Raw genomic sequence first — 57,216 nt, 5'->3', positions numbered from 1 at the left:
AAGCTCGGGACGGTGCCGGGTCGCATGGAGGGCTTCGCGGCGCCAGACGCGCCACTGGCCGTTGTTGACTATGCGCACACACCGCAGGCCCTGGCCCATGCGCTGGAATCCTTGCGGCCTCATTGCGCTGGACGGCTCATCTGCGTGTTTGGCTGCGGTGGCGACCGGGATACAGGCAAGCGCGCCCTGATGGGCAGTGCTGCGGCCCGCCTGGCCGATGCCGTGGTGGTCACCGATGACAACCCGCGCAGCGAATCGCCCTACGACATCGTGGCGTCGATTCTCGGCGGCATGCGCGAGCGTCGCCATGTGCGTGTCGAACATGACCGCGAGCGCGCGATCCGGATGGCGATTGGCGAAGCCAAGGCCGGCGACATCGTGTTGATCGCCGGCAAGGGGCATGAAACCGAGCAGATCATCGGTGCTGAACGTCGTCCGTTTTCGGATCGCGGCATCGTTTCCCAGATCTTGCACGGTGAGACCGGCAGCGAGGTGTCCCATGGACACGCTTGACTGGGTTGCACAGGCGACCGGCGGCACGCTGCACGGGCAGGCCGCCGCGTTCACCGGCGTGACGCAGGACACCAGGACCTTGCAGGCGCAGGACTTGTATGTCGCGCTCAAGGGTGAACGTTTCGACGGGCACACCTACGTACGCAAGGCGGCCTCGCTGGGTGCCGCCGGCGCGCTGGTTTCGGAGCTGACCGAACTGGATTTTCCGCAGGTTCTGGTCGACGACAGCCTGCGCGGATTGCAGTCGCTGGCCCGCGGTTGGTTGCAGCGCCACGACCTGCGCGTCGTGGCCGTGACCGGCAGCAACGGCAAGACCACCGTCAAGCAAATGCTGGCGGCGATTCTTGAGCCTGTGGGATCGACGCTGGCGACGCATGGGAACCTGAACAACCACATTGGCTTGCCACTGACCCTGCTGCGCCTGCGCGCGCAGCATCGCTACGCGGTGCTGGAAATGGGCGCGAGCAAGCCTGGCGATATCGCCGAGCTGGTCGGCATTGCCCCGCCGCAAGTCGCAGTGATCACCCATGCCGCAGCCGCTCACCTGCAAGGCTTTGGCGGGTTGGACGGTGTGGCTCGGACCAAGGGTGAAATCTACGGAGGGTTGAGTGAGGACGGCGTGGCGGTGATCAATGCCGATGACGCCTATGCCGATCTGTGGACGGGTCTGGCGCAAGGCCATCGCAGGCTGCGCTTTGGCTTGACGGCACCAGTGGAGGTGACAGCGAAGGCCCTGAGACCCGACGCGACCGGGACGCTGTTCACGCTGGTCCTGGTCGATGAGCGCGTCGAGGTCCGTCTGCCAGTGGCCGGCCGACATAACGTGATGAACGCCCTGGCAGCAGCGGCAGCGGCCCATGTACTGGGTTGCAGCGCGGCCCAGATTGCCGACGGGTTGAGGCGGCTTGAACCTGCGCCCGGACGGATGACCCCCCGCGTGGCCGCGACCGGCGCGCAAATCCTTGACGACACTTACAACGCCAATCCGGCGTCCCTGGCGGCGGCGCTAAGCGTGCTGGCTCAGCAGGACGGCCGGCGCTGGCTGGCTCTAGGCAATATGAATGAACTAGGCGCGGATGCTCAGCAGGCGCATCGGCAAGCGGGTGAGCAGGCGCGTGCTGCCGGTGTACAGCGGCTGTTCTTGATCGGCGATCTCGCGGTTCATGCGGCCGACGGGTTCGGCGCCGGTGCCAGCGTGGCGGACTCCATGGACGCACTGGTGGAGCAGGTCGCCGAGGCGCTGGATGAAGACGTCTGCCTGCTCGTCAAGGGATCACGCGGCGCGCGCATGGAGCGCCTGGTCCAGGCGCTGGCCGTGGCGGAGGTGCACTGATGCTGTACCACCTGACCGATGTGCTGGAGCGGATCTACAGCGGCTTCAACCTGTTCGATTACCTGACGGTTCGCGCGATTCTCGGGGTGCTGACCGCCTTGGTCGTGTCGCTGGTCTTCGGGCCGATCCTGATCCGCCGGCTGACCAGCCGGCAGATCGGCCAGGTCATTCGCGACGACGGGCCGCAAAGCCACCTGGTCAAGGCCGGCACGCCCACCATGGGTGGGTTGCTGATCCTGGCAGCCGTGATTATCGCGACCCTGCTGTGGTCGGACCTGAGTAACCGCTTCGTGTGGATTGCGGTGTTCGTCACCGTCGCATTCGGCATCGTCGGCTTTATTGATGACTACCGGAAAATCCGCTTCGGTAATTCCAAAGGCCTGTCGGCCAAAGCGAAGTACTTCTGGCTGAGCCTGACTGGCTTTATGGCGAGCGGAGTGCTTTACGCGACGGCCGAGACGCCGGTGGAAACCACGCTTTATTTCCCGTTCTTCAAGGAGCTGGCCATCCCGCTGGGCGGCTTCTTCGTGCTCTGGGGTTATCTGGTCATTGTTGGCACCAGCAACGCGGTGAACCTCACCGATGGGCTGGATGGCCTGGCGATCATGCCCTGCGTGCTGGTTGCCTCGGCGCTAGGCGTGTTCGCTTACGCCACCGGCAACACGGTGTATTCCGAGTACCTGGGGATTCCCTACGTGGCCGGCGTTGGCGAACTGGCCATCTTCTGTACGGCTATTGGCGGTGCGGGTCTGGGCTTTCTGTGGTTCAACACCTACCCGGCCCAGGTGTTCATGGGCGACATCGGGGCGCTGGCGTTAGGCGGTGCACTGGGCGTGGTCGCGCTGATGGTTCGGCAGGAACTGGTGCTGGTCGTCATGGGCGGCGTGTTTGTCGCCGAGACCGTGTCCGTGATTCTGCAAGTGGCCTCCTTCAAGCTGACCGGGCGCCGCATCTTCCGCATGGCGCCGCTGCATCATCATTTCGAGCTCAAGGGCTGGGCCGAGCCAAAGATCATCGTGCGCTTCTGGATCATCACCCTGGTCTTGGTCTTGATCGGCCTCTCCACGTTGAAGGTGCGATGAGCGGCGTCGCCCAACAGTTCTGGTTGGTCGCCGGTCTGGGTCTGACCGGTCGTTCGGCTGTTCGCGATATGCTGGAACAGGGCGCACAGCTGCGTGCCGCGGACAACCGCGCCGACCTGGCGCTTGCCGATACCTGGCAGGACGGTATCGACCTGCATCTTGGCCCCTTTTCCGTGGACCTGTTGCTGGGCGTTGATGCGGTCCTTGCCTCACCGGGCTTGCCCTTTGACGATCCCCTATTCGTCGAGGCGCGTTCGCGTGGCATTCCGGTTATCAGCGATATCGAGCTGTTTGCCCGTGCCTGGGACAAGCCGGTCATCGGTGTGACCGGTTCGAATGGCAAGAGCACCGTGGTCACGCTGCTGCAGGTCTTGCTCGAGGCAGCCGGCAAGCGGGTGGCTGTCGGAGGCAACATCGGTACGCCAGCGCTGGAGTTGTTGTCACAGGAGGCCGATCTCGCCGTTCTGGAGTTATCCAGCTTTCAGCTCGAGCTGACCGAAAGCCTACGTTGCGATGCCGCCTGCGTTCTGAATGTCAGCGCCGATCACATCGACCGGCACGAGACGCTGGAACATTACACCGCGCTGAAATCGCGCATTTACCAGGGCGCGCGTTGCGCCGTAGTCAATCTGGACGATCCGGCTGTTGCAGCCATGCCCACGTCGGACATTCGCCGAACCTTTAGCGCGAGGGTCGCTGCGGACTGGGAAATCCGCTCGCAGTCGGGGCGGACAGCACTGCTGCATCAACAGGCCACATGGATCACCGCGTCCGAGTTGCGGCTGGTCGGTGATCACAATTTGTCCAACGTGGCCGCGGCACTGGCCCTGCTGGAGTCGGTGGGTGTCGAGCCTGACGACGGCCGGGTGCGCGAAGCTTTGACGCAGTTTCCCGGCCTGCCTCATCGCTGCCAGTGGGTGGCGGAGCAGAACGGCGTAACCTGGATCAACGACTCCAAGGGCACCAATGTCGGTGCCACGCTGGCGGCGCTCAACGGCGTGACGCCGCCGATTGTGTTGCTCGCTGGTGGTCTGGCGAAGGACGGTGATTTCCAACCCTGGGCTGAGCCGTTGGCATCACGCGGCCGGGCCGCGATTCTTTATGGCCACGACGCCGGACGGATTCGCGCTCACCTGGAGGGGAGCCTGCCCATACACGTCGAGGCCGATCTGGCCGCAAGCGTGCAGAGAGCCCGGTCCATTGCCTCCAATGGCGACACGGTGCTGCTGTCGCCGGGCTGCGCCAGCCAGGATCAGTTTCGCGATTACATCGAACGCGGCGAGCGTTTTGTCGAACTCGTCGGTGGCGGAGGTGACGCATGCTCCGCTTGAACACGCTGATGCTGCGGCCGACCCTGCAGGGTCGTTACACCGATCACTGGTTGCTGGGGGCTGGGGGGTTACTGCTGGTCTTCGGCCTGATCATGGTGGCATCGGCGTCGGTGGCGGTCGCCGAGCGCCAGACCGGTGACATGCTGTACTACTTCCGCCGCCAGCTGGCGTTCGCCGGTTTGGGTCTGATCGCGACGGCGGCGATGTATTCGATTCCGATGCGGTATTGGTCCCGTGCGGGTTTCGCGCTGCTGGGATTCGGGTTGTTGCTGCTGGTGCTGGTTTTGATTCCGGGCATCGGGCACGAAGTCAACGGTGCCCGTCGCTGGCTGGATCTCGGGCCGGTGAATCTCCAGGCGTCAGAAGTTGCGCGGCTTTGCATCATTCTTTATCTGGCCAGCTATGTGACCCGCCACCGGGCACAGGTCCAGACCAGAATCCGCGGTCTTTTGCGGCCGGTGCTTCCGCTCGGCGTCGCGGCCGTGTTGCTGCTGGCGGAACCTGATTTCGGATCGACCGCTGTGCTGCTGGCCGTGGCCGCGGTCATGCTGTTCCTCGCCGGTGCCAAGCTGCTCCATCTGTTGCTGCTGGGCTCGGTGGGCGTCGGCACGCTGGCGGTGCTGCTCGTGTCCTCGCCGTACCGCCTGAAGCGACTCTCCAGCTTTCGTGATCCATTTGCCGACCCCTTTGATGGTGGCTTCCAGCTCACGCAGTCGCTAATCGCTATTGGGCGGGGCGAATGGACCGGTGTCGGCTTTGGCAACAGCATTCAGAAACTGCTTTACCTGCCGGAAACGCATACCGATTTTTTGTTCGCCGTGATTGCCGAAGAGCTCGGCCTGGTCGGCGTCGTGGTGTTAATGGCGGTGTTCGGCGTGCTGGTTTGGCGCGGATTTCTGGTGGCGCAAACGGCCGCCAATCGCGAGGACTTCTTCAGCGCGTATGTGGCCTGGGCCATTGCCGCCTGGGTCGGCCTACAGGCATCGATCAACATCGCCGTGAACATGGGCGTGCTGCCCACCAAGGGCCTGACCATGCCCTTCATCAGCTACGGCGGCAGCAGTTTGCTGGTGACCTGTGCTTCGCTCGGGTTGTTGCTGCGGGTGGATCGCGAGAACCGGATGGCGGAGAAAACCGACGGTCCTGCGCGACCGGCAGGAGCGGCCCGATGAAGGTCGCGATCGCAGCCGGTGGTACCGGTGGGCACGTGTTTCCGGGTCTGGCCGTTGCCGAGCGCCTGCTGGAGATGGGCCATGACGTGGTCTGGCTGGGCACCGAGCAGGGTTTCGAGGCGCGCATTCTCAAGGGGCGGTCGATTCCGGCTCGCTGGCTCACCATCGCCGGCGTGCGCGGAAAGGGTGCCTTGACCCTGCTACAGGCGCCGTTGCGCTTGCTGCGCGCCGTGGCTCAATGCTGGCAGCTGCTGCGTGAAGAGCAACCGGACGTGCTGCTCGGAATGGGCGGTTTTGTCGCGGGGCCGACGGGGCTGGCGTCATGGTTGCGTCGGGTCCCGCTGGTGATTCATGAGCAGAATGCCGCGCCCGGCATGACCAACCGTGTTCTGTCGCGGCTGGCCACCGTGAGTCTGCAGGCGTTTCCGGGTGCTTTGGCCCAGGCCGAGGTGGTGGGCAACCCCGTGCGGTCGGTGTTCGCGGCCCTGCCCGCGCCGGAGCAGCGACAGGTGCCCGATAGCGAGCGGCCACGGCTGCTGGTTGTCGGTGGCAGCCAGGGTGCTCGGGCGCTGAATGAGCGCGTGCCGGCAGCACTCGCCTTGATCGATCCGGCTCAGCGGCCGGTTGTGACACATCAGGGCGGGCGCACGCTGGCCGTTGCTGAAGCCGCCTATGCTCAGGCCGGCGTTGAGGCAACGATCCGGGAATTCATCGATGACATCGCCGCCGCCTATGCCGCCGCGGACATCGTGGTCTGCCGGTCCGGCGCATTGACCGTTGCCGAGCTTGCGGCTGCCGGCTGCCCGTCGATTCTGGTGCCATTCCCGGCCGCCGTAGACGACCATCAGACGGCGAATGCGGCTTATCTGGCCGATGCGGATGCCGCTGTGCTGATGCCTGAATCCGGCCTGACGGCGGAATCGCTCGCGGATGCTCTTCTACCGCTGCTAAGCGATCGCGCACGTCGGCTCGAAATGGCCACCAACGCGCGGCGCATGGCCTGGCCGGATGCCTGCCAGCGGATCGTGGACGTTTGTCTGGATGCCGGGGGTGCCGCATGAGGCACCGCAGTGTCGTGGACCAGCCGATGCGTCGCGTCCGTCGTATTCACATGATCGGGATCGGCGGCGTCGGTATGGCGGGTATTGCCGAGGTGCTGCTGAACCTTGGATACCAAGTGGCCGGCAGCGACCTTCGGGCATCACCGACGGTCGAGCGCTTGCGTTCCCTGGGGGCTGAGATTGCGATCGGTCATGCGGCTGACAATGTCGTCGATGCCGATGTTGTGGTGACGTCCACTGCGGTGGACCCCGAGAACCCCGAGGTCGCCTATGCGCAGGAGCACCGGATTCCGGTGGTTCGCCGCGCGGAGATGCTCGCCGAGCTGATGCGTTTCCGCTACGGCATTGCCGTGGCGGGTACGCATGGCAAGACGACAACGACCAGCCTGGTCGCCGCCGTGCTGGCGGAGGGCGAGCTGGACCCGACCTTTGTCGTCGGCGGCAAGGTGTTATCTGCCGGCGCCAACGCACGTCTGGGCGAAGGACCTTATCTGGTCGCCGAGGCGGATGAGTCAGACGCGTCGTTCCTGCATCTAATGCCGTTGATGGCCGTGGTGACGAATATTGATTCGGACCACTTGGAGACATACGGCGGCGAGTTCAGTCAGCTCAAGCGGACCTTCATCGAATTCATTCATCAGTTGCCGTTCTATGGTTTGGCGGTGCTATGCGTCGATGACGCTGTGGTGGAGGAGCTGCTTCCGGAATTCGGTCGTCCACATCTGACGTACGGCCTGGGTGAATCCGCCGATGTGCGGGCCACCGACGTGTCGGTGGATGGCTCTGGCAGTCACTTTGACTTGCACCTTCCCAATGCCGTCTCGCCGACGCGTGTGCACCTGAACCTGCCGGGGGAGCACAACGTGCTCAATGCGCTGGCGGCCGCCGCCGTGGCCCATGAGCTGGATGTGAGCGCCGAAGCGATTGGTCGAGCGCTGAGTCAGTTCGGCGGCATCGGCCGACGTTGCGAGCGGGTCGGGGAGCTGGTCGTCGACGGCGGCACCGTGATGCTGGTGGACGACTACGGTCACCATCCACGCGAAGTCCAGGCGACGATAACAGCCATGCGTGCGGCCTGGCCGGAACGCCGGCTGGTGGTTGTTTTCCAGCCACATCGCTACACCCGGACGCGGGATCTTTTCGACGATTTCTGCAACGTATTGGCGGATGTCGACACGCTGCTGCTCAGCGAAGTCTATCCCGCCGGTGAGCAACCGATCGCCGGCGCCGACGGTCGAGCCCTGGCGCGAGGCATCCGTGCTCGTGGCAAGTCGCAACCGATCTTCGTCGATTCGATCGGGGAGGTTCCGGACGTGCTGGCCGACGTACTGCAGGCGAACGATGTGCTGCTAACGCTGGGCGCCGGCAATGTTGGCAGCCTGCCGAGCGTGTTGATGTCGCAGTTTGGGGGTGCACCGTGAGTCTCGGGCACCTGCGCGGCGAACTGCGGATCAACGAACCGCTGATGCGCTACACCAGTTGGCGTGTCGGTGGCCCGGCCGACCGGTACTACAAGCCGGCGGATGGTGACGATCTCGCAGAGTTCATGCACCGCTTGCCGACTGGCGAATCGATTCTGTGGATTGGCCTGGGCAGTAATCTGCTGATTCGCGATGGCGGATTCCGCGGCACAACGGTCAGCATCCACGGGGTGTTGGATACGGTGCGGCGTGTGGACGATACCCGCATTTTCGTTGAGGCTGGCGTGCACTGCGCACGGCTGGCCAAGCTCGCCGCGAGCTGGGGATTGGCCGGTGGTGAGTTCTTTGCCGGAATTCCCGGCACGATAGGCGGCGCGCTGGCGATGAACGCAGGTGCCTGGGGTGGCGAAACCTGGTCCGTCGTGCGCTCGGTGAACGTGATCGGCCGCGACGGCAGCACCCGTACGCTAGGTGCCGAGGCCTTCGAGATCGGCTACCGCAGCGTGACCCCGCCGGAACCCCATCTCTGGTTCGTCGCCGCGGAACTGGAGTTGCAGCCGGACGAAAACGGCGGCGCCGCCGGTCGCATCCGCGACATGATTGCCGAACGCAAGGCCAAGCAACCCGTGGGCAAGCCATCCTGCGGATCGGTGTTTCGCAATCCGACTGGCGATCACGCCGCTCGCTTGATCGAGGCCGCCGGGCTCAAGGGCCACCAGATCGGTGATGCCGAGGTGTCGACCAAGCATGCGAACTTCATTATCAATCGCGGCCATGCGCTGGCCGCCGACATCGAATCGCTAATCACGCAGGTACGCGAAACGGTTCAGCACAAGTTCGCTGTGGATCTGGTCCCCGAAGTCCGCATTGTCGGGGAGGTCGCGTGATGCCGTTGCCTGGTTCGAATCCCGCTCCAAACCCCGCCGCCTTCGGTCGCGTGGCGGTGTTGATGGGCGGCTGGTCCGCTGAGCGCGCGGTGTCGTTGGATTCCGGCGCCTGCGTGCTGGATGCCCTGTTGGCTGCTGGCGTGGATGCGCATCGCGTCGATCCGCAACCGGCTGACCTGCTGCAGCTCAAAGCCCAAGGTTTCGACCGGGTGTTCAATATTCTCCACGGCACGCCGGGGGAGGACGGCATTCTCCAAGGGGCCTGCGCGCTGCAAGGTCTCCCGGTGACGGGAAGCGGCCTGCAGGCCAGCGCCAACTCGCTGGACAAGGGCGCAACCAAGGCGCTTTGGCGTCAGGCCAAGCTGCCGGTTGCCGACGATGTGCTGTTGCGTGAGTCGGCCCAGGTCGATATCGATGCCATCATCGATCGGCTCGGCCTGCCGGTGTTCGTCAAGCCGGCATGGCAGGGCTCCAGCGTGGGTGTGGCGCGTGCGGCGGATGCCGATAGCCTGCGTCTGGCGGTGGCTGCTGCCGCCGAGCACCCGGGGCCGGTGTTGATCGAGGCCGAGATCCGGGGCGCCGAGTACACCCTGGGCGTCGTCGGCGAGACCTGGTTGCCGCCGATCCGAATCGAGGCCGCCGCCGGTTTCTACGACTACGAAGCCAAGTACCTGTCAGACGACACCCGTTATCTGATTCCCTGCGGGCTAGCGCCCGAGATGCAAACCGCCGTTGCGCGGCTCGCTGCCGAGGCCTATCGCGTGCTGGGCTGCGCTGGCTGGGGACGCGTGGATCTAATGATCGATGCGGACGGCCAGCCGAAGTTGCTGGAGGTGAACACCACCCCGGGCATGACCACGCATTCGCTGGTGCCGAAGGCCGCTGCGGCGCTGGGCTGGTCCATGGAAGATCTGGTGGTCCGGATTCTGACGACCACGTTGGAGGGCACGCCATGAGTGTGGCCATCGACGCCCTGCGGCCCATTCGCGCGGTCGCGACGGATGCGCCCAAGCGGCCTTGGTTCGGCACGTTGTTGCTGACGCTGGTCACGGCCCTGGTGGTGTTCTGGGTGCTGGCGAGCCAGTCCGGACCCTTGAATCTGGAGGTGCACGGGGTGGTGGATTCCGATCCTCAGGCCGTGCGCGCCGCGACGATCGGTTATCTGGACGCCGGGTTGTTCAAGGTGTCTCCGGAAGCCGTTGAACGCAGCCTCGAAGCGTTGCCCTGGGTGGCGTCCGCACAGGTCTCGCGCCGGTTTCCAGACCGTTTGCTGGCCCGCGTTGCCGAACACCGAGCGGTTGCCCGTTGGGGCGACTCGGCCCTGATCGCTGGCGACGGCACCATTTTTTCGCCCCCGCAGGCGAGCTGGCCGAGCGGATTGCCGCGTCTGGACGGGCCCCCGGAAGCACGGCAGGACATGCTCAAGCAATGGGCAGTGCTGATGGAGACCCCGGCCTTGGGTGACGTGGAACTCAACGCTCTGGCCATTGACGACCGCGGTGCCTGGACGGCGGAACTCTCCGATGGCGTGCAGCTGCGACTGGGTCGCACGGGGATTCCTGAACGCATGCAGCGCTTCGCCGGCCCGGTTCGCCAGGCACTGGCCGAGCGCTGGCAGGCCGTGGCCACGATTGATCTTCGCTACACCAATGGGTTTGCAGTGGGCTGGCGTGAACCCCCGCAAACCTCAGAGAGGAACTGACGCCATGTCGAGAAAAGTACAGAAAGATCTCATCGTCGGGCTGGATATCGGCACCTCGAAGGTCGCCGCGATCGTCGGCGAGCTGAACGAGCAACAGGTGATCGAGATCATCGGCATCGGCACGCACCCATCCACCGGGATGAAAAAGGGCGTGGTGGTCAATATCGAGTCCACCGTGCAGTCGATCCGGCGGGCGGTCGAAGAGGCTGAACTGATGGCCGGCTGCCGTATCCAGTCGGTTTACACGGGGATTTCCGGCAGTCACGTCAAGAGTCTGAACTCGCACGGCATTGTCGCCGTGCGCAGCAAAGAGGTCAGCGAGGCGGATGTCGATCGTGTGATCGATGCGGCCTGTGCAGTGGCAATCCCGGCCGACCAGAAGACCTTGCACGTACTGCCACAGGAATTCGCGGTGGACGACCAGGAGGGTATCCAGGAACCGATTGGCATGTCCGGCGTGCGTCTCGAAGCCCGGGTGCACATGGTCACCGGCAGCGTGTCGGCCGCGCAGAATATTCACAAGTGCGTGCTGCGCTGTGGGCTGGATGTGGACAAGCTGATTCTGGAACAGCTGGCGTCCAGCTACGCGGTCCTGACCGACGATGAAAAGGATCTCGGTGTCTGCATGGTCGATATCGGCGGCGGCACCAGCGATATCGCGGTCTTTCACAAGGGTGCGATTCGCCATACGGCCGTCATCCCCATCGCCGGCGATCAGGTGACAAACGACATCGCTGTCGCCCTGCGTACCCCCACCCAGCATGCCGACGCCATCAAGGTGAAGTTCGGGCATGCGCTGCCCGAAATGCTCGAGCGCGACGAACAGATTGAGGTCGATAGCGTCGGAGACCGTCCGCCGCGTCGCCTGTCGCGGCTGACGCTGGCCGAGGTCATCCGCCCTCGCTATGAAGAACTGTTCCTCCTGATTCAGCGCGAGCTGCGCCGGTCAGGTTTCGACGAGATGCTGGCCGGCGGCGTCGTGCTGACCGGCGGCAGCAGCAAGATGGCAGGCGTGGTCGAGCTGGCGGAGGAGGTCTTTGACCTACCGGTCCGCCTCGGCATGCCGCACACCGTACAAGGGCTGACCGACGTCGCCCGCAACCCGCAACACGCCACCGGCATCGGGTTGCTCATCTTCGGGCAGAGAAATCTCCCGCACTACACCGGACAACCCGAAGGGTCCGGTTTCGCACAAGTCTGGGAACGCATGAAGAGCTGGTTCCAAGGCAATTTCTGATCGACTTTTTGGGGCAAACACGAGGTAACACCATGGCTGAGATTTTTGAACTCATCGAACACCAGCCGAATCGTCCAGTCATCAAGGTGATGGGCATCGGCGGCGGCGGCACCAATACGGTCAACCAGATGGTTGACGCGGGTATTCAGGGTGTCGAATTCATTTGTGCCAACACGGACGTGCAGCATCTGGATGCCTGCTCGGCCGACACCATCCTGCAGTTGGGCTCGACCATCACTCGCGGTCTGGGTGCCGGGGCCGATCCTGAAGTCGGCCGTGCCGCAGCGATGGAAGATCGCGAACGCATTCGCGAGACGATCGAGGGCTCCGACATGCTGTTCATCACCGCTGGCATGGGTGGTGGAACCGGCACGGGTGCGGCGCCTGTTGTGGCAGAGATCGCCCGCGAACTGGAAATCCTGACCGTGGCCGTTGTCACCAAGCCGTTCCCGTTCGAGCGCAAGAAGCGCATGGACGTCGCCGGCCGGGGCATCGAGTCGCTGGAAGGACTGGTCAATTCCCTGATCGTCATTCCGAACGAAAAGCTGTTGTCGGTGCTGGGCAAGAGCGTCACCGTGAAGAGCGCGTTCAAGTCCGCCAATGACGTGCTGCATAACGCGGTGCAGGGTATCGCTGAGTTGATCACGGCCGGTGGTCTGATCAACGTCGACTTCGCTGACGTACGCAAGGTGATGTCGATTCCTGGCATGGCGATGATGGGCATTGGCCGCTCCAGTGGTGAAGATCGTGCTCGCGAAGCTGCCGAAACCGCGTTGGCGAGTCCGCTGCTGGACGAGCTGACACTCACCGGTGCGGAGGGCGTCCTGGTCAACATCACCGCAGGCGACGATCTGACCATGTTCGAATTCCAAATGGTCAACGAGGTGATCGGCGAGATGGCGGCCGAATCCGCCGAGGTGATCGTGGGTACCGCGTTGGATCCGAGCATGGGCGACGAGCTGCGGGTGACCGTGGTCGCCACGGGTCTGGGTGGAAACCAGCGGTCGCAGTCCTACGAGAATCACGAAGTGGTCACGCCTATCAGCCGCGATAGCGGGGGGCAGGTGAAGTACGGCGATCTGGAAAAGCCGACCTACATCCGTCGCGACCAGAAGAAGAACCGGCGTCTGGACGACCTGTCAGACCTGGATATCGAGGTTCTGGATGTGCCGGCGTTCCTGCGTAATCAGGCCGACTGAACCGGAATGGCGGGGGGATTCTTGAACGCGGCGACGGTGTGATTTCGGCCCGCGTCACACCCGGATAACCATGCACCTGTGGTATGGTTCCGGGTTGGACGCGCGCATATTGCCCTGAGGGGCGCACGCCGTCATCGAGTAAGAATCGCGGGGGCTGATTCCGAAACTTGCTGACCGATGGTCTGTCTCAGGCTGTCCGTCGATGCTTGGCCGTGTTCGGGCACAGCCGCTGAGGAAATGAGATGTTGAAACAACGAACCGTGCAGCATCCGATTCGCGCCACTGGCGTCGGACTGCACACAGGCAAAAAGGTGTACATGGCGATCCGCCCAGCCCCGGCGGATTTCGGCATCGTATTTCGGCGCGTGGACCTCGATGGCACGCCGGACGTCAAGGCGGATGCCCATGCGGTGACCGATACCATGCTCAACACCACGCTGGAAGCGGATGGCACCAAGGTGTCGACCGTCGAGCATCTCATGTCAGCTCTCGCGGGCCTCGGGATCGACAATGCTCTGATCGAGCTGTCGGCGCCCGAGGTTCCCATCATGGACGGCAGTGCCGGACCGTTCGTCTTTCTGGTGCAGTCGGCGGGCATTCTTGAGCAGGAGGCGCCAAAGCGCTTCATCCGCGTCAAGAAGCCGGTGCAGGTCACCGAAGACGATAAATGGGCTCGGTTCGATCCGCATGACGGTTTTAAGGTCAGCTTCGGGATCGACTTTGAGCATCCGGTGTTCTCGTCCAGCAAGCAGCACGCTACGATCGATTTTTCCACCACGTCGTATGTCAAGGAAGTCTCGCGTGCCCGTACATTCGGGTTCATGCGCGATGTGGAATATCTGCGAGCCAACAATCTGGCGTTGGGCGCCAGCCTGGACAACGCCGTTGCACTGGATGAATTCCGGGTGCTCAACAGCGATGGGCTGCGCTACCAGGATGAATTTGTACGCCACAAGATTCTCGACGCCATCGGCGATTTATACCTGATGGGTCACAATTTGATCGGCGCATTCACCGGCTACAAGTCCGGCCATGCGCTGAACAATAAGCTGTTACGTGGGCTGCTCGCGCAGCCGGACGCCTGGGACATGGTGACTTTCGAGCGGGGAGAACGCCCGCCCATCACTTACTCCCCGCGACCGGCCGCCGCCGCCGCTTAAGATTGACGTTGGAATTCGTGTACGAGCTGTCGGAGGGCTGAAGCCAATCTGGCATTGCTCGTGCTAAGCGAGAGGCGACGCATGGATTCAATGTGTCGCGGGAGGGGTTTGAGCGGAACGTTTCGCTGCACCGGTCGGGCTTGCACCGGAGTGATGCAAAGCCTTATATCAGTGCAGGGGGAACCCAGGGCTGAGCCAACGATATGCATCAACGCGGTGCGATGTTGGCGCAGACGGGTTGCCCAAGCGGGTGAGGGTACGGCCAGGACGGCCGTGGTCTGATCCATCCGAACAAACCGCACGTGGGAGGACAGTGGCCCGGGGAGGCGCTGTTCCAACTGCTCTTGAAGGATAACGGTCTGCTTGGCAGATCGAGACCAATCCCTGAGGGGGGAACGGTCTGAACGGATGCGATCCGCAAGAGATCGAGCGCGACGACCGATACGGTAAGACATGGAACTGATTGTAATAGACAACCGGCTGGGCCGTTCTCGGCGCTGGCAATTTGATCCGCGTAGCCCATGGGTTGTGGTAGCGGCCGTTGCGACGGTGAGCCTGCTCATTGCCTCCGGTGTGGGCATTGGACGTCTGACGGCGCCCGTCGCGCCGGCGCAGGTTGCCCTGCCGTCGGATGTGACCGCCGAATGGCAGGCTGCCATTGACGCGAATCGTCAGGAAGTGGCGGACACGCGACAGTATTTGCAAGAGAACACGCAGGCATTGGCCCGCAAGGTGGCAATGCTGCAGGCGGATATGATGCGCCTGAATGCAGCCGGCCAGCGCTTGATTGAAGTCGCCGACCTTGACGAAGGCGAGTTCGTCTTTGATGCGGCGCCGGCGGTTGGTGGCCCCGAAATTGAAATCGAAGGCGACCTGCCGCGTCTGGAAGATGTCACCGGGACTCTGGGCGAGCTGGATCGCCAGATCGCCGGTCGCGAGCGGGAGATGCGTGTGCTGGAGGACCTGATCCTCGCCAGCCGTCTGCAAAGCGAGGGACATCCCGAAGGGCGGCCGATTCTCAGCGGCTGGATCTCTTCGCTGTTCGGCGTTCGCACCGATCCCTTCACCGGTCGCCGTGCCCATCACTACGGGATGGATTTCGCGGGGCGGGAAGGTTCAGAGGTCGTGGCGGTGGCCAGCGGTGTCGTCACCTGGGCGGGTCATCGCCATGGTTACGGCATGTTGGTCGAGATCAATCACGGCAATGGCTACGTCACGCGCTACGGTCACAACCAGAAGCACGACGTCAAGGTCGGTGACCGTGTGGCCAAGGGTGATGTGATCGCCCGTATGGGGAACACGGGCCGATCCACCGGGCCGCATGTGCACTTTGAGGTCTTGCGCAACGGCAAGGTCGTCAATCCGGCGAAATACATCCGCGCACAGGGCTAAGCGGCCGGGGCAGCTAACGGCGCACGAGTCGACGGCGCCTGCATCCCAAATCGTCTGCGTTACAATGCCGCGCCGCATCAATCGATGTGGACGTTGATTCCCGGTTCGCAGGCCCCATTTCTGACCCATGGCGAATACCTTCTTCAGCCGGCTAATCGGTAGCCGGAACCAGCGCGTTTTAAATCGGAAACGCAAATTTGCGGATCAGGTCAATGCGCTGGAGAGCAGTATCTCCACGCTGGATGACGCTGCGCTGCAAGCCAAGACCACGGAGTTCCGCGGTCGTCTGAACCAGGGCGAGTCACTGGACGCTTTGCTCCCGGAAGCCTTCGCGGTGATTCGGGAGGCGGCGAAGCGCACGCTGGGCATGCGTCATTTCGACGTCCAGGTCATCGGCGGTGCCGTGCTGCATGACGGCAAGATCGCCGAGATGCGTACCGGTGAGGGCAAGACCCTGGTCGCGACGCTGGCGACCTACGCCAATGCGTTGACCGGCAAGGGCGTGCACATCATCACCGTCAACGATTATCTGGCCAGCCGCGATGCCGAGTGGATGGGGCGGCTTTATCGCTTCATGGGCCTGAGCGTCGGCGTCGTGCTCTCTGGCCAGACCCCGGACGAGAAGCGCGCCGGCTATGCCGCCGATATCACCTACGGCACGAACAACGAGTTCGGCTTCGATTACCTGCGTGACAACATGGCGTTCTCTGCCGAGGACAAGGTGCAGCGCGGGTTGCATTTTGCCGTGGTGGATGAGGTCGACTCGATCCTGATCGATGAAGCGCGGACGCCGTTGATCATCTCCGGTCCGACGGATGATGACCCGAGCCTTTATCAGAAGATCAACTCCGTCGTTCCCAATCTGGTTGCGCAGGAAGAAGAGGACGGTCCGGGCGACTTTTCCGTCGATGAAAAGGGCAAGCAGGTTCACCTGACCGAAGACGGACATGAGCGGGTGGAACAGCTGCTGTCAGCGGCCGGCTTGCTGGCTGAAGGCGAGAGCCTTTACGACGCACAGAATATCGTGCTGATGCATCACCTGAATGCGGCGTTACGGGCGCGGTACCTGTTCAAGCGCGACGTGGACTACATCGTGCGCGGCGGTGATGTGGTGATCGTTGACGAATTCACCGGTCGAACGATGCCCGGTCGTCGTTGGTCCGATGGTCTGCACCAGGCGATCGAAGCCAAGGAAGGGGTCGCGATCCAACGCGAGAACCAGACGCTCGCGTCCATCACCTTCCAGAATTATTTCCGGCTTTACGACAAGCTGGCCGGCATGACAGGCACGGCCGATACCGAAGCCTTCGAATTCCAGCAGATCTATAGCCTGGAAGTCGTGGTCATACCGACCAACAAGCCGACGCAGCGACAGGATCTCGGCGACCTCGTGTTCATGACGGCGCGTGAGAAATTCAACGCTATCGTCGATGACATCACCGCGGCGCAGGAAAAAGGGGCACCGGTCCTGGTCGGTACGGCATCGATTGAGACCTCCGAACTGCTGCATCAGCTGCTAACCGAGCGCAAGGTCAGCCACGAGGTATTGAACGCCAAGCAGCACGAGCGCGAGGCGGAGATCATTGCCCAGGCCGGCCGGCCTGGCGCAGTGACCATCGCTACGAACATGGCGGGGCGTGGAACTGACATCGTGCTCGGCGGCAGCCTGGATGCCGAGCTGTCGGTGATTTCAGAAGACGACGCTGATGCACGCGCGGCGGTGCAGGCTGACTGGCAGACTCGGCATGATGCCGTGATCGCTTCCGGTGGCTTGCACGTGATCGGTTCCGAGCGGCATGAATCACGCCGTATTGACAACCAGTTGCGTGGACGGTCAGGTCGGCAAGGTGACCCCGGGCTGACTCGGTTCTACCTGTCGCTGGAAGACACGCTGATGCGTATCTTCACGCCGCCCAGAATGCGCGCCATGTTGCAGCGCCTGGGTATGGAAGAAGGCGAGGCGATCGAGCATCGCTGGGTCTCACGTTCGATCGAAACGGCGCAGCGTAAGGTCGAGTCGCACAACTTCGATATTCGCAAGCATTTGCTGGAATACGACAACGTAGCGAACGATCAGCGCAAGGTGATTTACGCGCAACGCAATGATCTGATGGAAGCCGAAGAGGTCTCCGGTCTAATCGATACGATTCGGCCGGATGTGGTCGCCGGCGTCGTTCAGGCTTACTTGCCGCCAGGGTCTCCGGAAGAACTATGGGACACCAAGGGCTTGAGCGAAGCCTTGCGTGCGGAGTTCGGTCTGGATGAAGACATTGTCCAATGGCTGGAAGCCGACACGTCGCTGGATGATGTCGGCGTGCGCCGCAGGGTGAACGAGTTGCTGGAAACCTCATACGCCGACAAGAAACAGCGTGCAGGTGAGAGCGTGATTCAGCATTTCGAAAAGGCGGTGATGCTGCAAACACTCGATCGCCTATGGCGCGAGCATCTCGCCGCCATGGACTATTTGCGCCAGGGCATCAACCTGCGCGCGTATGCGCAGCGTGATCCCAAGCAGGAATACAAGCGCGAAGCATTCCAGCTGTTCAATGACTTGCTGGCTCGTCTCAAGCATGAGGTGGTGGCAACGCTGTCGAAGGTCCGCGTGCAGGCTGAATCGGATGTGGAAGCCGTTGAGGCGCAGCGGCGGGCTCAGGCCGAAGCGTTGCAGGCCCGTGGTGAGGCCAGCCATGCTGAGGCCAGCAGCGCCCTGGCAGGCGGTGAACAGGCACCGGAGCCGGAGGCATCCGCACCCGGACGCAGAATCCAGGCCGGCCCGAGTCAGCGGCCCGCGCTCCCTCCGCAGCCGGAGACCTTCGCGCGTGGCGAGCGCAAGATTGGGCGCAACGAGCCGTGTCCCTGCGGATCGGGCAAGAAGTACAAGCAATGCCACGGGCAGGTGGCCTGACCGCTTGGCCGTTGGTCTGATAGCACCGGAGGCGTTGTCGGCTGTTCCGGGCGTGCGCCTGGGCAGCGTCGCCGCGGGTATTCGTTACCAGGGCCGCCACGATCTGGCCATGATTGAATTGGCGCCGGGCGCAAGGACGGCTGTGGCGCTGACCAACAACGCGTTCGCCGCCGCTCCGGTGAAGATTTGCCGGGAGCATCGCGGCCGTACCGCGCAGTCGCGCGCCTGGGTCATCAACAGCGGGAATGCCAACGCGGGTACCGGTGCGCCAGGCGTGCAGGCCGCCCAGCGGAGCTGTCAGGCGGTGGCTGAGACCTTGTCCTGCGATGTTGACGAGGTCTGGCCGTTCTCCACCGGGGTCATAGGTGAGCCGTTGCCGGTGGAGCGGATTGAGGCAGCCGTGCCCGCGTTATGTGATGCGCTGACGGCGGATGCCTGGCTGACAACGGCCCAGGCGATCATGACGACTGATTCCGTGCCCAAGGGTATGAGTCGAACAATCGACCTGCCCGACGCTCGCTACACGGTGACGGGGATCGGCAAAGGCGCAGGAATGATCCGGCCGGACATGGCGACCATGCTTGCCTTTGTCGCCACCGATGCGCCGTTGTCGCAGGCCGCGCTCGATCAGATCCTCGGTCAGGCGATTCACGCGAGTTTCCACTGCATCACCGTCGATGGCGATACATCGACCAATGATGCTTGCGCCATGGCCGCTACCGGGCAGGGTCCACAAATCGACGTGGGTACGCCAGCGTACCGCGCCTGTCGTGAGGCCATCATCGAGGTGTGCCAGCACTTGGCGCAAGCGATGGTTCGCGACGGTGAAGGCGCAAGCAAGTTCGTCACCATTCGTATCCGGGGCGCGAGGACGCGGGAAGAAGCGCGGACCGTGGCCTTCACCATTGCGCATTCTCCGCTGGTCAAGACGGCCTGGTTCGCCAGTGATCCGAACTGGGGCCGGGTGCTGGCGGCCGTCGGCCGCAGTGGCCTCGAAGGTCTGCGGATCGAGGGCGTCGATCTGGCGATTGATGACATTGATGTCCTCGCTGGCGGCGAACCCGCGCCGGGCTATCAGGAATCCTTGGCCTCCGCTGCGATGCAGCAGGAAGCCTTTACCGTCACCGTCGATCTGGGTCGCGGAGCAGGCGAGGCCACGATTTGGACCTGCGATCTTGGCCACGACTACGTGCGGATCAACGCCGAATATCGGACGTGAGCCTGCATATCGCCGTCGGCGTGCTGAGGCGCGGTCGTCAGGTGTTGATCAGCCAGAGGCGCGAGGGCAAGCCGGGTGCGGGTCAATGGGAGTTCCCCGGCGGTAAATGCGAGCCGGGCGAATCGATTCAGGCAGCGTTACGCCGGGAACTCGTAGAGGAACTCGGCATTCACCTGAAGCACTGCCAGCGATTGATCCGATTGCGGCATCGCTACCCGGATCGCGAAGTGTTGCTGGATACCTGGTTGGTCGATGCCTGGAGCGCCGACCCCACCGGACTGGAAGGCCAGGCAGTGCGCTGGGTGGATGTGTGCGAGCTGTCCGCGGCGGGTCTGCTGGAGGCCGATCGACCGATCATCAAGGCGCTGGAAATGCCTGCGCTCTACGCGGTGACGCCGCCTGATGTCTCGATGGCCGGTCTGAAGGCGCGATGCTCACAACTGGATTTCGAGGCGATGGTGCGCCTGCGGCTTCCGTCCTTGAGCGATGCTGCCTACCGTGCACTTGTACTTGATCTGTGGCGTGTCGACGGACCGCATCTGGTTGTCGACCGACCTCACGTGAATTGGGATGCCGATCTGCCGGCCGGTGCCTTGAGCTGGCACGCGCCAGCGCGGCAGGTTCGCGCCGAGGCACGCCCGGAACGGCCGGTTTGGGCGCGCTGGTGTATCGCGTCCTGTCACGAGGCAGACGACTGTGACGCGGCGATGACGTGGGGCGCTGATGCATTGGTGATCGGCAATCTTCGCGCAACCCCGACACACCCGGACCGGCCGGGGATAGGCTGGCAATACTTCAGGCAGCTTGCTGACGCCAGGGGGCAGCCTTGCTACGCCATCGGCGGGCTGGCGCCATCAGACCTGACAGTCGCCCGTTGGGCAGGCGCAACAGGCGTGGCGGGCATTCGCGGATTCTGGTCCTGACAGCCTAGTCTTCGCGATCGAACGACCGCTCCGAGTCGCCAGCGATGCGGTGCTCTTCTTCGAACCAGGCGCCGAGATCGATCAGCTTGCAGCGGCGGCTGCAGAATGGACGCCAAGGGTTCTCCTGTGTGGCCTTTGCGCGCTGCCCACAGTGCGGACAGCGGACCAGTCGTGCGGGCTCCGCCATTAGGCGGCTCCCCGCTGCATCCACGATCGGACCGTGTTGCGGGGAGTGGCAACGGTGGCGGCGAGGGTCTGACAATGCATCATCGAGCGACTTCGATTGCGGGCGCTTAGCCGATTCCGCAGCAGGCTAACTGGAACTCGACATCGGTTCGCACCTGATGGCTGCGGCTGCTGGTCTCACGGGTTTCCATGAAGCGCACGGTGAACCGATGTTTGCCGGCGCTGATCTCTGGGTGGGCTCGGCAATCGGCAGGGACACCGATGCGCAGCATCTGGCGGGGGCCCTCCAGCGATTGGACATGGATGCCCTCGCGCGCCATCACTGATTTCGGGTCCGCGCTGGCGCGAATCAGATCCAGGTCGAGCTCAATGGCTCGTTCGAACGCGCCAATGTCGGAGCACCAAGCGTTGAGATCGCATTCTGACTCTTCCAGAGGCCGACGTAACCAGAGCTCGAAATTGGGTAGGTCAAAGCCAGTGGTTCCGCCGGGTATGGCGATGCGGTTGGCGATGCTCACCAGAAAATCGTTGTTGCGCAGCGCAGCTCCAGCGAACTGGCTGGATAGTCCCTGGATCGCAAGGACCGCCTGATCGATGCGCTGGAGCACGTCGCTTAGCCGATCGTCATTGACGCCGGGTTGCGCTTCAAGCCGTCGCAGGTGAGCGTGCTGTTCGCCCAGTTCCTTGGTGATGTCACCTTTGAGGTCGCTGCGTCCGAGCAGCAGAAAGATGTCCAGCAACGCCCCCACCGCGGCGCGGCGGCCCCAATAGCTGGCATCCGCTCGGTGATGTCGCAGACGCTTGAACAAGAATTCCAGGCGCAGGTAGGTCCGCACCCGTTCATTGAGTGGCTGTTCGAACCAGATTGTGTCGGAGGACGTTATCGGTCCCATCATGCACTGCGCCCCGCTGCGAAACGGCATTGTAACGACATCAACAGCAATTGCTCATTCACCCCGACTGAGACTTAGGTAGCGCCGGTGCAGATCCTGAATTTCAGACTCCAGTTCCGCCAGGCCCGCATGGTTCTCGACGACGTCGTCAGCCGCCGCCAGACGATCCTGCCGTGTGATTTGTGACCGGATCATCCGCTCCGCGAGTGCCGCATCGATCTGGTCACGCGCCATCAGGCGTTGGCGCTGAATGGCTTCGTCCACGTCAATGACCAGCACGCGATCGGTCATCGTCGTCAGCCCGGATTCGACGAGCAGCGGGATGGCGAGAACGCAGTAGGCTGCGTTCTGCGATGCCCGCCATTGCTGCATGGCCTGTCGGACCGCGGGATGGACAATCGCCTCCAGCGCCTGCCTTTGGGACGCGTTGTTGAAGACCATGCGTCGCAGGCCGGCACGGTCCAGCGCGCCATCCGGGGTCAGTATCTCCTGTCCGAAGGTTTGCACGATGCGTTCCAGGGCAGGGGTGCCGGGCGCCACCACGTCTCGCGCGGTTTGATCGGCGTCGAGTACGGGGATACCCAGCGACTCGAACACGCGGCTGGCCGCGGATTTCCCGCTGGCAATACCGCCGGTCAGCCCGACTGTCCAGATCAAGGCGCTACAGTCCGGCGAATGAAAAATAGCCCTGAATGATGGCGTCGCCCCAGAGCATGGCGATCCAACCCGCCGCAGCAATGTATGGGCCGAAGGGCATGGGCTGGTCGCGGCGCAGAGCGCCACTGGCGATCAGTCCGCCGCCGACGAGGGCGCCGACCACGGATGACAGCAAGATGATGAGAGGGAGCGCTTGCCAACCTAGCCAGGCACCGAACACGGCAAGCAGCTTGAAATCGCCGTACCCCATGCCTTCCTGGCCGGTGATCAGGCGAAAACCGTGAAACACCAACCATAGCGACAGATAGCCCACCGCCGCGCCGATCACCGCGTCCGCAGGGGACACCGGGCCGCCCAGCACACTGAGTAGCAGGCCGGCCCATAGCGCGGGCAGCGTGATGTTGTCCGGAAGCAACTGGTGATCAAAGTCGATGGTCGACAATGCGACCAACGCCCAGGTCAGGGCAATCGCGGCAGCGCCGAACAAACCGAACCCCAGCTGCCACGCGACCACGCCGGTCAATAGCGCGGTGATTGCTTCGACGAGCGGGTAGCGCCAGCCGATCTTGGTGCTGCACTGCCGGCATCGGCCCTTGAGCCGCAAAAAGCTGAGCACCGGGATGTTGTCGTACCAACGAATGTCGGCGCGGCAGGCCGGACAACGCGAGCCTGGAAAAACCAACGACTCTGGTTTCGATTCAGACGGTTGGTCCGGAAGTTCCAACAGAAGACGGCATTCGCGTTGCCAGCCCTGCTGCAGCATCCGCGGCAGACGGTGGATGACGACATTGAGAAAGCTGCCGACCAGCAGTCCGATCACCACGGCTGTGGCCGTCCACAGCGGCAGCGACGTCTGCAACAGTTCAATCACGTGAAAATCCGTTGGAAAAGCGTTGGGTGCGCGACTAGACGACCGAACCAAGCTTGAAGATGGGCAGGTACATCGCGACCACCAACCCGCCGACCAGCACGCCAAGCACCGCCATGATCAACGGTTCTAGCAGGCTGGAGAGGTTGTCGACGAGGTTATCGACTTCGTCCTCATAGAAGTCGGCGACCTTCGCGCACATCGAATCCAGCGCGCCGGATTCCTCACCAATCGCGACCATCTGCACTGCCATGCTGGGGAACACACCGACCTGCGCCATGCTCACCTGCAGCTGTTGCCCCGTTGCGACCTGGTCCTTCATCTGCTGCACAGCTTCTTCGTACACGATGTTGCCGGCGGCCCGGGAAACCGAATCCAGGGCGTCGACCAGCGGTACTCCGGCGGCGAACATGGTCGACAGTGTGCGCGCGAATCGGGCAGTTGCTGACTTGTCCAGAATGTCGCCAACGACGGGTAGCCTGAGCAGGATACGGTCCTGCATTCGACGGTATCCGCGGAAGCGGCGATGGCATTGGGCATGAGCAAACCCGGCGGCGATGATGATCCCTAGAATCAGCCACCACTTCGCCTGTACGAACTCGGACAATCTGATCACGAGGTTGGTGAAGGCCGGTAGATCGGCGCCAAAGCCAACAAACAGCTCCTTGAATTGCGGGACGACGAAGTAGAGCAGGATGCCGGTGACAATGAAGGCCACGACGACGACCGCCGCCGGATATGTGAGGGCTTTCTTGACCTTCTTCTTGATTGCCTCGGTCTTCTCCTTATAGGTGGCGATCTTGTCCAGCAAGGCTTCCAGCGCGCCGGAGCGCTCGCCTGCATCGACCAGATTTACAAACAAATCGTCGAAATGTTTCGGCTGCTTGGACAGGGCCTCCGCAAAGGTCGAGCCGCCCTCGATCTCCGTTCGAATCTCGCTGATCATTCCGCCCATGGATGGGTTTTCGTGGCCTTTGCCCACAATGTCCAGTGCTTGGACAAGCGGCACGCCGGCTTGCATCATCGTCGCCATCTGGCGGGAAAAGACAGCGATATCCCCGGCCGTGATTTTCTTCTTCCGCTTGCCGAACAGATCGGATTTCTTCCGCACACTGATCGGATTAATGCCTTGCTTGCGCAGTTGCACCTTGACCAGCGAGTCGTTGAACGACTGCATCTGGCCCTTGACCCGTGAGCCTTCACGGTTGGTGCCCTGCCAGAGAAAGGTGGCTTCTTTAACGGCCGCTTTTGCCATGGTCTAGATTCTTGTGGTGGGTTCTAGTCGACCGTCACACGGTTGACTTCGACCAGACTCGTCACGCCCTGCAGAACCTTTTGCAGGGCGGAACGACGGAGGTCTTGAATGCCTTGCTGCTTCGCCAGCTGGGCCAGTTCCATGGCGTTGGAGCCTTCCATGATGGCGCGCCCCATGTCCTCGTTAACCGGCATTACCTGGTAAATGCCGACCCGGCCCTTGTACCCGGTGCCGCTGCAGGTGTCGCAACCCTTGGCGTCGTAAAGCGTCAGATTTTCCAGATCGTCTTCCACAAACCCTTCCTTGAGCAGTTCTTCGCGTGGAATGTCGATCGGCTGTTTGCACTGCTTGCACAGGCGGCGTGCAAGCCGCTGGGCGATGATCAGCGAAACGGAGGACGCGATGTTGTAGGCCGGAACCCCCATGTTGAGCATGCGGGTCAAGGTCTGGGGTGCGTCGTTCGTATGCAGTGTTGACAGCACCAGATGGCCCGTCTGTGCCGCCTTGATCGCGATTTCCGCAGTTTCGAGGTCGCGTATCTCACCGACCATGATGATGTCGGGGTCTTGACGCAGAAAAGCCTTCAGGGCCGAGGCGAAGGTGAGTCCGACCTTGGGGTTGACGTTCACCTGGTTGACGCCGGGGAGATTAATTTCCGCGGGGTCTTCTGCGGTGGAGATATTCCGGTCCGCCGTATTGAGGATGTTCAAGCCGGTGTAAAGCGAGACGGTCTTGCCGCTGCCCGTCGGCCCGGTGACCAGAATCATTCCGTAGGGTTTGTTCAGGAACTTCTGGTAAAGCTCCTTCTGCTCCGGCTCGTAACCCAGCGCGTCGATACCGAGCTGGGCGCTGGTGGGGTCGAGAATACGCAGCACGATCTTTTCGCCGAACAGTGTTGGGCAGGTGTTCACGCGAAAGTCGATGGCTTTGGTCTTCGACAGGTTCAGCTTGATGCGGCCGTCCTGCGGGACCCGCCGCTCGGCCAGGTCCATCCTCGACATCACCTTCAGGCGAGCCGCCAGTCGCATTCCCATCTGCACAGGGGGCGTTGCAACCTCCTGGAGAATGCCGTCCTGGCGATAGCGAATCCGGTACTTCTTTTCGTACGGTTCGAAATGCACATCAGAGGCGCCGCGATTGATCGCATCGAGCAGGATCTTGTTGACGAAGCGCACGACCGGCGCGGACTCGGTGTCCGCACGTGTGATGTCGTCGGCTTCCTTGGAGTCTTCGCCATCGTCGAGGTCGATGTTCTCAAGGTCTTCGTCGCCGACATCCAGCGACGCCGCTTCGATGGCGCTGAGGGCGGAGTCGATGAAATTGCCGAGCTTGTCGTCCTCGACCAGCACCGGCTCGGTAGCCAGCCCCGTATTGAACTTGATCTCGTCCAGACCCTGCAGGTTGGTCGGGTCCGAGGTCGCGACGTACAAGCGCTTGCCACGTTTGAACAGCGGCAGGGCACGATGCTTGCGGATCAGCGATTCGCTGACATCACTGATCGGCGCGTATTCCATGTTCATCGCATTGAGATCGAGCAACGACAGGCCGAACTCACGGCTTGCGGCCATGCCGACATCCAGCGCGGAAGCCATGTTTTGTGTGACCACCCAATGCACCAGCGCCACACGCTCTTTGGCCGCTCGCGCCTGCGCATCGCGCGCTACGGATTCCGACAGCAGCCCTTCATTGATCAGTCGGCGCGCTAGACCGCCGATATATCCGATTTGGATGGTCTGATCTCCAGCTGTCACCTTGTCCTCCCAAGCCGGCGCAGTGCCGTGTCTGGCGATGTTAGATCATGGGCACGCCCAGACCAAATGAATCCGAAGACTCCATCATCGGGCTTGATCGGTTATCCACTAACCCGCAAAGCCGACGAGCGGTTAGCCAATCGCGTCCGGGTTTTGGTTTTCTCTACGTAATTCCTGGGTGAGCACCACAGGCTCATCCATTGAAACCGAATGAGGGAAAACCAATGAAATCTATCGTTTTTCTGATCACTGTTCTCTATTCAGCCCTGAGCTTCGCCGGACCGGTGAACATCAATACTGCGGACGCCGCGACACTGGCGAAGGAATTGGATGGTGTAGGTCCGGTGACCGCGCAGCGGATTGTCCAGCATCGCAAGGACCACGGGGCGTTCAAGTCGGCGGATGAACTCAAGACCGTGAAGGGGATTGGCGACAAGACCTACGCGAAGAATGTCGACAACATTCTGCTGAAGTGAGTCGGGCTGGACAGAGGGCGGGCCGGCCGTCCTCTGTCCATTGGGTCTGCGATGCATGGTCTATGGTCGAAGCGGTCGGCACGTCGCCTGACGGCGGATGTGCCCGCCGGTTGATAGCGTCAGTCGTCCCGTGTCGCCGTCGATGGCCTGGCCTGCGCTCAGCTCGGGCAATTGTGTGGCGACCGAGAATGCATCGCGCCCCAAGGCGTTGAATTGGGCGAATGGTCCGCCGTCGCCGCGTCCGTCCCGAGGCCCGCATAGCAGCACGCCGCGCAAATCGTTCAGCGCCTCCTGATTGCGGCGGGCATCCAGCGCGGCATCCGGTGCGTAAACCGGTAAATCGACCGCATGGTGAAAGCGCAACAGCGGCACTAGCAGTCGTGCGTCGCGTGACTTTGCGGCCAGAAACAGTGCATCGACTCGTCGCGAGCCGGCGAGTCGCCCCCTGCGCGTGTCCTGCCATAGGGGGGCTGGGGACTCCGGCCGCAACAGGTACTGTACGGCGGCCTGCAGATCCTGACTGCTCGCGGGAAAGCTTGCTTGTTCGACGATTTCGCCTCCCTGGGCCTCGTAGGTCTCGAGAAAGCCGAGGCCCACGCGGCGCCCCCAATCATCATCGGCGAACAAGATCGCAGCGCGGCGATAGCCGGCGCGCAGCGCGTGCGCCGCTGCGGCCGCTGCATCGTCTTCCGGTGCGAGCCCGAATTGCCACAGATTGGCCGCGCCCCATGCACTACGGGGGCCATAGTTCAGGGCGAGGGTGGGAACGGACAGACGCCCCTGCCGCGACAAGGCCTCGACACTAGACTTGTCCAGCGGGCCGATGATCAGATCCGGCGCATGGCGTGCTGCCGCCTGATAGGCCGCGAGGCTGTCGGAGGCCGCGCTGTCGAACAGCTGCACGCCGAGGTTCGGCTGGCGGCTGGCCGCGTCGAGAAGACCGTCGACCAGCGCTTGGCCGGCATCGCCCAGTGGCCCAGACGTCGGCACGACAACTGCGACGCGCCTGGGGCGCACGGCCCGGCTCGGGCCGGCATATGGCTGGACCGTTCGCGTTGGCAAATCGACTTGCAGTGTGCGGAGTACCGAGTCACGCGCGGGATGATCGGAGTAGCGATGCGCCCAGGCTTCCAGCGCATGGCTCAACTCCCACTGTGACGCCACCGACGCCCGATGCGTACGCGCCAACTCCCACCAACCCTGGGCGGTCCACGGCGCCGCCGCCGGAGGCGTGGTCAACGCCGTGCTGGGGAGGCGTTGCAGCAAGCGCCAGATCTGGTGTTGGTTATGGTCTCGTTGATCGATGCGACGCAACGCCTGATCGGCCCAAAGGCGTTCGACAATGGCAGCCGTGACCTGGCCGCGGTTCTCGAGTGTCCGGGCGCTGGCGAGACGGTAGGCGGCATTGTCGCCCTGCGCCGTGGCCTGAACAGCGGCGGCCCCTGCCAAGACCAGCAGGCAGGCCGCCGCGACACGGGTGGCCCGGCTAGAACATCTCCGACTGATCCGCTTGCTCCGTGGGTGCATGCCGCGAAGGGATGTGGTCGCCCGTGATCATTTCGCTATAGCTCATGCCTGGGCCGACCATCGGGTAAACGCCGGCTTCCGGATCGATGATGACCTCAAGAAACGCCGGTCCATCGAACTCGACAAACGATTTCACGACGGCGTCGATGTCCTCGACGGCGTCCAGCCGGCGCGCCCATGGGAAGCCATCGGCCTCGGCCGCCTTGACGAAGTCTTTTTTGTGCAGCGACTTGTCGGAGAACGCGAAACGCCCCTTGAAGAAGAGCTTCTGCCACTGCTTGACCATGCCGTCGCCGAAGTTGTTCAGCACGACGATTTTCACCGGCAGATCGTAGGTGGTCACGGTCTCCAGTTCGCCGAGATTCATCCGAATGCTCGCGTCGCCGTCAATGTCGATCACGAGCTTGTTGGGTTGGGCGAACTGTGCACCGATCGCGGCGGGCAGCCCAAATCCCATGGTGCCCATCGAGCCGGATGTGAGCCATAGCCGAGGCTCGCGAAAGTCGAAATACTGCGCTGCCCACATCTGATGCTGGCCCACGCCAGTGGCGATTACGGCGTCACCGCCGGTGAGCCGGTTGATCGCCTCGAGCACGGCATAGGGCTGAATCTGCGTGCTGTCGCGGTCGTAGTTCATGGCATAGGTGGTCTTCAGGCCGGCGACGTGTGCCTGCCAGTCACTGAAGTCGGTTTGCACTTGCTGTGCGCATCCAAACTCCAGCAGCGCCTGTAAGGCCGGTAGCAGTCGGCCGACGTGATGCCAGTGCACGGGCTTGACCTTGCCAATCTCGGATGCATCGATGTCGAAGTGGGCGATGTGCTTCGCGTTTGGCGCGAACCGGTCGGGTACGCCGGCCACGCGGTCGTCAAAGCGTGCACCCAGCGTGATCAGAAAATCGCAATCATCCACCGCGTAATTTGCGTAGGCCGTGCCGTGCATGCCAAGCATGTGCAGGGACTTGGGCTGCGTCGTGTCGTAGGCGCCCAGGCCCATTAATGTGGTCACGACTGGAATGCCGTAGCGGTCGGCAAATTCGCGCATCACCGGCGCGGCGTCGCTGGAGACCACGCCGCCACCGGCATAGATCAACGGCCGTTCGGCCTGTGCCAGCAACGCGTAGAACTCCTCGCAGCGGCGTTCGGACAGCGCTGCCGTTTCCAGCGCGCGGATGCGTTGCCGATACCCGGGGATGGGTAGCTCGCCCGCGCCGCGGTACGGGCCGGTCCAGTTCTGGACATCCTTGGGTACGTCGATCACGACCGGGCCGGGCCGGCCGGTGCTGGCGATCGCAAACGCGGTACGCACGGTTGCTTCGAGCCGCTCCGGTTCCGTCACCAGAAACACGTGTTTGGCACAGTTGCCCATGATGTTGGTGACAGGCGCTTCCTGAAACCCATCGGTACCGATGGCCGCGGTAGGCACCTGGCCACAGATCACGACGATCGGGATCGAGTCCGCCATGCAATCGCGCACAGGGGTGACGCAGTTGGTCGCGCCGGGCCCGGACGTCACCATCGCCACACCCACCTTGCCGGAGGCGCGGGCATAGCCGGCGGCCATGAAGCCGGCCCCCTGCTCATTGGCGGGAACGATTAGTGGCATGCTGTCGCTGTGTGCCTCGTTGTAACGAAACACGGCGTCGTAGGTCGGCAAGATGGCGCCACCCGAGTAGCCGAAAATGACGTCGACGCCCTGCTCGGCCAGGACACGGACAATCATGTCCGACCCGGATAGGGTTTCGGGTTCGCGTCGCAGTTCGGTGTCGGCAGGGGTCACGGTGGCGCTCATCATCGGGTCGGTGCGTTCCTAAGTGGAACCGCTCAGTTTATCGGACGCTAAGTTGCGGTGCAGCATTCTTGTGCCGGATCTGCTTGATTTTCCCGGACGGCCTGATTACCGTGCGCGACTCTTTAAAATCGGGCCGTCGCCTTGCGACACATCATTTCGATCCTGCTGCAGAACGAATCCGGGGCGCTCGCGCGCGTCGCTGGCCTGTTTTCGTCGCGTGGTTACAACATCGAATCACTGTCGGTCGCAGCGACCGATGATCCTGCGGTGTCGCGGCTGACGCTGGTCACCACGGGTACCGATCAGGTCATTAACCAGATCAACAAGCAGATCTCGAAACTGATCGATGTGGTGGACCGAGTCGAGCTGACCCGGCGCGGCCATGTCGAGCGCGAGCTGTTGCTGGTCAAGGTGCGCTACGTCGTCACATCCAAGGACCGCATGACCGAATTGCTGGAGCGGTACCGAGCCGAGGTCGTCGATCAGGCGGACGGTTTGCGCGTTATCGAGATGACCGGATCCGGCATGGATGTCGACGACTTCCTGCGCGAGTTGCGTGAGTTCGTGGAAATTCACGAAGTCGTCCGCAGCGGCGTGGCGGCGATTGCCAGCGGCGATCAGATTCTGGCGCTCCGGCACACTGCCTGAGCCCCTTCCCTTCAAGAAACACCGGAGAGACCTCGTGGCATTGAATGTCTACTACGACAAGGACGCTGACCTGTCCCTTATCCAGGGCAAGCAGGTGGCGATTCTGGGGTATGGCTCGCAAGGCCATGCGCATGCGTTGAACCTGCACGACAGCGGCGTGAGCGTCACCGTCGGCCTGCGCGAGGGCTCCGGCTCTTGGAAGAAGGCGGAAGCGGCCGGACTGACCGTCAAGGCGCCGGTGGATGCGGTGCAGGGCGCCGACGTGATCATGCTGTTGGTCCCCGACGAGCACCAGCAGGCACTTTACGAGGCGGTGGTCGACAACATCAAAGACGGCGCTGCGCTGGCGTTTGCCCACGGTTTCAACATCCATTTCGGGCTGATCGAGCCGCGTTCTGATCTCGACGTGATCATGATTGCGCCGAAGGGTCCTGGTCACACCGTACGGTCGCATTACGCCAACGGTGGCGGCGTGCCCTGCCTGATCTGTGTGCAGCAGGATGCCACCGGCACGGCCAAAGACGTTGCGCTGGCCTATGCCTCCGCAATCGGCGGCGGTCGCTCGGGCATCATCGAGACGACCTTCCGTGAAGAGACCGAAACCGACCTGTTCGGCGAGCAGGCCGTGCTTTGCGGTGGAGCCTCGGCACTGGTCGAAGCTGGTTTCGAGACACTGGTCGAGGCGGGTTACGAGCCCGAAATGGCTTACTTCGAGTGCCTGCACGAATTGAAACTGATCGTCGATCTTATGTACGAAGGCGGCATCGCCAACATGCGCTACTCGATCTCCAACACGGCCGAGTACGGCGATATCACGCGCGGCCCGCGTGTCATCACCGACGAAACCAAAGCCGAGATGCGCAAGATTCTGTCGGAGATCCAGAAGGGCGAGTTTGCACGCGAATTCATTAACGAAACTCGCAACGGCAGCACGGTGCTCAAGGCGACTGCGCGGCGCAGTGCCGAGCATCCGATCGAAGCGGTCGGGGCGAAACTGCGTGGCATGATGCCGTGGATTGCGGCCAACCAGTTGGTCGACAAGACCAAGAACTAGAGTCTGACGCACCGGCGGGTCTTCCCGCCGGTGTTGTTTTCTCTTGTCGCCATGCGCGTCCGCACCTTTCTCCATATCCCTCATGAAGGCTGGCTTATCGTCGCCGGCCTCGTGCTGTGCGTATGGCTGGCGGTGCACGAACAGCATTGGCTGATCGGTGCCAGCCTGTCGGCAGTCATTCTGTTCGGGCTGGGTTATTTTTATGACTCCGACCGCATTCTGTGTTCCGTGCCCCTGGCGGTCGTGGCGCCAGTGGACGGTACGGTCACGTCCGTTGAACTGGTCCGCGACGAGTTTCTGGATCGCAACGCATTGCGCTTTCGGATCAAGCCAGCGGCGCTGGGCGCTTACAGCCTGCGTGCGCCGATCGAGGGCAAGCTGCGCGAACCACGGTCTGAACACGTCGATACCAGCACGCATGTCTCATGGATTCAGTCGGACGAGGGCGACGACGTGCTGATTGCCGCCGGACGCGGCGGGCTGCTGGGGCAACGTCCTTGCCTGGTGCCGGTCGGTGAGCGCGTGGGTCACGGCCGTCGCTGTGGTTTGCGCAGACTGGCCCGTTCCATCGATGTCTACATCGACGAGTCTTCACGCGCCAAGGTCTGTCCGGGTCAGTCGGTTCGCGCTGGGACCGATGTGTTGGCGATACTCAAGCGCAAGCCAGCCGAAGAGGAGGCCATCGCATGAGCGCAACCGGCGAATCCGCAGACACCGAGCCCAGCCCGCCGCGCCGCCGCGGCATCTACCTGCTGCCGAACCTGTTCACCACGGCGACCCTGTTCGGTGGCTTCTACGCCATCGTTGCCTCGTTGCGGGGCGAATTCGTGCCGGCCGCGATGGCGATCTTCGCCGCGATGGTCGCCGACACGCTTGATGGGCGGGTGGCACGGCTAACCAACACACAGACGGATTTCGGCAAGGAATACGATTCGCTGTCGGACATGGTCACCTTCGGGCTGGCCTCCGGCGTAGTGATCTACATCTACACCTTGCACTCGTTGGCAGGGGCGATCCCCTATGGCGGCAAGCTGGCCTGGCTGGGTGCATTCGTCTACACCGCCTGCGCCGCGTTAAGGCTGGCACGCTTCAACGTGTCGGCGCATCTGTCCGGGGGCAAGGGGTATTTCTTCGGACTGCCGAGTCCATCCGCAGCCGGTGTCACCGCCGGTTTTGTCTGGGTTTGCGCCGAAATGGGTATCTCTGGCGAGTCCCCATTTGTCGCGATCACCGCCTTCGTGCTGACGATCATGGCCGCGCTGCTGATGATCAGCAACGTGCGTTACTACAGCTTCAAAGACCTGAACCTGAAGGAGCGCGTGCCGTTTATCTATATCGTGGCGATTGTCGGGTTGTTCGTGCTCGTCTCCTTCGACCCGCCCAAGGTCGCGTTCTCTGTGTTCCTGGTGTACATGGTCTCCGGTCCGGTCATCACCTTGCTGCGGCGTCGCCGCAAGCGGCACAGTGTTGAAGCGGGGTCGTCGCCGGCCGATGATCCCCAGTGAGACTTGATCCTCGCTGCCGTGCCGTTATAGTCGCTTCTATGAAGCCAAGCATCCTGCAACTTGATGCGCTCAGTGCGCGCCGTTCGGCGACCGCACGGCTTCTGCTTGCGCTCCGACTTCTGCCCTCGGGCAGATAACGACGATGCGGACGGCGGCCGCACACCCGCCAAACACCCAGAACGTACCTGCCGCAGCCGGCGTCACTTGGACCCGTCGCGGCGGGCGGCGCATCATGCAGCGCAACAGGGCGACAGCCTTGCTCCCGAATTGAGGAGGTCATCATGACGATGATTTCAGACCCGCAGACCAAATACAGACCGTTTCCAGCCGTCGGCCTGAGCGACCGAACCTGGCCAGATCAGATCATTTCTGCACCGCCGACCTGGTGTAGCGTGGATTTGCGTGACGGCAACCAGGCTCTGATCGAACCGATGAATCCCGAGCGCAAGCTCGAAATGTTCGAGTTGCTGGTGTCGATTGGCTTCAAGCAGATCGAGGTCGGGTTTCCTTCCGCATCGCAGGCGGACTTCGATTTCGTCCGCGAACTGATCGAGCAGAACCGGATACCCGAGGACGTCACCATTCAGGTGCTGACGCAATCGCGTGAACCGCTGATCCGGCGCACGTTCGAGGCTCTGGAAGGGGCGCCGCGTGCCATTGTTCATTTCTACAACGCGACCGCGCCGGTCATGCGCCGCGTGGTGTTCAACATGGACTGCGCAGAGGTGATCGATCTGGCCGTGACCCACGCTCGGCTGATTCGCGAACTCGCCGAGGCGCGACCTGACACCGAGTGGACCTACCAGTACTCGCCGGAAATGTACTCCGGCACCGAACTGGAGTTTTCACGCGACATCATTGATGCGGTGGTCGAGACATTGGGTTCTACACCAGCGCACAAGTGCATTGTCAATCTGCCGTCCACGGTGGAGCGGTCCACGCCGAATATCTTCGCGGACATGATCGAGTGGACATCGCGGCATTTGCAGCGCCGCGATTCAGTGATCCTGTCGGTGCATCCGCACAACGACCGCGGCACTGGCACAGCCGCCGCCGAATTCGCGATGATGGCGGGCATCGAGCGGGTTGAAGGTTGCCTGTTCGGCAACGGCGAGCGCACCGGCAACGTCGACATCGTGAACCTGGCGCTGAATCTCTACACCGACGGCGTGCATCCCGGGCTGAATTTTTCGGACATCGATTCCATTCGCAACCGCGTGGAGTACTGCAACCAGCTGCCGGTACACCCGCGCCATCCCTATGTTGGCGAGCTGGTCTATACCTCGTTCTCTGGCTCGCACCAGGATGCAATCAAGAAAGCGTTCTCCGCGCGGCAGCCGGACGAGCTGTGGGACATGCCCTACCTGCCGATTGATCCGATGGATGTGGGGCGTTCCTACGAAGCGGTGATTCGCGTCAATTCGCAGTCGGGCAAGGGGGGCGTCGCCTACCTGCTGGAGCGCGAACACGGCCTGGATCTCCCGCGGCGGCTGCAGATCGAGTTCAGCGGTGTCGTGCAGACGGTGACCGACGCGACCGGGCAGGAAGTCACGGCAGCCGAGCTCTGGGAGATCTTCGACGGCGAATACTTGGGCGAGCAGGGGGCCTACAGCTATGTCTCGCACCATCTGGTCGAAGAATCGTCATCCGGCCACGTCGATCTGCGTGTGCAGGTGAATATCAACGGCCAGACCAGAGCGCTGGCGGCTACGGGACGAGGACCCATCGAAGCCTTTGTCAGCGCCTTGTCGGATGAGCTGGGCGAGCCGGTGACCGTGGTCGACTACCACGAGCACGCCATTGGCGGTGGTGCCGATGCACGTGCTGCGACCTACATCGAAATGAAGCTCGGAAACGGCAAGGCCTTGTTCGGCGTGGGCATCAACGGGAACATCGTCACCGCATCGCTTACGGCGATTCTGTCCGGCGTGAACCGGGCCTTGCAGGCGCGGCGCGCCGATCGTTCGGCGGCCTGAGCGCGCGCATGGATCCCGCTCGGCGATCGGAATACCTCAGTCTAATGGGGCTCACCGAGTGGGTCCGCCGTGATCATCAGGCGCCGATTGAATCGCCATCGGCCGAGTTGCCACGGACCGAATCACCCCCAGTCGAATCACCATCGGAGGCGGCACCGTCGCCTCCGGCTGGTGATGACGCAGTCCTCGCAGACACCCCATCCGCGGTGGCGTCGGCCGTCGTCGCCGCGGATCCCGTGCCGGTGCCTGAGGCCGCGCCGCCTCCCCGCGAGGACAGGGAACCGATCGCGACGCAGTGGGAACCCTTGCGCGAACAGGTCGCGCGCTGCACCGCCTGCGCCCTGCACGAGACGCGCACGCAAACCGTCTTCGGCGTCGGCGTGCAGCGAGCTGATCTGATGCTGGTCGGCGAGGGTCCGGGCGAGCAGGAGGACCAGCGTGGCGAACCCTTTGTTGGCGCCGCGGGCCAGCTGCTGGATCGCATGCTCGCCGCCATCGGCCACTCCAGGCAGGCGACGGTCTATATCGCCAATGTTGTCAAATGTCGGCCGCCGGGCAACCGCAAGCCGCATGCAGTCGAGGCCGAAGCCTGTCGCGGCTACCTTGAGGCGCAGATTGCCCTGATCCAGCCCAAACTCATCGTGGCCCTGGGTCAGGTCGCGGCATCGGGCCTGCTCGGCGAGGACGGCCCGGTGGGACGCATGCGGCAAGGCTCGCACGTCCACGGCGCCAGCGGCACGCCAGTGATCGTGACCTACCACCCCGCCTACTATCTGCGTCAGCCGCGGGAGAAGCGCAAGGGTTGGGAGGATCTCAAGCGTATTCGCGCCCTGCTCGCGGAGCTTGCGTGAACGCCGTTGCGGTAGATGCCAGGTGGCAGATTCGCCCCATGCATCCCAGTGACATTCCGCGCGTGGCCGCCATTGATCAGGCTGCCTACGAGTTCCCATGGACAGCCGGTATCTTCGACGATTGTCTGCGCGTCGGTTACAGCAGTTGGGTCGCGGTCAGCTTGGCTGGCCGCATCGACGGCTACGCCATGATGTCCATGGCTGCAGGGGAAGGACACATCCTCAATGTCTGTGTCGACCCGTTGATGCAGCGTGCGGGCTGTGGGCGGCAGCTCGTTGCGCATCTGCTGGAGATCGCGGCGACGGCGGAATTATCGATTGTGTATCTGGAAGTGCGGCCGACCAATGCCGCTGCGCTGGCTCTCTACCAACAATTCGGTTTCTCCGAAATCGGCCGGCGGCCGAATTACTACCCGGCCGCCGACGGACGCGAGGACGCGGTGATGCTCGCCTGGGAGCCTACTGCGTAATCGCGTCACCGCTGGCGGATGAGTTGATCCGCAGATGCACCAATCCGGCATCGTCCAGACGCCCCTGCCGGATGGCCACGGCCAGTCGCGTTGCCTGATCCCGTGCCTGCTGGAACACATACGGGCTGACCTGCCCCTGGAGCACGGTGACCACATCGTCGCCAGGAGCGCAGGCGTCCCAGATGCATCGAATCTGCGTAATCTCTCCCTGGTCGCTGCAATCCACGCCCAGCTGGCAGGCAGCGAGCGCCCATGCGGTTTCGTTGATGGCGGAGGCCGTGGGCTCGGCCTCCTGTGTGTCCAGGCGCAGCAATCTTGGCGCCAGCAACAAGGCGTCTGGTTGCCCCGACTCGACCAGGCTCGCGACGCGGGGCAGGCTCGACGGGCCGAGATCCGCATCAAGGCGTCGGTCGACCCAGGCGCGCAGCTGAGCGGCAGGATGCCCGGCTTCGGCTGCCAGGGTCTGCCAGATTTCGGCGTTCTCCAACTGGTCTGGGTGCTCGACAAACCCGCGGCATCGATCGAACTGTCTGCGGTGGTAACGCGCGGCCTGCGGTGGCATGGCGGCCGTGACGACATCGATGCTCTGACGCGCGCTGTCCAGGGTTGCGGCGGTTCCGTACTTCACGGCCAGTAGCTCGCAGGCGTCGTAGATCTGCCCTAGCGTCCACATAGATGCCGCATCACCGGCCGCCGCGTTCTCGTGGATGGATTGCGCCAGCGCAAACAAATCCTCGCTGGCTTGCCGACGCTGGTAAAGCGGCCAGGCCTGAGCGTGCGAGGGTGTCCTGTCGGGTTCGGTCGCGACGTCTGCCCCGTCCGGCTCCGGGCCGGGTGGGGCCGCTTGCTGAGACCGCGCCTGGTCACTGCCGGCGCGCAGCGCGGGGCTGACCGCGACCGCGCTGTCTGGTTCATCGCGCTCGGGTAGCGTCCATAGCATTGCCGCGGTGATCGCCAATGCCGCCAATCCAGCCGCAGGCAGGCTCGGTTTCAAGAGGTCTTGTGCTGGTCCAGACCGGCGCGACGGTCCAGTTCGCGCTGGTCTTCGCGGGCCCGGACGGTCATGCGGATTTGCTCGATGTTCTCCTTGAGGATATCCGCGACCAACCGGTCGGTGTGCTCGTTTTGCAGGAATTCGATGATCACGCGCTGGGTGACCTGCGTACTGGTCGAGACGATGCCGTCGAAGAATGGCAGGCGCCGTAGCCGGCCAAGGCTGGGGTCTGCGTACAACGATTCACGGACGGCGCGTTCGATATCGTCCGTGTGCTTTTCCAGGGCGCGCGCGACATTGCGGGTGTACGTGCCCTTGTCGAGCACACCAGAAACCTCATCGAGCACATAAACCGTCACCGCGCCGCCGATCAGGTTCACGATCGCCTGTCGGAACCGGTTGAGCAGGTTATGCGTAAAGGTTTCGCCGAAAGCGCGGTCGGCCGCCATGCCGAAGCGGGACAGCAGAATGATGATGCGGATGACGCGAAACAGGCGAAACCCGCGTATCGCCGGGTGCGAAACCGGAATCATCCCGAGGATCTCGTACCAGTTCACGATGATGAAGCGGCGACTGAAGCCGTAGGCGCGCCATCGCCAGATGAACTCCGCGGCGAATACGGCGCAAATCGTGACATCGGCCGCGATGATCATCTCGCGGGTTGCTTCGCTGGTCTCCCACCACGTCTCGTAGGCCAGTAGCCCGATCGACACCACGGCGAGCAACAGCATCAGCCAGTCGATCAGGCTGATGCGGTGGTCCGGATCCTTGGCCGATGAAAATGCCATCGTTGCGGGCGGCGGGCCTAGTAGCCGGCCGCTTGGCCGTCCTTCCGGGATTCCGATGCGCCGAAATAAACCCCGGACTCGGGGTCGCGCAGGATCGCCTGGTAACCGCCATAGGGCCCGCGCGCCGAACCGATGCGATGCCCGCGTCCCATCAAGGCGCGCACGGTGGAATAGTCAAAGCCCGATTCCAGATAAAGCTGGCCACCGTCGGACATCACCGGCCCGGTCGGGCTGGAGCTACCCTCGTGGTAGATGCGCGGAGCGTCGCCGGCTTCCTGCAGGTTCATGCCGAAATCGATCAGGTTGGTCACGATCTGAACGTGGCCTTGCGGTTGCATTGCGCCGCCCATCAGCCCGAAGCTGACCCAAGGCGCGCCGTCATGGGTGATGAACGCCGGGATGATCGTATGAAATGGCCGCTTGCCGGGCTCGAAACGATTGGCGTGCGTGGGGTCGAGCGCGAACAGTTCACCCCGATTCTGGAGGATGAACCCCAGGCCAGGTGGCGTCATGCCGCTGCCCATCCCGCGGTAGTTGGACTGAATCAGCGAGACCATGTTGCCGGCTTCGTCCGCGACCGTCAGGTAGATGGTGTCTCCGGACTGCAGGCTGGCCGGGTCGGGGTAGGCCTTGGCCGCCTTGCCCTTGTCGATGCGGGCGCGTTGCTCCGCCGCATACGACTTGCTCAGCAAACGCTCCAGCGGAATGTCGGCGAAATCAGGGTCGGTGTAGTACCGCGCACGATCCTCAAAGGCGAGTTTCTTGGCCTCGGTGAACCAGTGCAGGTGGTCGGGGCTGCCGAAACCCGCAGCCGCCAGATCGAAACCTTCGAGAATGTTGAGCATTTGCAGCGCGGCGACGCCCTGGGTATTCGGCGGCAGCTCCCACACCCGGTAACCGCGGTAGTCGGTGGACACCGGCTCCACCCATTCGGATGTGTGCGCGGCCAGATCGGCCTCGCTAAGAAAACCGCCCTGTGCCTGGACGTAATCTGCGATGGTCTTGGCGACGGCACCCTCGTAGAAAGCATCGCGGCCGCCGCCGACGATTCGCGCCAGCGTGTTGGCGAGAAAGGGGTTTCGCCATATCTCACCCTTGCGTGGGGCGCGGCCGTCCACGGTGAACTGTTTGGTGAATCCGGGGAACTGCGATAGCCGCGGCACCGAGCGGTCCCAGTAATACGCGATCAGTTCGGTCACCGGGAATCCCTCGCGTGCGTAGCGAATGGCGGGGTCCAGCAACTCGGCCATGGGACGCGAGCCGAAGCGTGCATGCAATTCGAACCAGCCATCGACGCAGCCGGGCACTGAAACCGGCAGCGGCCCATAGGACGGTATCGTCTCGTAACCTTGATCGGCGAACCATTGCAAGGAGAGTGATCGTGGTGACCGGCCGCTGGCATTCAATCCGTACAAGGCCTGCGATTCGGCATCCCAAACGATGGCGAACAAATCGCCGCCGATGCCGTTGCCGACCGGTTCCATCAGCCCCTGGGCGGCGTTGGCGGCGATGGCGGCATCAACGGCGTTGCCGCCCGCCTTGAGCACGTCCAGGGCAATCTGGGTGACCAGCGGCTGGCTGGTTGCCGCCATGCCGTGACGGGCGATGACCTCGGATCGAGTCGCGAAGGCTTGGCCGGTCACGCGGTCACCGCCAGATACGGGAAGGCTGGTCATGATTAGGCAGCAAGCACTCAGGAGTAGGATGATTCGCATCAGCGCAGGCTAGACGGTTCGTCAGCGACCGTGCAACGATGACTTGGAAAAGGGGTGAGTGGGGAACCGGCTCGAAACCTCGGCAAGGAACGATGACTGACCCGAACTCGCTGACCCCGGCCTCAGGGCCTGACTTCCGGACTGAGCTTCCGGAATCACTGCTACTCGCTCAAATGGAGCGCGGTTTCGGCGACTTGCAGTTCGTCCCCGCATTGGAAAAGCCGTTCCGCCGCTATTTGCAGACGTATCTGGTCAACCACCTGCGTCTGGCTTGTGTCGCCGGGTTGATTCTGATCGCCGCGGCGCAGTTGCTCAGCAGCTTTGTCCTGCACCCTCCGGCCACGGCGTTGCGCTGGCAGGCGGTGCTGTTATGCGGGGCGCTGGCGCCGATTCTGCTCAATGCGTTCTGGATGCTGTCCAATTCGCAATCCGGCCGCCGGTTGGATTTTGCCGCGTACAGCGCCGTTGGAGCGCTGGCCTTTGCGGGGCTGACCCTGCCGCTGATCTACCGGTTGCAAGGCAGCGTGTTCCCCTATCCGCTGACCGAACTCGTGGTCGTGTTAATCCCGATTCTCGCCGCCCGCCGGTTCCCGATCGCATTGCTATGCGTGTTATGCGTGCTGGGGGGCTTGATCCTGCGTGACATGCTGTTTCTGGGCATTTCGGCCGGCACCATGCTGGACGTGTTCAACATCACCGCATTTGCGGCCGTCTCACTCGCCGGCGGGTTCGTGCAGGAATGGGTGCTGCGACGGAATTTTCTGTCCGAAGGTCTGTACCTGTTGCGTTCAGTGCGAGATCCGCTGACGCAGCTACGCAATCGACGCGGTTTCGATGCCGATGCCGAGCGCATCTGGGCGACTGCGCGACGCAGCAACCTCTCGGTTGGTGTGGCCATGATCGATATCGATCACTTCAAGCGCCTCAATGACCGCTGGGGCCACGCCGCCGGTGATGCGGCGCTCAAAGAGCTCGCGCATGTGCTGCGGGCGGAAGCGGCGCGTCGGCCCATGGATTTGATTGGTCGGGTCGGTGGCGAGGAGTTCGCAGTGATCTGGTACGACCTGCCGCCGGGTTCGGCGCGCACGCAGGCCGAGCGTGTGCGGCAGGCGGTGGTTGATCGGCGGCTGGAGCATCCGACGGACCGGCAATTGTCGGTGAGTATCGGCTGTACCCAGCTCATACCGCGTGGTGGGCTGACCTTGTCTGATGCGCTGGCCGTCGCCGATTCCGCGCTTTATTCCGCCAAATCGAACGGTCGTAACTGCGTCGAATACGTCCCGCCGCCGCGCGAACTCGATTCCCAGCGCTGGAGTCAGCCGACGGCGGTCAACGACTGACGCAGCTCGGCCGGCGATAGAAACGCCGCCGGGGTTCGGCCTTCGCGTGCCTGCACCATCCGGGTGATCTGATCGTTGACGGGTGTAGCGACGTGGCATAACTCGCCCAGGCGACTGATCTCACCGTTGAGCTGATCCACCTCGGTGATCCGGCCGGCCAGCATGTCAGCCACCATCGATGGGTAGGCGTGCGGCGACGCCGTGCGGTGAAACGCCGAGGCGCGTAACGCAACTGACGGCGTGTGACGGAGCAGGCGTCGGTACACCGGGTAGGGCATTGACCCCGGCAGCCGATACGGTGCTTTGGAGGCATCCAGCACCGCGACGGCTTCGTCCAGTGTCGCGAGAAAGCAGGTCTTCAAGTCGGTGTTGTTGACGGCATCGTGGAATGTCGAGTGGGTGAGGGCGCAAAGTGCATTGGCGAGATTGATCAGCAGCTTGCCCCAGGCCGCGCCCTCGCCGCGGACGCGCCGCACGCGCAGGCCGGTGCCATCAAACAGCTCCAGCAATGCGGCATTCGCTGTCCGCATCAGCACGGTGGGTTCGGTGGTCACGCGGGCGTGCAGGGGTTGCAGGGTCTGGGCGTTGAACATCACCGTCGTCGACACCGGCTCCACGGCGGGAAACCGTTGCCGGATGCGCTGGGTCGCGCCCATGCCGTTCTGGCAGGGCAGCACCGCGCAATGCGCCGGTATGCGCTCACCGAAGGCATCGAGCACGCTACGCAGATCCGGGTGCTTGACGCAGATGAACGCCGCGTCGACCGCCTGCAGATCGATACCCGTAGTCAGGTGCGGCTTGTCCGCGATCAGCGGAGGGCCGCCGGTCACACGATCAACGCGCAGATGACGCAGGCTCTGCAGGCTGGGCACCTCGTTTTCACGGATGGCAAGCTTTACGCCATGGCCCGCGCGTACCAGATGCGTGGCCAGCACGGTTCCCACGGCGCCCGCTCCAATCACCAACACTCGCATCCGTCTATCCGGCGGCAATTCCAGCGACGAGTGTGGCGGCTTCGCGTTCATTTGGGGAGTCCCGCAAGGCAACCGGTGCGCTTTGCCGCATCGACAGCGCGGGCCGGATGCTGCGTCATTCCCCGAAAATCGGCGATGATGTAGCGTCTGGTCTGCATCGATCGCCGCGCCAAGGCGTCAGGACGATCGGGCAGCACCCGCCAGACTGCTGGAAGAGACCATGAACAAACCCGCCACGTCGGCCACTGGGGCATGAGGCGCGACGTCATATTGATACACGGCATGTGGTGCCGGTCCGAGCACTTGGAGCCGGTCGCCGCGCCCTTGCGTGAAGCCGGGTATCGCGTGCACATGCCGACGCTGCCGTTTCACGAGGTCTCGGGGCGCGAGGATGTTCGCGACGCCCTGGGCCGGGCCAGCCTGCTCGACTACGTGGACTATGTGCAGGGCGTGATTCATCAGCTGAACCTGCCGCAGCCGCCGATCGTGTTGGGGCACAGCATGGGCGGCGTGATCGCGCAGTTGCTCGCTGCTCGCATAGATGTGCAGGCGCTGATATTGCTCACACCCGCAGCGCCGGCTGGCGTGCTGGCCATCAACGCACGCACATTGAGGGTGTTCTGGCGGCGGCTACTGCGCTGGAATTTCTGGAACCAAGGACATGCGATGACTGCCGAACAGGCAAGGCGATTCGCATTCACCGGCCTGCCGGTCGAAACCATGGATGCCCTTTACCCGACGCTGGGCATGGAGTCCGGCCGCGCCTTGTTCGAGATCGCCTGCTGGCCTGTGGATCGACGCCAGGCTGCCCGGCTGGATCCGACGCGGGTGCGCTGCCCGGTGTTCATCTTGGGCTGCGAAGACGACTGGCTGACCCCGCCGGATGTCGTGCGCAAGGTCGCGGCGCTTTATCCGCAGGCGACCCTGCGCATCGATGCGGATCGCGGACATTGGGTGATCGGCGATCAACGAACCGAGGAAACCATGACGACCTGTATCGAATGGCTAGAACAGACTTTGGAGACCGCCGGATGAGGCGTGGATTATCAATCGTATTGGCGTTGGCCGTGATGCCCGTGCTCGCCCAGGACCGGCTCGATCAGGCGATCGACACCAGCGAACGGACCACTCACGATGCGAGTCGCTCGCAGTCGCGCATCGACCGGCTGGATGACGAAACCCGCCGCAAACTCGAGGCCTACCGCCAGGCTATCTGGGAGCGGCAGCAGCTGGACGTGTATGGCGAGCAACTGGCCGAATTGCAGCGTATCCAGCAGCAGGATGTCGAGCGGCTCCGCGAGGAACTGGCCGAGGTCCCGCTGAGCGAGGACGACCTGATGCCGCTAATGCTGCGCATGGTCGATGCCCTGGAGCGTTTTGTGGCCGCCGATCTGCCCTTTCTCGCGAATGAACGCGAGCAACGCCTTACCTCGCTAAAGCAGGCTCTGGGCGATGCCGAGACGGCGGTGTCGGAAAAGTACCGCCGCGTGGTCGAGGCCTACCAGATCGAGCTGGATTACGGCCGCGGGCTCGCCAGCGAACGCACGGAACTGGAGCTCGGTGGCCGGAGGGTGGTCGTCGACACCCTCAGGCTGGGCCGGGTCGCGCTTTATTTCCTGAGTCTGGACGGTGGCACGGCCGCGATGTGGGACGACATTGCCGGTGAGTGGACCGAGCTGCCGGCCACACATCGGTCAATGATTCGCCAGGGCATCCGCATCGCCCGCGAAGTGGCCGCCCCTGAGCTGCTGCGATTGCCGGTGCCGGCCCCAACCGAAGCCGAGGAGCGCTCATGAAGCATTGGATGCTGATGGCTGGCCTGTTGCTGCCGCTGCTTGCGCGGGCCGATGCGCTGGACGACCTGCTCAACGACGTCCGTAAGAGTCAGCAGCAGTCCGCACAAATCAACGCCGAGCGAGAGGACCGCTTCCTGCGCGAACGCAATCGCCAGGATGAACTGCTGCGCGAGGCACAACGCGAGCTGGCAGCGGTCAAGCGGCGGGTGGATGCCCAGAAGGCCGATTTCGAGAAAACCGCGAAAGAAATCGCCGGCCTGAAGGCCGAGATCAAGGAGCAGACCGGCGAACTGGAGCAGCTGTTCGGGACCATCCGTACCGCAGCCGGTGACACCCGCGCCATCGTGCGCGATGCGCTGACCAGCGCCCAGTTTCCCGATCGGGTTGATGAGCTCAATGCGCTGGCTGATGGCGATCGGCGTATCACGCTAAGTCAGCTCGAGCAGTTCTGGTTCATCCTCCAGCAGGAGATGGTCGAAGCCAGTCGCGTGTCCACCTTCCCGGCGGATATCGTCGATTCGGATGGCCAGGCAGCAGCTGCTGCCGTGAGTCGGGTGGGGATTTTCACCGCGGTGACCGGTGATACCTATCTGGACTACCTGCCAGAGGCGCAGCGGTTGCAGGCTTTGCCACGGCAGCCTGGCGGGTCGGCGCAGTCCGATGCCGAGCGGTTCACCTCCGCCGACGCTGGGCCGGTGACGATGCTGGTCGATCCGACCCGCGGCAACCTGCTGGCGCTACTCACCGACAAGCCCAGCGTGGCCGAGCGCATTCAGCAGGGCAGCGTCGTGGGCTACATCATTATCGCGTTGGGCATCATCGGCCTGCTGCTGGCGCTGGGGCAGTCGATTTATCTGTTGCGCGTCGGTCGCCGCATGCGCGCCCAGTTGCGTAGCCTGAACCAACCGCGCGACGACAACCCGCTGGGTCGCCTGCTCGGCTTGCTGGACGAATCCTTCAGTGCTGGCGAAAGCGATCTGGAATCGCTGGAACTCAAGCTCGACGAAGGCGTCATCCGCGAAACGCCCAAGCTGGAGCGGGGGCAAAGCGTGGTCAAGCTACTCGCCGGCGTCGCGCCGTTGCTCGGCCTGCTGGGTACGGTCACCGGCATGATCGCGACCTTTCAGGCGATCACGCTGTTCGGAACCGGTGATCCCAAATTGATGGCCGATGGCATTTCGCAGGCGCTGGTCACCACGGTGCTGGGCCTGGTGGTGGCGATTCCGCTGCTGTTTCTGCATTCGCTGCTGTCGGCGAGGTCGCGGTCGCTGGTCCGCATACTTGATGAGCAGGCGGCGGGCCTGATCGCGCGCCGCATGGAGTCCGGCAAGCGTGACTGAACTGCTGGCCTGGTTGCAGGAAACCTGGGCGCCGATTCGTGGCTTCCTGGATGCTGGCGGCCCGGTGCTGTGGGCGCTGCTGCCGCTGACGGTGTTCCTATGGACGCTGATTCTGGAACGGTTCTGGTATCTGGCGATGCGGCATGGCCGGGTGCTGCAGGCGTTTCGCGAAGAATGGCGGGCCCGCGCCGAGCGCAACAGCTGGCAGGCACGGCGCATCCGCGCGGCGATGGTGTCCGAGGCGCGGGACCTGCTGGACCGCAGTCTGCCGCTGATCAAGTCGTTGATCGCCTTGTGCCCGCTACTCGGATTGCTCGGAACCGTCACCGGGATGATCGAGGTGTTCGAGGTGATGTCCTTGCGCGGTACCGGGGATGCACGGGGCATGGCCGGAGGTGTGTCGCGCGCAACCTTGCCAACCATGGCCGGGATGGTCGTCGCGCTGTCCGGTCTGTTCTTCGCCAATCGGCTGACCCGGCTGGCGGACAAGCGCACCCACGAATTCGCCGACTCGCTGCGCTTCCACTGATGCGGACGTCCTGATGCGATTTCTGGGTCTGCCCGCGCTGGCTGCATTGATCGCCATCGGCCTGTTCTGGTTCATGCAATGGCTGACTGCGCCGCCCGACGCGCCGATCAAGCCGCCGGAGCCTGATCGCCGGGTCGAAATCGTCAAGCCGCCGGAAGAGCAGGAGCAGCCGGAGCCGGAGCCCACCGAGTTGCTGGAGGCGGCCGCGCCGCCGTCGTCGCCACCGTCGATGTCGGCCATTGATTTGCCGACGACCATGAATCTGACCGCAGACAACCAGCCGGGTCTGGAGATGAATCTGCCAGCCTTGGACGTGCCGGTGAATTTCGGTGGTTCCTCGGGTTTTGGTGAGTCCTTCGGGGGATTTGGAGGGCGTGGTAGCGGTTCCGGTGCCGGCGGGTTTGGCTCGGGTCGCGGTTTCAAGGGCGAGCGTCTGGTACCCATATCGACCGCCCGCCCTCAGATTCCGGAATATGCGTACCGCCAGGGGATCGAAGGCTGGGTCGAGGTGCTCTTTGTCGTGAACACGCGGGGCACCGTGGAGAACGTGCGCGTGATCGACGCCGAACCCAAGGGCGTGTTCGAGGCCGCGACGGTGGAGAGCGTGGCGAACTGGCTGTACGAGTCGACCTCCAAGCCGCGAGAGGTGAAGCAGAAGGTGTACTTCCGGCTTGAGGACTACCAGTACAACTGGCGCTGACATGATCAGGCACCTGTGGATCATCGCTGTGTTCATCTGGCCCGGTCTGGCGGCGGCAGCGCAGTACGAGAGCGAGGTGCGCGTACTGGACGAAGTGCCCAAGACCGAACGGCCCAAGAACGACGAGGCGCTGATCCGATCGGTGGAGAACGACCCCTACGCGCTGGCGCTAACGCTACGCGACCTTGCCGCGCGCTCCGCCAGGGCCGGTGATGCCAAACAGGCGGCCGAATATCTGAAGCAGGCGCTGGATCAGAACGCACTGTCCGGCGTGGTGCAATCACAGATGCGCCAGACCCTGGGGCAGCTCTACCAGAATTCGGGTGAGTACCAGCAGGTGATCGCGACGCTGGCGCCGACCATACGCAACGACGCCAACGCCGATCCGCAGTTGCTGCTCACGGTGGCCGCCGCCTATGCGCAAATGGGCCAGCACCGGCAGGCGCTGCCGTTTATCGAACGGGCCGTCGCCGGCAGCGACTCACCGTCGCGGGAGATGCTGCAGGTTTACGCGGCCGTGTTGCTGCCGCTGCGCCGTTACGATCAGGCGGCACCCATTGTCGAGCGGCTGGTGCGCAGCGATCCCAGTGACCGCCAGGGCTGGCTACAGCTCGCGGCGCTGCATGTGCAGCGCAAGGATTTCGACCGCGCCGCAGCCGTGATGGAGCTGGCGCATCGCCAGGGCATGCTCACCGAGCCCGCGGAGCGACGTCAGCTGGCCAGCTTGTTCATGAAAGCCGGCGCGCCCTACGAAGCCGGCGCCCTGCTCAAGCAGTGGTTGTCACGCGATGAATTGCCTGCCGACCCGGCTAGCCTGGGCATGCTGGCCGATGCCTGGAGCGGCGCGCGTGAAACCGATCAGGCCATCGACGCGCTGAATCGTCTCAATGCGGTGGCACCGAGCAGCAAGAGCTGGCTGCAGCTCGGGCGTCTGCAAATGGAGCAGGCCCGATGGGCCGAAGCCGAGCAATCGCTGAGCCGGGCGTTGGCCCAGGCCGACGACATCCCCAGTGACCAGACATTGGTGGCGCTGGGCCTCACGCGGTATCAGCAGGCGGATGTCGAAGGCGCGCTACGTGCCTTCCGCCAGGCTGCACGTTCGGGGCGGGTGCGCAGGGCATCGGAGCAGTGGATCGCGTTCCTGGAGTCCGGCGAGGCGCGCGAGCAGGCTCTGGAAGCGACGCGGCAACTGGTGGCCAGCCGGGAACGCGGCGAGGTGCAAAGCCGCTTCGGTGATGCTCCGACACGTCGGGCCGAACGCCCAGGCCTGGCTGGCGTCGACCCGGACCTGCCCCGCCTCACGGATGTGGGCGCGCTACGCGCCGGGACCGCCGACGGTCGCATTCCGCCATGGACCGGCGGGCTGGATGCCGGTCAGGCAGGCCTGCAGACCCGCGACGGGCGTCCGGTGAATCCGTACCGCAATGAATCGCCGGTGCGAACCCTGCGGTCGACCAACTACACCGAGCTTGGTGATGCGCTGTCCGAAGGCCACCAGGAGATGCTGCGCCGCTTCAACGACTACGAAATGCGGATTTACCCGAGTCATCGGCCCGTCGTGTACCCCGATGCGATTCGCCAGGCCTCGCAGTCAAACCGGAAGACCGCACGCCTGCTGGAATCCGACTCGCTGACCGGCGCCGATCTCGGTGTGCCGTTCCCGGAACCGAAGACCGGTGCGGAAGTGATGTGGAATCACCGCGTGCGATACCGCGGCCGCACGCAGGACCTGTACACCGACGAGACCGTGACGTTCTCCGATGGCGACCGCCTCCAGGCCTCGCGCCGAGAGCATGTGCTGTTCATCTATGGCAATCCGGAGCGCGTGGGTGAGGTCGCCGAGCGCAATATGCTGCTGTACTACGTGGGGTCGGTGGACAACGTTCCCGTCGTCGGTCGGGCGCTGGCGATTGTTCACGAGACCGCCGACCAGACCAAGGACAAGCGGCGGATCTGGGTGTCGGCGGGCAATATTGGTCGTGTCCGGCGCATTCCGCCCGTGGGTTACGACTTTCCGCGACCGGGCTCGGAAGGGCTTAGCTTTGTCGATCAGATCGATATGTACAACGGCGGCTTCAATCGCTATGTGTGGAAGCTGCGTGGCCGCCGCGAGATGCTGGTGCCCTACAACAGCTACGACATCAACGACGCGGCTCTGGACTATGATCAGCTGCTCGGCCCGGGCCATCTCGACCAGTCCAAGGCGCGCTACGAATGGCACCGCGTCTGGGTTGTTGAGGCCACGGAGCGAGCACCGGCGCGCCACAAGATTGGCAAGCGCGTGTTCTATGTCGATGAAGATTCCTGGACCATTCTGATGGTCGATGTCTATGACCGTGCCGGCAACCTCTGGCAACTGCAGGAAGGTCACCTGTACTTCGACTGGAACGCTCAGATCGCGGTCTCGGCGCCGATCGTCCACTACGATTTCACCCGTAATGCGTGGTACGCCAATCGCCTGTTGAACGAGGCGCGGGGCGTGATATTCAACGAGGGCGACTACGAGCCGGCGGATTTCCAGCCCAACCATGCACCACGGGTGTTTCGGTAGCTCTGACCTGCTGGCGATTGATGGTCATCCTGTGCGTACAATGCACATCGAATGAGCAGTCGCTGCGGCTTTTGGCGCCAATCGGGCGACGCATAGTTTGGACCTGCACAGGCTGCAGTCCGCAGATGGGGATGCCGTGTTTACACGTACGCTGGATTCCGAATCACTACATAAATTCGCCGCCGTCGAAGGCCTCGGCTCGCTCACCACCGAGCCGCTGGACATGCGGCTGGAACGCATCACGCGCCTGGCGCGCCGTGCCTTGAATGCCGGTGGGGTGATGGTGAGCTGGCGCGACGAGGGCGGGGGTTGGCTGCATTGCGGGTCCGGGCCGGTCGAGCGCGTGGCCTCCGATGCTGGCGATGAGCCCATCTGGCTGGAGGCGCTGCGGACGCAGGACCAATGGGTGCAGCGCGATGAAGGTAGCGTGCCCTACCTGACGGCCATCCGTCTTGTTGACAGCGAGCGCAATCTTGTTGGCGCGCTGGTGCTGTTTGACGAGGCCCAGAACAAGCGCGGCAAGTACGATCATGACCGGCTGCGCGATTACGCGGCCTGGGTCGAGACCGAATTGCGTGTGCAGCAGCTCTACCGCGGTCAGGAGCGGCTGCTTGAAGAGCTGTACATGGCGCGTCATCAGGCACTGAAGGATCACCTGACCCGGTTGTGGAACCGGCATGCCATGGTCGAACTGATGGCCCGCGAACTACAGCGTGCTGAACGTCAGGTGATCGGCACCGGACTGCTGATCGCCAGCCTGGATCAAATCGATCTCGGTACGCAGGAGCCCGACGAGCAAACCGATTCGATGCTGAAGACGGCAGCCGACCGGCTGACCACTGCGGTCCGGCCCTACGATGCGCTGGGCAAGTTCGGTGGCAACGAGTTCTTGGTCATGCTGCCGTCCTGTCCGGCGCATGCCGTGATTGACGTGGCCGATCGCATGCTACTGAACATCAGCGCGCAACCGATGGACACGCCAACCGGCCCGATGATGTTGACCATGAGCATGGGCACGGCCCACGCGGGGCCGAATGATCGACTGGATCCCGAGAATCTGATCAAGGCCGCTGACGTCGCCTTGGCCCGGGCGCGTGAGAGCGGCGGCAACACCGTGGTCGAAGCACAGCCTAGCGATTACAAGACAGGCTGATCGTGGCTCAGGCTGGCAACCGGGCTTGAACCAGCGCGGCGATGTCCGGCAGCGCGGCGCTCAATTCGTCGCCGGCGGTGCCGCGCAGTTGCTTGTACATCCGTTTGAATGTCTTGTTCTGGGTCTGCTCGGCGCGGCCATCGGTGACCGACAGCATCGCTTCGGTCAGCTCGGATTCCCGTTGCATGACAAAGTGCTGAAAGTCGGTCTCATCGCTGGCCTGGAATTGCTGGAAGTATGGCTCCAGCGCCTCGCAAAAATGGGGTAGCAATCGGTTGATCACGGTTGGCAGCATGTCGGGTCGGTTCGACTTGGCCATTTTCAGCGCGGTGCGCAGTCCGGCACCGGACAGCCCCTTTCGGCGGGCAATCTGCTGTTCAACCACACCGGTGATGCGAGCCACAGCAGTGTCCCGATAGTCCTCTGCCAGTAGAATATCTTTGAGTTGCATTGAGCCTTTGATCTCCGAGGATGCCGCGTGATTCTAAATTGTTGGTCGGCGCGGTCGTCGGCAACCGGGGGATCGATACAGTTCGACCACCCGATGCGAGGCAGGCTCTGCGGCTTTGTTACGGTGTAGCCGCTCAAGGCGGTTGTGCAACCCCGAAACGCTGCGCAATCTCCACTCTGCGCGCAGTCGATTTCCGCGACGCCACCAAGGATTCGGATGAGTAAAAACGGCGGCAAGCCTAGCATAAGGCGACTCAAGACCCGGCCGCGTGACCGCAACTGGGCGATGACGCGAATGGGGCTATCCGCCGGTGCCCAGTTTGCCGCTCATACGGTCGGAAATCTGTTCCGCTCGGACGACGACAGGGATGAACGCAACCGGGCTTTCTACCAGCAGCAAGCCCAGGTGTTGGCTGACCAGCTCGGTCAATTGAAGGGCTCGGTGATGAAGGCCGGGCAGATGTTGTCGCTCTACGGTCAGTACTTTCTGCCGCCTGAAGCGGTGGACGTACTCTCCAGCCTTCAGGACGACACCGCGCCGGTGGACTGGTCTTTTGTGCGTCCGGTTGTCGAGCAGCAGCTCTCTGCGGCGCGGCGTGCCGAACTAGAGATCGACGAGCGGCCGATAGCCGCCGCATCACTGGGGCAGGCCCATCGAGCCCGCCGCAAGTCCGATGGGCTCGAACTGGTCGTCAAGATTCAGTATCCCGGCGTCGCCGATGCCATCGACAGCGACGTGAAAACCATTGTGCGCCTGCTCTGGCTGTCCAAGATGGTGCCGCGCGAACTATCCATGGACCCGGTGATCGCCGAGGTGCGCGACATGTTGCGCCGCGAGGTCGACTACGAACACGAGGCCCGCGCCACCCAAACCTTTGCCGATCGTCTCGCCGGCGATCCTCGATTCGCGGTACCGACCGTTCTGCCCGAATACTCCGGACCCGGCGTTCTCACCATGACCTACGAGCAGGGAGAACCGCTGCGGTCGCAGCGCGTGCTATCCCTGCCGCATGCGCAGCGTTCTCGGCTGGGTCAGTCGTTCATCTGGCTGTTTTTGAATGAGTTTTTCGACTGGAAAATGGTGCAGACGGACCCGCATTTCGGGAACTACCGCGTTCGTTTTCACGATGACGGCCCGCCGCAGCTAGTGCTGCTGGATTTCGGCGCCACGCGGCACTTTTCGGCGGCTTTTGTTGCCGGGTATCAGGACATTGTCGCCGGCGCCGTGGGCAGCGATAGCGGGCGGGTGATCGCTGGCGCGGAATCCATCGGTCTGATGAGCAGCGGGTTTCCGCCGGACACGCTCGACGCGTTTGTCCACCTGTGCCACACCATCGTCGAGCCCTTCATGATCGGAACTGATAACGGGCCGCCTGCTGAGCTCGTGGGTGAGCGGGGCTACCGTTTCGGCAAGACCGATTTGCCGCGCCGCGTGACCAACCTGATGTCGCGCGCTGCACTTTCGCGGTACTTTCGCATCCCGCCGCGCGAGATCGTGTTTTTGCACCGGCGCATGGCGGGCGCCTTTATCGCGCAGACGGTTCTGGATGTGGAGTGGGACCCGCGCGAGATGCTGCTCGAGGCCCTGTCCGTCGAAGACTGACCGCGCCGCATGCGCTGATCGGCCAACGTATTGAATAAGAGAACACCCAGGGAGATCTCATGAAGTTTCAACAACGACTTGAATACAACAAATCATCGGATGCCGTGATCAAGATGTTCGGCGACGCGGCTTATTTCGAACGTAAATTCCAGCTGCTCGAAGCGCTGGCCTTCGAGGTGCTGGATCAGTCCACCTCGGCCGATACATTTCTGATTCGAATGAAGCTGACATTCCCGTTAAGCGTTCCGGTGCCTGGTTTTGCCAAGAAGGTGGTCGGCGACACGACCACGCTGGTGGAGGAAGACCGTTGGAACCTGGGTGCCAAGCAGGGCACGCTATCGATTGATGTTCAGGGTGCGCCGGTCAAGGCGATCGGTCAGATGCGCCTGGTGGATCAAGGCGGCGGTTGTGTCAACGAAATCAACTGGGACGTCAACTGCTCGGTGCCGCTGATTGGCAAGAAGGTCGAGAAGCTGATTGCCGACGATATTCAGGCCAAGGGCGCTGCCGATGCGCGTGTGACCAATGAGATTCTGACGGACTACGACGCCTGATGACGACGCCTGATCCGCAGCACAATCCTGAGCCGCCGACGTTCTGGCAAACCCTGACCAGTGTGCTCGCGGCGTTTTTCGGGGTGCAAAGTTCGAAGGCCCGGCAGCGGGACTTCACCCGAGGCAAACCGTCTCATTTCGTTATTCTCGGGCTTGGCGCGACGGCGCTGTTCGTGCTGGTGCTGATCGGAATCGTTAGGCTGGTCCTGACGCTGGCCGGCGTGTCCTGAGCCCGCTTGGCTGGTCAGCCCGGAGCGTCCGGCAGCGCCTTGAGGCGGTAGAGTGCATCCAATGCCTCGCGCGGCGACAGGGCATCCGGGTCCAGCCCATCCAGTGCTTCGAGCAAGGCTGAGTCGGCAGGCGGTCCGGCAGGAGACTCCGGCGCGTCCGCCGATGCGGGCGTGAACAATCCGATCTGTGGGCCACCCTGACGCTGGTGCTCGGCTTCCAGCTGCCGCAGATACCGCTGCGCTGCCTTGACCACGGCCTTGGGCACGCCGGCCAGGGAGGCCACCTGCAGTCCGTAGCTCTGGTTGGCGGGCCCGGCCTTCACGCGATGCAGGAAGACCAGCCGGCCGCGATGTTCCGTGGCGTCGAGATGCAGGTTCACCGTCGCCGGCCATTGTTCGGCCAGCTCCGTAAGCTCGAAGTAGTGGGTGGCGAACAGCGTGAAGCTGCCGATGTCCGTGGCCAGCGATTCCGCAGCAGCTCGCGCTAGCGACAAGCCATCATAGGTGCTGGTGCCGCGGCCGATCTCATCCATCAGCACCAGGCTGTCGCGGGTCGCGTTGTTGAGGATATTGGCGGTTTCCTGCATTTCCACCATGAAGGTCGAACGGCCGCCGGCCAGGTCGTCGGCCGCGCCGATGCGGGTGAAAATGCGATCGATGGGGCCGATACGCGCCGCCTCGGCGGGTACGTAGCTGCCCGTGTGCGCGAGCAGCACGATCAGTGCGGCCTGCCGCATGAATGTTGATTTTCCACCCATGTTCGGTCCGGTGATGACCGCAAGGCGGCGGGTATCATCCAGCAGCAGATCATTGGCAACAAAGGGTTCGCGGGTCGTTTGTTCGACCACCGGATGGCGGCCGGCGCGGACCTGAATGCCCGGTTCGTCCACCAGTTCCGGGGCGACAAAACCCAGCGCATTGGCACGCTCGGCCAGGCAGAGCAGGGCATCGAGTTTCGACACTGCCTGGGCGGCCTGTGACAGCGCGGTCATGTCCTCGGCGATCCGGTCCAGCAGGTCAGCGTAGATCTGCTTTTCCCGTGCCAGGGCGCGCTCGCGGGCCGAGAGCACGGTGTCCTCGAACTGTTTGAGTTCCGGGGTGATGAAGCGCTCGGCGTTCTTGAGCGTCTGCCGGCGGCTGTAGTCATCCGGTGCCGCCGCGGACTGGGAGCGGGGCAATTCGATGAAGTACCCGTGCACCCGGTTGTAACCGACCTTGAGCCGGTCAGCCCCCAGGCGCTTGCGTTCGCGGGCTTCCAGATCGCGCAGATACCCATCAGCGTTGCTGGACAGATTGCGCAGCTCATCCAGTCGGGCGTCGAAACCGGGCTTGATGACTCCGCCGTCGCGGATGAGTAGCGGTGGCTCGTCGATGACCGCCTGCTGGAGGATGTCGCACAGCACGGTGTGCTCGCCCAGTGCCCGGCGGTACTCGGCCGTTAGCGGGGCGTCGCAGGCGGTCAGGGCGGCGGCGATCTCCGGCAGCACGACCAGGGTCGCGGCAAGGCCGGTGAGGTCTCGCGGACGGGCCGAACGCAGCGCGATGCGGCCGAGAATCCGCTCGACATCAGCAACCTGTCGCAAATGGTCACGCACGGTATCGGCGGCCACGCCGGGCGCGTCGGCGCGCATGAATTCGGCAATCGCAGCATGGCGATTGCGCAGCAGGTCGCGATGGCGTAGCGGGCGGCCCAGCCACCGGCGGATCTCACGGCTGCCCATGGCGGTCTGGCAGCGGTCGAGCAGGCCGACGAGACAATGCTTGGCATCGCCCGACAGCGATTGGTCGATCTCCAGGTTGCGGCGCGTCACGCTGTCCATCACCAATGCGTCGGAGGATTCCTCCCGCGACAGCGTCGACAGCAGCGGTTTCGCGTCGCGCTGTGTTTCCGCGACATAGTCCAGCAGCGCCCCGGCCGCGGCGATGGCCACCGGACAGTCGTCGCAGCCGAAGCCGGTCAGGTCCTTGACCTCGAACGCGGCGCAGACGCGCAACCGCGCCGATTCCGGATCGAAGTGCCAGGGCGGCCGCTCGCGGCAGGCGGCATCGATGGTAACCGGCGCGCCCTCGGGTATGAGCAGCTCTGCCGGCCCTAGCCGCGCCAACTCCGCTTGCAGCGCCTCGGTCGTGGACAGTTCGCTGACCACAAAACGTCCGGTGGACAACTCCAGCCGGGCCAGGCCCCAGGTGTTGCCGACCTGGCAGATCGACGCCAGCAGGCTCTCCTGACGCGCATCGAGCAAGGCATCGTCCGTGAGCGTGCCGGGTGTCACCACCCGCATGACCTTGCGCTCGACCGGTCCCTTGCTGGTGGCCGGATCGCCAATCTGTTCGCAGATCGCCACCGACTCGCCCAGGCGCACCAGCCGCGCCAGATACTGCTCCACCGAATGATGCGGAACGCCGGCCATGGGAATCGACTGGCCCGCGGACTGACCGCGGTTGGTCAGGGTGATGTCCAGCAGCTCAGCCGCGCGCCGCGCGTCGTCAAAAAACAACTCGTAGAAATCCCCCATCCGGTAGAAGAGCAGCAGATCGGGGTGTTGCGCCTTGAGACCGAGATACTGCTGCATCATCGGCGTATGGGCGGTGTTGGACTTCGTCACGGCGGGTCTGGCTAGGGCGGCAAACGCGATATGCTAGGGCTTGTTGTTCACCACCGCGACATCGCCGCGTCCTGATGCTGGAAAATACCGTTCTCGCCGAACGCGTCGCCACACTGGCGCAGCAGCTGCTCGAGCGCGATGCCCGCCTGGCGACGGCCGAGTCCTGCACCGGCGGCTGGGTCGCCAAGGCGTTAACCGACCGTGCTGGTAGTTCCGCGTGGTTCAACGGCGGCATTGTCTGTTATTCCAATGCGGCCAAGCGGGATTTGCTGGGCGTTCCCCCCGCCGTTCTGGACCAGCATGGCGCCGTCAGCGAGCCAGTCGTGCAGGCGCTGGCGGTGAATGCGCGGATGCGCCTGGCGGCCGACCTGGCGGTGGCGATCTCCGGGGTCGCCGGACCAGGTGGCGGTTCGGCCGACAAGCCGGTGGGCCTGGTCTGGTTCGCCTGGGCGGATTTGTCCGGTTCGGTCGCCGAATCTCGTGTATTCGATGGAGACCGTCGTGCGGTCCGTGAACAGAGTGTGTTGCATGCAATTGACGGTTGCATCGCGCGTACACGATCTATGGCACAATGAGCCAACTACTGACGGAATAAACAGTATGGATGAGAATCGCAAAAAGGCCCTCGCCGCGGCGCTGGGTCAGATCGAACGCCAATTCGGCAAGGGCTCGGTCATGCGCATGGGCGATGCCGGCGCGGCGCGTGATATCGATGCCGTGTCCACCGGATCGCTGACGCTGGATGTCGCCCTGGGCATCGGCGGCTTGCCGCGTGGTCGGGTTATCGAGATCTATGGTCCCGAATCCTCCGGCAAGACGACGCTGACGCTGCATTGCGTGGCGGAAAGCCAGAAGGCTGGCGGCACCGCTGCCTTCATCGACGCCGAGCACGCGCTGGACCCGCAGTACGCCGGCAAGCTCGGCGTCAACGTCGATGATCTGCTGGTCAGCCAGCCGGATACCGGCGAGCAGGCGCTGGAGATCGCCGACATGCTGGTGCGTTCCAACGCCGTCGACATCGTCGTACTCGACTCGGTTGCGGCCCTGGTGCCCAAGGCCGAAATCGAAGGCGAAATGGGCGACTCGCATGTGGGTTTGCAGGCGCGGCTGATGAGCCAGGCGCTGCGCAAGCTCACCGGCAACATCAAGCGCTCCAACACCATGGTCATCTTCATCAACCAGATTCGCATGAAGATCGGCGTGATGTTCGGCAGCCCGGAGACCACGACGGGTGGCAACGCCCTCAAGTTCTACTCCTCGGTGCGCATGGACATCCGCCGTATCGGCTCGGTGAAGAAGGGCGACGAGGTCATCGGCAACCAGACGCGTGTCAAGGTCGTCAAGAACAAGATGGCGCCGCCGTTCCGCCAGGCCGAGTTCGAGATTCTCTACAACGAAGGTGTCTCCCGTCTCGGTGAGGTGATCGACCTGGGCGTGGCCAACAACATCA

At 63.4% G+C, this 57,216-nt stretch carries 53 protein-coding genes (1 of these 53 only partly in view); 38 read left to right on the top strand and 15 right to left on the bottom strand.

Annotation, left to right across the window (positions count from 1 at the left end):
* The 13 genes from ACE1EY_RS10280 to lpxC all read left to right on the top strand — a co-directional run.
* On the top strand, positions 1-513 hold the end of the coding sequence (locus tag ACE1EY_RS10280; RefSeq protein WP_370300129.1) for a UDP-N-acetylmuramoyl-L-alanyl-D-glutamate--2,6-diaminopimelate ligase. The gene continues 1,017 nt to the left of window position 1, outside the view; 513 of the gene's 1,530 nt are visible here — the last part of the coding sequence; its start codon lies off the left edge, out of view; the stop codon is at positions 511-513.
* Complete coding sequence (gene murF / locus ACE1EY_RS10275; protein WP_370300128.1) at positions 500-1,846, top strand: UDP-N-acetylmuramoyl-tripeptide--D-alanyl-D-alanine ligase; 1,347 nt, start codon at positions 500-502, stop codon at positions 1,844-1,846. Before ACE1EY_RS10280 ends, murF begins: the two co-directional genes overlap by 14 nt.
* Positions 1,846-2,928: a phospho-N-acetylmuramoyl-pentapeptide-transferase gene (gene mraY / locus ACE1EY_RS10270; protein WP_291513388.1), complete on the top strand. Its 1,083-nt coding sequence runs from the start codon at positions 1,846-1,848 to the stop codon at positions 2,926-2,928. Before murF ends, mraY begins: the two co-directional genes overlap by 1 nt.
* Entirely contained in the window at positions 2,925-4,259 is a 1,335-nt protein-coding gene (gene murD, locus ACE1EY_RS10265) for a UDP-N-acetylmuramoyl-L-alanine--D-glutamate ligase (protein WP_370300127.1), read from the top strand. Before mraY ends, murD begins: the two co-directional genes overlap by 4 nt.
* Positions 4,247-5,431 (top strand): putative lipid II flippase FtsW, encoded by a 1,185-nt coding sequence (gene ftsW / locus ACE1EY_RS10260; RefSeq protein WP_291513390.1) that lies wholly within the window; start codon positions 4,247-4,249, stop codon positions 5,429-5,431. The genes murD and ftsW overlap by 13 nt, the downstream gene beginning before the upstream one ends.
* On the top strand, positions 5,428-6,492 hold the full coding sequence (gene murG / locus ACE1EY_RS10255) for an undecaprenyldiphospho-muramoylpentapeptide beta-N-acetylglucosaminyltransferase (protein ID WP_291513391.1): 1,065 nt from the start codon (positions 5,428-5,430) through the stop codon (positions 6,490-6,492). The genes ftsW and murG overlap by 4 nt, the downstream gene beginning before the upstream one ends.
* The gene (gene murC, locus ACE1EY_RS10250) at positions 6,489-7,913 is read left to right on the top strand and encodes a UDP-N-acetylmuramate--L-alanine ligase (RefSeq protein WP_291513392.1); all 1,425 of its coding nucleotides are present in this window, start codon (positions 6,489-6,491) and stop codon (positions 7,911-7,913) included. The genes murG and murC overlap by 4 nt, the downstream gene beginning before the upstream one ends.
* Positions 7,910-8,800, top strand: a complete 891-nt coding sequence (gene murB / locus ACE1EY_RS10245; RefSeq protein WP_291513393.1) for a UDP-N-acetylmuramate dehydrogenase — start codon at positions 7,910-7,912, stop codon at positions 8,798-8,800. Before murC ends, murB begins: the two co-directional genes overlap by 4 nt.
* Positions 8,800-9,756, top strand: coding sequence for a D-alanine--D-alanine ligase (locus ACE1EY_RS10240; RefSeq protein ID WP_291513420.1), 957 nt, complete (start codon positions 8,800-8,802; stop codon positions 9,754-9,756). Before murB ends, ACE1EY_RS10240 begins: the two co-directional genes overlap by 1 nt.
* A complete protein-coding gene (locus tag ACE1EY_RS10235) occupies positions 9,753-10,502 on the top strand; it encodes a cell division protein FtsQ/DivIB (RefSeq protein ID WP_291513394.1) in 750 nt (249 codons plus the stop codon). Before ACE1EY_RS10240 ends, ACE1EY_RS10235 begins: the two co-directional genes overlap by 4 nt.
* 4 nt (positions 10,503-10,506) lie before the next feature.
* Positions 10,507-11,739, top strand: a complete 1,233-nt coding sequence (gene ftsA / locus ACE1EY_RS10230; RefSeq protein ID WP_291513395.1) for a cell division protein FtsA — start codon at positions 10,507-10,509, stop codon at positions 11,737-11,739.
* A gap of 41 nt (positions 11,740-11,780) precedes the next feature.
* A complete protein-coding gene (gene ftsZ / locus ACE1EY_RS10225) occupies positions 11,781-12,938 on the top strand; it encodes a cell division protein FtsZ (protein ID WP_370300133.1) in 1,158 nt (385 codons plus the stop codon).
* Positions 12,939-13,180: 242 nt separating this feature from the next.
* The gene (lpxC, locus tag ACE1EY_RS10220) at positions 13,181-14,098 is read left to right on the top strand and encodes a UDP-3-O-acyl-N-acetylglucosamine deacetylase (RefSeq protein ID WP_291513397.1); all 918 of its coding nucleotides are present in this window, start codon (positions 13,181-13,183) and stop codon (positions 14,096-14,098) included.
* On the opposite strand, the gene ACE1EY_RS10215 is transcribed toward lpxC, so the two are convergent.
* Positions 14,095-14,553 (bottom strand): DciA family protein, encoded by a 459-nt coding sequence (locus ACE1EY_RS10215; protein ID WP_370300126.1) that lies wholly within the window; start codon positions 14,551-14,553, stop codon positions 14,095-14,097. The two genes, lpxC and ACE1EY_RS10215, sit on opposite strands and share 4 nt — an antisense overlap.
* Here ACE1EY_RS10215 and ACE1EY_RS10210 point away from each other — a divergent pair.
* The 4 genes from ACE1EY_RS10210 (at position 14,552) to ACE1EY_RS10195 (ending at position 20,537) form a co-directional block, all read left to right on the top strand.
* A complete protein-coding gene (locus tag ACE1EY_RS10210; RefSeq protein ID WP_291513398.1) occupies positions 14,552-15,490 on the top strand; it encodes a M23 family metallopeptidase in 939 nt (312 codons plus the stop codon). The genes ACE1EY_RS10215 and ACE1EY_RS10210 overlap by 2 nt on opposite strands.
* 127 nt (positions 15,491-15,617) lie before the next feature.
* The gene (gene secA / locus ACE1EY_RS10205; protein ID WP_291513399.1) at positions 15,618-18,395 is read left to right on the top strand and encodes a preprotein translocase subunit SecA; all 2,778 of its coding nucleotides are present in this window, start codon (positions 15,618-15,620) and stop codon (positions 18,393-18,395) included.
* A 4-nt stretch (positions 18,396-18,399) separates the two neighbouring features.
* Positions 18,400-19,614 (top strand): bifunctional glutamate N-acetyltransferase/amino-acid acetyltransferase ArgJ, encoded by a 1,215-nt coding sequence (gene argJ, locus ACE1EY_RS10200; protein ID WP_291513400.1) that lies wholly within the window; start codon positions 18,400-18,402, stop codon positions 19,612-19,614.
* A complete protein-coding gene (locus tag ACE1EY_RS10195) occupies positions 19,611-20,537 on the top strand; it encodes a Nudix family hydrolase (protein ID WP_291513401.1) in 927 nt (308 codons plus the stop codon). The genes argJ and ACE1EY_RS10195 overlap by 4 nt, the downstream gene beginning before the upstream one ends.
* A 4-nt stretch (positions 20,538-20,541) precedes the next feature.
* Here ACE1EY_RS10195 and ACE1EY_RS10190 read toward each other — a convergent pair whose 3' ends face one another.
* From ACE1EY_RS10190 to pilB, 6 genes are all read right to left on the bottom strand, one after another.
* Positions 20,542-20,724: a DNA gyrase inhibitor YacG gene (locus ACE1EY_RS10190; RefSeq protein ID WP_291513402.1), complete on the bottom strand. Its 183-nt coding sequence runs from the start codon at positions 20,722-20,724 to the stop codon at positions 20,542-20,544.
* 106 nt (positions 20,725-20,830) lie between these two features.
* Positions 20,831-21,619: a cell division protein ZapD gene (zapD, locus tag ACE1EY_RS10185; RefSeq protein WP_291513403.1), complete on the bottom strand. Its 789-nt coding sequence runs from the start codon at positions 21,617-21,619 to the stop codon at positions 20,831-20,833.
* Between the two features lie 51 nt (positions 21,620-21,670).
* Complete coding sequence (gene coaE / locus ACE1EY_RS10180) at positions 21,671-22,273, bottom strand: dephospho-CoA kinase (protein ID WP_291513404.1); 603 nt, start codon at positions 22,271-22,273, stop codon at positions 21,671-21,673.
* A gap of 4 nt (positions 22,274-22,277) precedes the next feature.
* A complete protein-coding gene (locus tag ACE1EY_RS10175) occupies positions 22,278-23,144 on the bottom strand; it encodes an A24 family peptidase (protein WP_370300124.1) in 867 nt (288 codons plus the stop codon).
* 34 nt (positions 23,145-23,178) lie between these two features.
* Positions 23,179-24,396 carry a type II secretion system F family protein gene (locus ACE1EY_RS10170; RefSeq protein WP_291513406.1) on the bottom strand — a complete coding sequence of 406 codons (1,218 nt, stop codon included), beginning with the start codon at positions 24,394-24,396 and terminating at the stop codon, positions 23,179-23,181.
* 23 nt (positions 24,397-24,419) lie between these two features.
* Positions 24,420-26,147 (bottom strand): type IV-A pilus assembly ATPase PilB, encoded by a 1,728-nt coding sequence (gene pilB / locus ACE1EY_RS10165; protein ID WP_291513407.1) that lies wholly within the window; start codon positions 26,145-26,147, stop codon positions 24,420-24,422.
* A 224-nt stretch (positions 26,148-26,371) separates the two neighbouring features.
* Here pilB and ACE1EY_RS10160 point away from each other — a divergent pair, with 224 nt between their 5' ends.
* Positions 26,372-26,623 carry a helix-hairpin-helix domain-containing protein gene (locus ACE1EY_RS10160; protein ID WP_291513408.1) on the top strand — a complete coding sequence of 84 codons (252 nt, stop codon included), beginning with the start codon at positions 26,372-26,374 and terminating at the stop codon, positions 26,621-26,623.
* 60 nt (positions 26,624-26,683) lie between these two features.
* Here ACE1EY_RS10160 and ACE1EY_RS10155 read toward each other — a convergent pair whose 3' ends face one another.
* Complete coding sequence (locus ACE1EY_RS10155) at positions 26,684-28,072, bottom strand: penicillin-binding protein activator (RefSeq protein ID WP_291513409.1); 1,389 nt, start codon at positions 28,070-28,072, stop codon at positions 26,684-26,686.
* Between the two features lie 37 nt (positions 28,073-28,109).
* Positions 28,110-29,942 carry a biosynthetic-type acetolactate synthase large subunit gene (gene ilvB / locus ACE1EY_RS10150; RefSeq protein ID WP_370300123.1) on the bottom strand — a complete coding sequence of 611 codons (1,833 nt, stop codon included), beginning with the start codon at positions 29,940-29,942 and terminating at the stop codon, positions 28,110-28,112.
* A 138-nt stretch (positions 29,943-30,080) separates the two neighbouring features.
* On the opposite strand from ilvB, the gene ilvN reads away from it, so the two are divergent.
* The 7 genes from ilvN to rimI all read left to right on the top strand — a co-directional run bounded on the left by ilvN (position 30,081) and on the right by rimI (position 36,443).
* A complete protein-coding gene (ilvN, locus tag ACE1EY_RS10145; RefSeq protein WP_291513411.1) occupies positions 30,081-30,587 on the top strand; it encodes an acetolactate synthase small subunit in 507 nt (168 codons plus the stop codon).
* A gap of 40 nt (positions 30,588-30,627) precedes the next feature.
* Positions 30,628-31,641 carry a ketol-acid reductoisomerase gene (ilvC, locus tag ACE1EY_RS10140; protein ID WP_291513421.1) on the top strand — a complete coding sequence of 338 codons (1,014 nt, stop codon included), beginning with the start codon at positions 30,628-30,630 and terminating at the stop codon, positions 31,639-31,641.
* A 51-nt stretch (positions 31,642-31,692) separates the two neighbouring features.
* On the top strand, positions 31,693-32,331 hold the full coding sequence (locus ACE1EY_RS10135) for a hypothetical protein (protein WP_370300122.1): 639 nt from the start codon (positions 31,693-31,695) through the stop codon (positions 32,329-32,331).
* Positions 32,328-33,146: a phosphatidylcholine/phosphatidylserine synthase gene (locus tag ACE1EY_RS10130; RefSeq protein ID WP_291513413.1), complete on the top strand. Its 819-nt coding sequence runs from the start codon at positions 32,328-32,330 to the stop codon at positions 33,144-33,146. Before ACE1EY_RS10135 ends, ACE1EY_RS10130 begins: the two co-directional genes overlap by 4 nt.
* A gap of 281 nt (positions 33,147-33,427) precedes the next feature.
* Complete coding sequence (gene leuA, locus ACE1EY_RS10125) at positions 33,428-35,122, top strand: 2-isopropylmalate synthase (RefSeq protein ID WP_370300121.1); 1,695 nt, start codon at positions 33,428-33,430, stop codon at positions 35,120-35,122.
* A gap of 8 nt (positions 35,123-35,130) precedes the next feature.
* Positions 35,131-35,973: a uracil-DNA glycosylase gene (locus ACE1EY_RS10120; protein ID WP_291513414.1), complete on the top strand. Its 843-nt coding sequence runs from the start codon at positions 35,131-35,133 to the stop codon at positions 35,971-35,973.
* A 38-nt stretch (positions 35,974-36,011) separates the two neighbouring features.
* On the top strand, positions 36,012-36,443 hold the full coding sequence (gene rimI / locus ACE1EY_RS10115) for a ribosomal protein S18-alanine N-acetyltransferase (RefSeq protein ID WP_291513415.1): 432 nt from the start codon (positions 36,012-36,014) through the stop codon (positions 36,441-36,443).
* Here rimI and ACE1EY_RS10110 read toward each other — a convergent pair.
* From ACE1EY_RS10110 to ggt, 3 genes are read right to left on the bottom strand one after another with little or no spacing between them, the layout of a single operon-like run.
* Positions 36,433-37,437: a hypothetical protein gene (locus ACE1EY_RS10110; protein WP_370300118.1), complete on the bottom strand. Its 1,005-nt coding sequence runs from the start codon at positions 37,435-37,437 to the stop codon at positions 36,433-36,435. The two genes, rimI and ACE1EY_RS10110, sit on opposite strands and share 11 nt — an antisense overlap.
* Positions 37,434-38,225, bottom strand: coding sequence for an ion transporter (locus ACE1EY_RS10105; RefSeq protein WP_291513417.1), 792 nt, complete (start codon positions 38,223-38,225; stop codon positions 37,434-37,436). Before ACE1EY_RS10105 ends, ACE1EY_RS10110 begins: the two co-directional genes overlap by 4 nt.
* A gap of 17 nt (positions 38,226-38,242) precedes the next feature.
* Positions 38,243-39,901: a gamma-glutamyltransferase gene (gene ggt, locus ACE1EY_RS10100; protein ID WP_370300117.1), complete on the bottom strand. Its 1,659-nt coding sequence runs from the start codon at positions 39,899-39,901 to the stop codon at positions 38,243-38,245.
* Positions 39,902-40,032: 131 nt separating this feature from the next.
* Here ggt and ACE1EY_RS10095 point away from each other — a divergent pair, with 131 nt between their 5' ends.
* Complete coding sequence (locus tag ACE1EY_RS10095; protein ID WP_370300116.1) at positions 40,033-41,280, top strand: diguanylate cyclase; 1,248 nt, start codon at positions 40,033-40,035, stop codon at positions 41,278-41,280.
* Here the strand turns inward: ACE1EY_RS10095 and ACE1EY_RS10090 are convergent.
* Positions 41,256-42,254, bottom strand: coding sequence for a ketopantoate reductase family protein (locus ACE1EY_RS10090; RefSeq protein WP_370300132.1), 999 nt, complete (start codon positions 42,252-42,254; stop codon positions 41,256-41,258). The two genes, ACE1EY_RS10095 and ACE1EY_RS10090, sit on opposite strands and share 25 nt — an antisense overlap.
* 252 nt (positions 42,255-42,506) lie before the next feature.
* Here ACE1EY_RS10090 and ACE1EY_RS10085 point away from each other — a divergent pair, with 252 nt between their 5' ends.
* The 7 genes from ACE1EY_RS10085 to ACE1EY_RS10055 all read left to right on the top strand — a co-directional run bounded on the left by ACE1EY_RS10085 (position 42,507) and on the right by ACE1EY_RS10055 (position 50,323).
* Positions 42,507-43,289 carry an alpha/beta hydrolase gene (locus ACE1EY_RS10085; protein WP_370300115.1) on the top strand — a complete coding sequence of 261 codons (783 nt, stop codon included), beginning with the start codon at positions 42,507-42,509 and terminating at the stop codon, positions 43,287-43,289.
* A complete protein-coding gene (locus ACE1EY_RS10080) occupies positions 43,286-44,050 on the top strand; it encodes a DUF3450 domain-containing protein (RefSeq protein WP_370300114.1) in 765 nt (254 codons plus the stop codon). The genes ACE1EY_RS10085 and ACE1EY_RS10080 overlap by 4 nt, the downstream gene beginning before the upstream one ends.
* On the top strand, positions 44,047-45,390 hold the full coding sequence (locus tag ACE1EY_RS10075; protein WP_291514616.1) for a MotA/TolQ/ExbB proton channel family protein: 1,344 nt from the start codon (positions 44,047-44,049) through the stop codon (positions 45,388-45,390). The genes ACE1EY_RS10080 and ACE1EY_RS10075 overlap by 4 nt, the downstream gene beginning before the upstream one ends.
* Positions 45,383-45,919 (top strand): MotA/TolQ/ExbB proton channel family protein, encoded by a 537-nt coding sequence (locus ACE1EY_RS10070; RefSeq protein WP_291514615.1) that lies wholly within the window; start codon positions 45,383-45,385, stop codon positions 45,917-45,919. The genes ACE1EY_RS10075 and ACE1EY_RS10070 overlap by 8 nt, the downstream gene beginning before the upstream one ends.
* Positions 45,920-45,932: 13 nt before the next feature.
* Entirely contained in the window at positions 45,933-46,619 is a 687-nt protein-coding gene (locus ACE1EY_RS10065; protein WP_291514614.1) for an energy transducer TonB, read from the top strand.
* Position 46,620: 1 nt separating this feature from the next.
* Positions 46,621-49,170 (top strand): DUF1329 domain-containing protein, encoded by a 2,550-nt coding sequence (locus ACE1EY_RS10060; RefSeq protein ID WP_291514613.1) that lies wholly within the window; start codon positions 46,621-46,623, stop codon positions 49,168-49,170.
* Between the two features lie 136 nt (positions 49,171-49,306).
* Positions 49,307-50,323: a GGDEF domain-containing protein gene (locus ACE1EY_RS10055; RefSeq protein ID WP_291514612.1), complete on the top strand. Its 1,017-nt coding sequence runs from the start codon at positions 49,307-49,309 to the stop codon at positions 50,321-50,323.
* A 7-nt stretch (positions 50,324-50,330) separates the two neighbouring features.
* On the opposite strand, the gene ACE1EY_RS10050 is transcribed toward ACE1EY_RS10055, so the two are convergent.
* Positions 50,331-50,774 (bottom strand): hypothetical protein, encoded by a 444-nt coding sequence (locus tag ACE1EY_RS10050; protein ID WP_291514611.1) that lies wholly within the window; start codon positions 50,772-50,774, stop codon positions 50,331-50,333.
* 216 nt (positions 50,775-50,990) lie between these two features.
* On the opposite strand from ACE1EY_RS10050, the gene ACE1EY_RS10045 reads away from it, so the two are divergent.
* From ACE1EY_RS10045 to ACE1EY_RS10035, 3 genes are read left to right on the top strand one after another with little or no spacing between them, the layout of a single operon-like run.
* Positions 50,991-52,376 (top strand): ABC1 kinase family protein, encoded by a 1,386-nt coding sequence (locus tag ACE1EY_RS10045; protein WP_373928074.1) that lies wholly within the window; start codon positions 50,991-50,993, stop codon positions 52,374-52,376.
* A 59-nt stretch (positions 52,377-52,435) separates the two neighbouring features.
* Positions 52,436-52,930 (top strand): DUF2505 domain-containing protein, encoded by a 495-nt coding sequence (locus tag ACE1EY_RS10040; RefSeq protein ID WP_370300112.1) that lies wholly within the window; start codon positions 52,436-52,438, stop codon positions 52,928-52,930.
* On the top strand, positions 52,930-53,160 hold the full coding sequence (locus tag ACE1EY_RS10035; RefSeq protein WP_370300111.1) for a DUF2970 domain-containing protein: 231 nt from the start codon (positions 52,930-52,932) through the stop codon (positions 53,158-53,160). Before ACE1EY_RS10040 ends, ACE1EY_RS10035 begins: the two co-directional genes overlap by 1 nt.
* A 14-nt stretch (positions 53,161-53,174) precedes the next feature.
* Here the strand turns inward: ACE1EY_RS10035 and mutS are convergent, their stop codons facing one another.
* A complete protein-coding gene (gene mutS / locus ACE1EY_RS10030; protein WP_370300131.1) occupies positions 53,175-55,736 on the bottom strand; it encodes a DNA mismatch repair protein MutS in 2,562 nt (853 codons plus the stop codon).
* A gap of 104 nt (positions 55,737-55,840) precedes the next feature.
* On the opposite strand from mutS, the gene ACE1EY_RS10025 reads away from it, so the two are divergent.
* Together ACE1EY_RS10025 and recA are read left to right on the top strand one after the other, a co-directional pair.
* A complete protein-coding gene (locus tag ACE1EY_RS10025; RefSeq protein ID WP_370300110.1) occupies positions 55,841-56,341 on the top strand; it encodes a CinA family protein in 501 nt (166 codons plus the stop codon).
* A 25-nt stretch (positions 56,342-56,366) separates the two neighbouring features.
* On the top strand, positions 56,367-57,216 hold an 850-nt coding region (gene recA / locus ACE1EY_RS10020), incomplete at its 3' end, for a recombinase RecA (RefSeq protein ID WP_370300109.1).

The sequence above is a fragment of the Abyssibacter sp. genome, assembly GCF_964229365.1.
Classification (GTDB): Bacteria; Pseudomonadota; Gammaproteobacteria; order Nevskiales; family OUC007; genus Abyssibacter.
This window is presented reverse-complemented; position numbering and strand designations above follow the sequence as displayed.

What these genes read in the sequence shown, in the direction of transcription:
- ACE1EY_RS10060 (WP_291514613.1), top strand. Translation starts at nt 46,621, where the DNA reads ATGATCAGGCACCTGTGGATCATCGCTGTGTTCATCTGGCCCGGTCTG.
- ACE1EY_RS10095 (WP_370300116.1), top strand. Translation starts at nt 40,033, where the DNA reads ATGACTGACCCGAACTCGCTGACCCCGGCCTCAGGGCCTGACTTCCGG.
- secA (WP_291513399.1), top strand. Translation starts at nt 15,618, where the DNA reads ATGGCGAATACCTTCTTCAGCCGGCTAATCGGTAGCCGGAACCAGCGC.
- ACE1EY_RS10190 (WP_291513402.1), bottom strand. Translation starts at nt 20,724, where the DNA reads ATGGCGGAGCCCGCACGACTGGTCCGCTGTCCGCACTGTGGGCAGCGC.
- murD (WP_370300127.1), top strand. Translation starts at nt 2,925, where the DNA reads ATGAGCGGCGTCGCCCAACAGTTCTGGTTGGTCGCCGGTCTGGGTCTG.
- ACE1EY_RS10210 (WP_291513398.1), top strand. Translation starts at nt 14,552, where the DNA reads ATGGAACTGATTGTAATAGACAACCGGCTGGGCCGTTCTCGGCGCTGG.
- rimI (WP_291513415.1), top strand. Translation starts at nt 36,012, where the DNA reads ATGCATCCCAGTGACATTCCGCGCGTGGCCGCCATTGATCAGGCTGCC.
- ACE1EY_RS10085 (WP_370300115.1), top strand. Translation starts at nt 42,507, where the DNA reads ATGAGGCGCGACGTCATATTGATACACGGCATGTGGTGCCGGTCCGAG.
- ACE1EY_RS10075 (WP_291514616.1), top strand. Translation starts at nt 44,047, where the DNA reads ATGAAGCATTGGATGCTGATGGCTGGCCTGTTGCTGCCGCTGCTTGCG.
- ggt (WP_370300117.1), bottom strand. Translation starts at nt 39,901, where the DNA reads ATGACCAGCCTTCCCGTATCTGGCGGTGACCGCGTGACCGGCCAAGCC.
- ACE1EY_RS10160 (WP_291513408.1), top strand. Translation starts at nt 26,372, where the DNA reads ATGAAATCTATCGTTTTTCTGATCACTGTTCTCTATTCAGCCCTGAGC.
- ftsW (WP_291513390.1), top strand. Translation starts at nt 4,247, where the DNA reads ATGCTCCGCTTGAACACGCTGATGCTGCGGCCGACCCTGCAGGGTCGT.
- ACE1EY_RS10035 (WP_370300111.1), top strand. Translation starts at nt 52,930, where the DNA reads ATGACGACGCCTGATCCGCAGCACAATCCTGAGCCGCCGACGTTCTGG.
- zapD (WP_291513403.1), bottom strand. Translation starts at nt 21,619, where the DNA reads ATGATGGGACCGATAACGTCCTCCGACACAATCTGGTTCGAACAGCCA.
- ACE1EY_RS10040 (WP_370300112.1), top strand. Translation starts at nt 52,436, where the DNA reads ATGAAGTTTCAACAACGACTTGAATACAACAAATCATCGGATGCCGTG.
- ACE1EY_RS10215 (WP_370300126.1), bottom strand. Translation starts at nt 14,553, where the DNA reads ATGTCTTACCGTATCGGTCGTCGCGCTCGATCTCTTGCGGATCGCATC.
- ACE1EY_RS10240 (WP_291513420.1), top strand. Translation starts at nt 8,800, where the DNA reads ATGCCGTTGCCTGGTTCGAATCCCGCTCCAAACCCCGCCGCCTTCGGT.
- ACE1EY_RS10105 (WP_291513417.1), bottom strand. Translation starts at nt 38,225, where the DNA reads ATGGCATTTTCATCGGCCAAGGATCCGGACCACCGCATCAGCCTGATC.
- mutS (WP_370300131.1), bottom strand. Translation starts at nt 55,736, where the DNA reads ATGATGCAGCAGTATCTCGGTCTCAAGGCGCAACACCCCGATCTGCTG.
- leuA (WP_370300121.1), top strand. Translation starts at nt 33,428, where the DNA reads ATGACGATGATTTCAGACCCGCAGACCAAATACAGACCGTTTCCAGCC.
- ACE1EY_RS10235 (WP_291513394.1), top strand. Translation starts at nt 9,753, where the DNA reads ATGAGTGTGGCCATCGACGCCCTGCGGCCCATTCGCGCGGTCGCGACG.
- ftsA (WP_291513395.1), top strand. Translation starts at nt 10,507, where the DNA reads ATGTCGAGAAAAGTACAGAAAGATCTCATCGTCGGGCTGGATATCGGC.
- murF (WP_370300128.1), top strand. Translation starts at nt 500, where the DNA reads ATGGACACGCTTGACTGGGTTGCACAGGCGACCGGCGGCACGCTGCAC.
- ACE1EY_RS10090 (WP_370300132.1), bottom strand. Translation starts at nt 42,254, where the DNA reads ATGCGAGTGTTGGTGATTGGAGCGGGCGCCGTGGGAACCGTGCTGGCC.
- murG (WP_291513391.1), top strand. Translation starts at nt 5,428, where the DNA reads ATGAAGGTCGCGATCGCAGCCGGTGGTACCGGTGGGCACGTGTTTCCG.
- ACE1EY_RS10025 (WP_370300110.1), top strand. Translation starts at nt 55,841, where the DNA reads ATGCTGGAAAATACCGTTCTCGCCGAACGCGTCGCCACACTGGCGCAG.
- ACE1EY_RS10045 (WP_373928074.1), top strand. Translation starts at nt 50,991, where the DNA reads ATGAGTAAAAACGGCGGCAAGCCTAGCATAAGGCGACTCAAGACCCGG.
- ACE1EY_RS10065 (WP_291514614.1), top strand. Translation starts at nt 45,933, where the DNA reads ATGCGATTTCTGGGTCTGCCCGCGCTGGCTGCATTGATCGCCATCGGC.
- ACE1EY_RS10080 (WP_370300114.1), top strand. Translation starts at nt 43,286, where the DNA reads ATGAGGCGTGGATTATCAATCGTATTGGCGTTGGCCGTGATGCCCGTG.
- ACE1EY_RS10135 (WP_370300122.1), top strand. Translation starts at nt 31,693, where the DNA reads ATGCGCGTCCGCACCTTTCTCCATATCCCTCATGAAGGCTGGCTTATC.
- lpxC (WP_291513397.1), top strand. Translation starts at nt 13,181, where the DNA reads ATGTTGAAACAACGAACCGTGCAGCATCCGATTCGCGCCACTGGCGTC.
- ACE1EY_RS10170 (WP_291513406.1), bottom strand. Translation starts at nt 24,396, where the DNA reads ATGGCAAAAGCGGCCGTTAAAGAAGCCACCTTTCTCTGGCAGGGCACC.
- ilvB (WP_370300123.1), bottom strand. Translation starts at nt 29,942, where the DNA reads ATGATGAGCGCCACCGTGACCCCTGCCGACACCGAACTGCGACGCGAA.
- mraY (WP_291513388.1), top strand. Translation starts at nt 1,846, where the DNA reads ATGCTGTACCACCTGACCGATGTGCTGGAGCGGATCTACAGCGGCTTC.
- ACE1EY_RS10130 (WP_291513413.1), top strand. Translation starts at nt 32,328, where the DNA reads ATGAGCGCAACCGGCGAATCCGCAGACACCGAGCCCAGCCCGCCGCGC.
- murC (WP_291513392.1), top strand. Translation starts at nt 6,489, where the DNA reads ATGAGGCACCGCAGTGTCGTGGACCAGCCGATGCGTCGCGTCCGTCGT.
- ACE1EY_RS10050 (WP_291514611.1), bottom strand. Translation starts at nt 50,774, where the DNA reads ATGCAACTCAAAGATATTCTACTGGCAGAGGACTATCGGGACACTGCT.
- ACE1EY_RS10120 (WP_291513414.1), top strand. Translation starts at nt 35,131, where the DNA reads ATGGATCCCGCTCGGCGATCGGAATACCTCAGTCTAATGGGGCTCACC.